The organism is Phocaeicola fibrisolvens, from assembly GCF_025567125.1.
In the GTDB taxonomy this organism is placed as follows: Bacteria; Bacteroidota; Bacteroidia; order Bacteroidales; family Bacteroidaceae; genus Phocaeicola; species Phocaeicola fibrisolvens.
In genome coordinates this window covers 1-40,778 of record NZ_JAOQJI010000037.1, presented here as the reverse complement: position 1 = coordinate 40,778, position 40,778 = coordinate 1, and the positions used below count along the sequence as shown (strand labels likewise).

Below are 40,778 nucleotides of genomic sequence, written 5' to 3'. Positions count from 1 at the left end.
AACTTAGCAAGCTAAGTTCATGCTGCCCCTCGACTTGCATGTGTTAAGCCTGTAGCTAGCGTTCATCCTGAGCCAGGATCAAACTCTTCATTGTAAAATATTCTCTTACCCTTGCGGGTATCGTTGATTCTGTTCCAGGAAACCGATTTTCTATATCCTTTTCAGGTTATTGACGGTTCTTGTTTCATCTCACATATACATTATATATAAGACTACTTCTTGTACTACATCTTCGTTTGTTTATCTAAAGTCTTTCAAAGAACTATCTTTTCTTGAGCTCCCGTTTCAGGGGGAAAGCGTTTGCAAAGGTAAGGCGTTTTTTCTTTCCCTCCAAATTTTTTCGAAGTTTTTTTTCGAAAAAGTTTTTCAGGAGGACCTCTCCGGGCTTATCCTTTTCTCGCTCCCTTGCGTCCCTGCAAGGTAAGATACTCGGGTGCAGCGCCTTCAGTAAGTCTGCCTCTCTTTACCATTCTGTCATTCTCAGCGGCTCTCCCTCTCGAAAGCGGTTGCAAAGGTACGCACTTTTTCCGGTTCTGCAACTTTTACGCAATACTTTTTTGCGGAAATTTTGAAGAATTTTTGTAAATCACTGAATAAGAACCAATTGTATGTGGACATTTTTTGGACAAGGGAAAAACGGACGGAAACAGCCCTACATTATGTATTTCGCGCGGGCATGTGTACGCACGCATATACTCGCATACGTAAAAGGGAAAGGCAAAAATACATGCCGAACCGGTACAAAAAACAGCAAAAACGCGGAAAATCCTGCCCGGAATTCTTCTGCACGAAGGCCAAAAACCGAAAAAACGCCCGAAAAATGCAGGAAACGGAATCACCAGTCCACCATAAAATCCGTGATTATTCCATGCTGCATGACAAATAACGCCCCGAAAAATTCACACCGCAGGCACATTTTGTCCCAAAGCTCCCGACATTTTCTATGTCTCCCTTTCGGGAAACGTAGGTTTCCGCCAAGGAAAACGTACGTTTCCCGAAAGGAAAACCTACGGTTTACACATTGGAAACATAGAAAACAGAGAGAAAAAAGAGATTTATTGCCCTAGCATTTCTGAAAAATACTCCCTTTCCTGAAAGAATCAGCCCTGTCAGCATTCAACTTCTACGGAAAAAGCTGCTGCAAGACCTACAAAAATCATAGAGAATTCCCAAAAATCTACTAACTTAGGCCGCTTTATCAAATGAAACAAACTTATGGCACTAATAAAATCTGTCAGAGGATTTACTCCTCAAATCGGCGAAAACTGTTATCTGGCCGATAACGCCACGATTATTGGCGACGTAGTAATGGGACGCGACTGTAGCGTATGGTTCAATGCCGTACTTCGGGGCGATGTGAACTCCATCCGCATCGGCGACCGGGTGAACATCCAAGACGGCACCGTACTCCACACCTTGTATGAAAAATCGACTGTAGAAATCGGCAACGACGTATCCATCGGCCACAACGTGACACTTCACGGGGCCTGCGTACACGACAATGCCCTGATTGGCATGGGGTCTACCCTACTCGACCATGCTGTAGTGGGAGAAGGAGCCATCGTGGCTGCCGGTGCCCTGGTGTTGGCAAACACCGTCATCGAGCCCCATACCCTCTGGGGAGGTGTTCCGGCCAAGTTCATCAAGAAAGTCGATCCGGCACAAAGCAAGGAACTCAATCAGAAAATTGCCAACGGCTACCTGATGTATGCCTCTTGGTTCAAGGAAGAAGAGGCGAAATAAACACAGCCGGCCCCGCAAGACGCCATGGTAAAAACCGATGGCTTTGCGAGGCCGACTGCTTAATTCCACTATTTATTAGCGGTTATTTCTTTTTCAACTCTTCCAGCAATTCGGCTACATCTTCTTCCCGAGTGGCCCAGCTGGTAGCAATACGTACCACCGTCGTTCCGTCGGCACGTTTTTCCCAGACTTCAAATCCGACGCGCTGCACCAGTCTCTCAAACAAACAGTTTTCGAGCGTGACAAACAACTGGTTACTCTGCGGACGAATGAAAAATGTATAGCCGTATGCCTTCAGACCTTCCACAATCCGCTCCGCCATATCGATGGCATGACGGGCAATCTTCACATACAACCCGTCGGTAAACAGGGTATCGAACTGCAAGCCCAGCAGACGTCCTTTAGCCAACAATACACCCCGCTGCTTGATAATCGTATCAAACTGACGAATCATTCCGGGCTGCGGAATCACCACGGCTTCTCCAAACAACGCTCCTACCTTGGTTCCTCCGATATAGAAAATATCACACAAGGTAGCGATGTCCTTCAAGGTCACATCCGTATCCCGTGCCGCCAGTCCGTAACCCAGACGGGCCCCATCCAAGAACAACGGAATCTTATGCTTGCGACATACGGCAGACAACGCCTTCAGTTCTTCCAAGGTGTACAGTGTACCGTACTCCGTCGGATGCGAAATATACACCATCCCCGGTGCCACCATGTGGTCCCAGCTCGGGTCCTGATAAAAGGCTGTCACATAACGGTCTACCTCCGCTGCATCCAGTTTTCCTTCGTGGTGAGGCAAAGCCAGCACCTTATGGCCTCCCGCTTCCACCGCTCCGGCTTCATGCTGGTTGATGTGACCGGTTACCGCCGCAATCACACCCTCATACGGACGCAACACTGCCGTAATGACCGTGGCATTGGTCTGCGTACCTCCCACCATGAAATGCACTTCCGCCTGCGGACAGCCGCATGCCTCTGCAATTTTCCGACGGGCCGAAGCACAATACTCATCCGTGCCGTAACCCGAAGTTTTTTCCATATTCGTCTGACTCAAGCGCTCCAGAATCAGCGGATGCGCTCCTTCCATGTAATCACTCTTAAAATATTGCATATTCGTTTTGTATTTAAATTAAACTTTTCTTTCTTCCAATATCAAACCGACGCCCTTCACGGTCTTCAGCTCCACTGTCTCATCGTTCGCCAGCAATTTGCGCAGACGCGACACGAAGACATCCAGGCTGCGCGAAGCGAAATAATCCTCCTCTGTATTCCACAGACGCGACAAGATAACCTCCCGCCGTACGACCTGCCCCTTGTGCTCGCACAACATACGGAGCAAATCGGCCTCCCGCACCGTCAGCATACGTTCTTCTCCGCTTTTCTGCTTCAAGACTCCACGTGTGGTATCAAACGAGAACAGTCGCCCGATGGATACCTCCGGCACCTCCTTCTGTACCTGCAGGCCCCGGGTCAGTTTCAACAAAGCCGTGACATGCGCATGCAGTTCCTCGGCCAGAAAAGGCTTCTTGACATAGTTGTTCACACCCAGTTCATAACCTTTCACTACATCTTTCGGCGAAACCCGTCCGGAAGTAAACAAGATGGGGATATGCTCATCTTCTTCCCGGATACGTTTCACCATCTCATACCCGTCCATCACCGGCATCTCTATGTCGGCCACGATGACATCCGGCTGCTCTGCCTTCCACACCTTCAGCCCTTCCTCGCCATTGGCTGCCGTCAGCACTTTATACCCGCCAATCATATCCTCCAGGCCTCCCTGAATGATATAACACAGGTTCGCATCGTCTTCCACTAACAGCAGTTTGATGATCTGTCCTTCCATATTATTGTTCCTCTTTTTTATCGTCCATGGCACTCTCTGGAGGGAAAACCAACGTAAACCGACTGTATTCGCCCTCCATGCTTTCCAGTGTCACCCGCCCGTCGTGTGCCTCCATAATCCGGAGCACATAGTTCAGTCCCAGTCCAAAGCCGGGAGCACCTCCGGAACGGCTGCGCGCACTGGCTTCTGCCCGTTCATATTTCTCAAAAATCTTCCGCTGGTCTTTTAAAGGAATACCGAAGCCATTGTCGGCCACCGTCACACAGACCGTTCCATCCGCTTTCCGTTCCGAAACGAACGTAATCTCCACCGATTCACCCGAATACTTCAAGGCATTGTCTATCAGGTTGCTGAGCGCTTCTTTCAGAAATTCCTCGTCCGCCCAGACCGTTTCTTCCTGCAAATGCCAGACAAACGTCACCGGCTTGGTTGCCTTCGCCTTGTACTTCTCCGCCAAATCCTCCAAAATCGGTCGGAGCAGACAATCCGTCTGCTCTAATTTCAGTGCATGATTCTCCAGTTTGGAAAGTGTCAGCACCTTGTTGGTCAGTGCCAGCAGATGCTCTCCCTCCTCCTTCACAATCCGGAAATACCGTTCCTTCTTTTCCGGCTGTCCGTCTAAACGCCCACTTTCCAGAATCTCCGTTCCCATCAGGATGGAACTCAGCGGCGTCTTCATGTCGTGAATCATGGCATACGAGAAATCCTCCCTTACCTTGGCAATCTTGTCCTGACGGATAATGACCCGTATCTGATACACAATACAGACAATGACCAACGCCATAATCAGCACCGTGGCAATCAGCAGCAGCGTCATACGCTGGAAAATCACCCAGTAGGGATTCAGAATCACCCCTTGCAGATAGCGAGTATGTGCCATGTCGAGAGCTACCGGTTGCGTTTTCAAATATTTCTGCCCCTCCAGCTTTGCCTGCGGAGAGGATGCCTGCAACACATTCCCCAACGAATCTGTCATACAAGTCGACACCTTGGCCGAGATACCGACCGAGTCCAGCAGGTGGGTATAAATGGAATCCAAACGATACAAAGACACATCCATCTTGAACGTATTCAGCACCCCTTCCTGCAGGGCGATAAAGACTGCCGATTCGATGAACTCGCGCGTTTCCGGAGTAGAAGACTGCAGCGTATCGCTGTCCTCCACCTCCTCTTCCAGTTTAAATTGATAAGTATACGTGGAATCCTTCTTCCCATACAATTGCTTCCAGAGGCTCATCCGACAGAAAGTTTCCTGAAGCGCCGCGTCCTTGAAGAGCTCATGACTTTGCCGCATGACATTCTCCCGTGTCAGCTTGTAAGTATTGACCAGCCAGACATACTGCAGTTCGACAATCGCAATCAGTCCCACTACCGCAATCCAGCGAATGTGTTTCATCTTCATAACCGTATATTCTTCACGTAAACGAAAGCCGTTAACGTAGCGTTAACCTTGCCTTAACCCAAAAAGCAAAACGGGCTTTTTAGTTTTGCAGTGTCAAAGATAATGAAAGATAAAGACACGAACGATATGAAAAAGTATTTTTTAGTGAGCATCTTGTTACTGCTCGGTACGATGCTCGGCACAGTCACTGCACAAACCATCACAGGAAAAGTCACCGACCCGTCGCACCAGCCCATTGACGGAGCCACGGTCGTACTCCAAACCATTGATTCTGTATTTGTAGAAGCCACCATCACGAATACCGACGGCACCTTTCTGCTGAATCACCAGCCGACACGTTACCGCCTGCTCTTCCAGCACCTGCTGTATGAAACCCTGGAAAAAGAGGGAAGCGGAAGAGATGTCGGTACATTTGTGTTGCAGCCGAAAGACTACGCCCTTCAGGAAGTCGTAGTAGAAGGAGAACGCCCGCTGGTCACCGTGGAAGGCAGCCGTCTGAGCTACGACATGCCGCAGCTGATTTCCCAGCGGTTGGTCACCAATGCTTACGAAGCCCTCAAACAGCTTCCGGGCGTGATTGAACAGAACGACGTACTGACCTTGGCTGGGGCAGGCGGCGTCAGTCTGCTGCTGAACGGCCGTCCCTCGTCCATGACCTACGAACAACTCATCACGCTCTTAAAGGGGATGCCGGCTTCACGCGTGGAAAAGGCAGAAGTGATGTACAGCGCTCCTCCACAGTACCACGTACGCGGGGCCGCCATCAACCTCGTGCTGAAAGGATACAAGCCCGGGGAAGGAGGGCTGCAAGGAGAAATCCGCGGTGAATACAAACAGCAGAAGGAAGCCGGCGGCAACGGAGGGGTCACACTGGCCTATACTTCTCCCAAAGTCGACCTGGATTTCATGTACAACCTTCAAAGCAGCTACACCCGCGGTTACATCGACTTCCTCGCTCATCATACGGTGAAAGGACCGGTGTACAACGTGAACCAGGTGACCGAACATACGGGACGCAGCCTGGCACATACCCTGCGGGCCGGAGGAACCTACAAGTTCGATGCCGACAACTCCCTCGAATTGTCGTACACCACCCAGTTCAGCCCTAACAGCCAGCACCACAGCCATTCCAGCGGCAGCATCTCCGAATCGTTCAATGATTCCCGCACACACCATCAGATGCACAACGCCGCCTTGAACTACACCTCCGGATTCGGTTTCCGGGCCGGTGCCGACTATACCAATTTCACCTCAACCGATACCCAAAATTTCTTCGACCAAAGCCCGGAAGAAGTGGAAACCCGTTTCGTCAGCCGTTCCGACCAGCACATCGACCGCTGGAAAATCTATGCCGACCAGAGCCATTCACTGCCGCACGACTGGATGCTGAACTACGGGACTTCCTTTTCCTACGTGCACAACCGGAACATACAAGACTATGACTTGCCGGAAATGCAGGGCCAGAACCTGTACAACCGCATCCGTGAATATACCTACAACGTCTACGCCGGATTCGACAAGCCGTTCAACTCCCAATGGACGCTGAGTGCTTCTGCCACCTTGGAATACTATCAAATGCAGGATTACCGGAAATGGGCCGTCTACCCCACTCTCCAGTTGAATTACATGCCGTCGGCCTCCCACATCCTCCAGCTGTCCTTCAGTTCCGACAAGACCTACCCCGACTACTGGACACTGAGCGGAGCCACCAGCTACCTGAACGGCTACAACGAGAGTGTAGGGAATCCCTTCCTCCGCCCTTACACCGAATATGATGTCGACCTGACCTACATTCTGAAAAGCAAGTACATCTTTCAGGCAAGCTACAGCTATATACCCGACTATTTCATGCAGACCGTCTACCTGAATTCCGACCGCCTGAAAGCCATCTACAACTGGCAAAACTGGGATTACAGCCAAGAGCTCGCTTTTACTGCCATCCTTCCTTTCAAGGTGGGCCACTGGTGGGACAGTCGCCTCACCCTGCAGGCAAGCTTAAAGCACGACAAGGCCAGCGCATACTATGATGCGCCTTTCAACCAACAGCAATGGGTAGGAGTCGGCCAGTGGATAAATACCTTCCAGCTGTGCCGCCGGCCCAACCTGAAAATGGAAGTCACCGCTTTCGGGCAGACCCAGTCCATACAAGGAAGCTACGACATCCAACCGGTAGGCTTCGTGGATGCCGCCTTGCGCTATACCTTTGCCAAAGACAGGGCCATGCTCCAACTGAAAGGCAGTGACATTTTCAACACGATGAACCCCAAGACCAGAGTCCGGAACGGAGCACAGTATCTCGACATGAATACCAAAAGCTACCTGCAGAGTGTCACCCTTTCGTTCAGTTACCGTTTTGGCGGATACAAGAAAAAAGAAGTAAAAGATGTGGATACCTCCCGGTTCGGGAATCATTCTTGAGTTTACTTCCGTAAACCATCTACAAAAAGATTTTTGTCTTACTATAAATTCTTTAAAAAAGATAGTATATTTCTCCTATTTCCTCTTTTTTATTTCCAATTTATGTCTAACTTTGTGAAAACGTCTAAACAAAGTGAAATATGAAAAAGTTATTATCTACACTGATGGTGATAGCCTGTCTGGCGTTCGCCATTCCGGCGCAGGGGCAAATACAATTCGGGCTTAAAGGAGGTTTGAACATCTCCAAGATTTCTCTGACAAAAGAAGTCTTCAACCCAGATAACAGAACAGGATTCTTTGTAGGTCCGACGGCAGAGTTTACATTGCCGCTTTTGGGAGTAGGCATCGACGTCGCAGCCCTTTATAACCAATCGGGTATTGACACAGAAGCCGGAAGTACCACCAGAAAAAGCATCGAAATTCCGATTAACTTGAAATGGAGCATCGGATTCAGCAGCGTAATAGGAGCTTATCTGGCAGTAGGTCCTCAATTTGGATTTAATGTAGGAGACCGCTGGTTCAAGGATATATGCGAGTTCAACAAAAAGACCACCAGCTTGAACGTAGGTGCTGGCTTGAAACTTTTGGGTCATGTACACCTCGGTGCCAACTACAACATCGGTTTGAAAGACAATGGTATCATGGTCAACACTGAAGACGGAAAGTCAGAAGGTTTCAAGAATAACAGCTGGCAAGTATCCATTGCTTATATGTTCTGATTCAATCTGCCAATTATAAAAAGGCCTCTTTTAAAGTGCGTTCAAGCAGCTTTAAAAGAGGTTCTTCTTTTTTATACGAGTCAAACTTATTCTTTATCACAGGGATATACCACTCCCCATTCCTTGCGGAGGGCATCCATCTGCTGCATGAGGCGTAGCGTCTCGGCGTGCGGCATATACGGCGATTCCAGCCAGCCTTTCTCGATGGCTTCCAAAGAGGCATATACCTGGTATTCGTAACCTGTAATCTGCTGCGGAGCTTCGTACACCGCTACCGTCTGATAGTTGGCATCCAAAATTCGAACCGACTGTGGGTTGTTGATATTCTCCACAATCAGATGACCTTTATCGCCCGAAATCACTCCCATACGGTCGGTCACGGCATGAATACTGGCCTGCAAAGCCGCCATCTTTCCATCCTGGAACAGCAAGGTGATGTTTTCCTGTGCATCGACCCCCGTATCGGTCTTCTGACAAACAGAATGTACGGAAGCAATCTCCTTACCGAAATACATGGCGGCAAAGTTGAGCAGATACACTCCCAAGTCCAACAACGCACCTCCCGCCAATTCCGGACGCAGGATGCGTTCTTTCCGGTCAATCACATAGCCCAAATTAGCCGAAAGCATATAAGGCGTACCGATGACTCCTTCTTCCAGCAGCTCCCGAATCTTCAGTGAAAGCGGCATGTAGCGGGTCCAGATAGCTTCGGTCAGGAATACCTTTTTTTCCTCGGCCAGTTTCAGCAGCTCGGCAGCCTGACGGGCATTGGCGGTAAAGGCCTTCTCACACAACACAGGCTTGCCTTTTTCGATACACATACGGGCATTGTCGTAATGCATGGCATGAGGGGTCGCAATGTAAATCAAGTCGACTTCCGGGTCTGAGGCCAGTTCCTCATAACTTCCGTAGGCCTTCGCAAACTCCCACTTGTCGGCAAAAGCCTGTGCCTTCTCCAACGTACGCGAAGCCACGGCATACCGTTTCACTCCTTTCATTCCTCCAAGGGTGGCCGCCATTTTGCAGGCAATTCCGCCACACCCGATAATTCCGATATTGTAAATTTTCATTTTTCATTAAATATTAAAACCAGGACACAAAGCTATAAAAGTTTCAGAAGGGAACCAGCTATGTGAGGGGCTTTTTATACCTTTGCAGTATGAAAAAGTTCGTAGATGTCATCGTTCCGCTGCCCATTGCCAGCCAATATACTTACTCGCTTCCGGAAAGCCTGGAAGAGAGTGTACAACCGGGCTGTCGGGTCATCGTATCCTTCGGTCCGAAGAAGTTTCATACAGCCATCGTAACAAAAGTACATGAAACGGCTCCCGAGGCATACGAGACGAAGGACATTTCGGAAGTACTCGATTCGCGCCCCGTCTTATTGGCCCGTCAGTTCTCTTTCTGGAAATGGCTGGCCGACTATTATCTCTGTACGCTGGGCGATGTGTATAAAGCGGCTCTGCCTTCGGGCATGAAGCTGGAAAGTGAAACGCTGGTGGAATACAACCCGGACTTTGTGGCTTCGGAACCGCTTCCTCCACGGGAACAGCGTATCCTGGACTTGCTCAGCGCCGACCCGGAACAATGTGTCACGCAACTGGAGAAGGCCAGTGGGATGAAGAATCTGTTGCCGGTCATCAAGTCGCTGCTGGAGAAAGAAGCCATCTGCATCAAGGAAGAAATCAAGCGGAGCTACAAGCCACGCACGGAAGTACGGGTCCGCCTGACAGAGGCTTTGCAGAACGAACATCACCTGCACATAAAATTTGATATGCTGGCACGGGCTCCCAAACAGCAGGCCATTCTGATGAAATACCTGGAACTGTCGGGATGGAATGCCCAAGGGAAAGACATCCGGGAAGTCAGCAAGAAGCAACTGCTGGAAGCATCCGGACAAACCCAGTCCATTTTCAAGAATCTGGTAGACAAACAAATACTGGAGACTTATCTGTACGAAATCGGCCGACTGACTGACAAAGAAACCGAAACGGTCCCCGTACATACCCTCAGCCCCGCTCAGCAACGAGCCTTTTACGAAATTCTGACTTGTTTTCAGACGAAAAATGTCTGTCTGCTGCATGGAGTCACGGCCAGTGGCAAGACTGAAATCTATATCCACCTGATAGAAGAAGTGCTGAAAGCCGGCAAGCAGGTACTCTACCTCCTTCCGGAAATTGCCCTCACCACCCAAATCACCGAACGGTTGCGAAGGGTGTTCGGAGCCCGGCTGGGAGTGTATCATTCCAAGTTTCCCGATGCGGAAAGGGTGGAAATCTGGCAGAAACAACTCACCGAGCAAGATTACGACGTGATACTGGGAGTCCGTTCGTCCGTATTCCTGCCATTCCGGCGACTGGGACTGGTCATCGTGGACGAGGAACATGAAACGAGCTACAAGCAGCAAGACCCTGCCCCACGGTATCATGCCCGGAACGCGGCCATCATGCTGGCTTCCATGTACGGGGCCAAGACTTTGCTGGGCACGGCTACTCCCAGTCTGGAAAGTTATTTCCATGCCCGGAGCGGGAAATACGGACTCGTGGAACTGACGGAGCGTCACCAGCAAATCCAGCTGCCGCACATCGAACTGGTGGACATCAAGGAACTGGCCCGTAAGAAACGGATGACGGCCCAGTTCTCTCCCCTGCTGTTGCAAAAGATACGGGAAGCCTTGGAGCAAAAGGAGCAGGTCATCCTGTTCCAGAATCGACGGGGCTTCGCGCCGATGATTGAATGTCGCACTTGTGGATGGGTTCCCCGTTGCAAGAACTGTGACGTGAGCCTGACCTATCACAAGGTGCTTCACCAACTGACGTGCCACTACTGCGGCTATACCTACGCTGTACCCACGGCTTGTCCGGCTTGTGGCGGAGTGGAACTGGTAAACCGGGGCTTCGGAACGGAAAAGATAGAAGACGACATCAAACAGATTTTCCCGGAAGCCCGGGTAGCCCGGATGGACTTGGACACCACCCGTACCCGTACGGCTTACGAACGCATCATCAGCGACTTTGAGGAAGGAAAAACGGATATCCTGATTGGCACGCAGATGATTTCCAAAGGACTCGACTTCGACCGGGTAAGTGTGGTAGGCATCCTGAATGCCGACTCCATGATGAACTATCCCGACTTCCGCTCGTATGAACGGGCCTTCCAGCTTATGGCGCAGGTGGCCGGACGAGCCGGACGAAAGAACAAACAGGGACTGGTGGTGCTCCAGACCAAATCGCCGGAGAACCCGCTCATCCACCAGATTATGGCCAACGACTATGCGAGTCTGTACCAAGAACAGATGGAAGAACGGAGACTTTTCAAATATCCTCCTTTCTACCGCCTGGTTTATGTGTACCTGAAGCACCGCAAAGAAGACATTCTGACGCAGGCAGCAGAGCTTATGGCTGCCCGTCTGCGCCAAGGCATGGGCGAACGGATACTGGGACCAGACAAACCACCGGTGGCCCGGATACAATCGCTCTTCATCCGGAAGATTGTCATCAAGATAGAACAGGAAGCCTCGCTGAGCAAAGTACGCCGTTACCTGACCCAAGTGCAACGGAGCCTGATAGAAGACGAGCGTTTCCGTTCGCTCATGGTATATTATGATGTAGACCCTACTTAAACCATATCACAATGAACATAGAATTAGATGTACATACGCACACCATCGCCAGCGGACATGCGTTCAGCAGCCTGCAGGAAATGGCACGGGCAGCTGCCGACAAGGGACTGAAGCTGCTCGGCATCACGGAACATACACCGGGCATCCCCGGAAGCTGCCACCTGATTTATTTCCGCAACCTGCACGTGGTGCCACGGAAGATGTACGGCATCGAACTCCTGCTCGGAGCGGAAATCAACATCCTCGACACAGAAGGTAACCTCGACCTGGACGAGTTTCACATGAACCTGCTGGACCTACGGATTGCGGGGATTCACTCTTTATGCTACACGCCGGGCACTCCCGAGGAAAATACTCACGGCATGATCAAGGCCATTGAAAATCCGTACACGCACATCATCAGCCACCCAGGTGACGGAACCGCCAAACTGATTTTCGAACCGATTGTACAGGCCGCTAAGGCGAATCACACGTTGCTGGAAATCAACAACAGTTCCCTGAAGCCCTGCCGCAAGAAAGTAGAGGCACGTCCCAACAACCTGGAGATACTCCGTCTCTGCAAACAATACGAAGTACCGGTCATCCTGGGAAGTGACGCCCACATCTCGTTCGACATCGCAACCTACGACCATGCCCTGGAACTGGTCAAGGAAACCGAATTTCCGGAGAGCCTCATCCTGAACACCGATGTGGCCCGTTTTAAACAGTATTTACACCTCGACAAATGAAAAAACAACGCATACTTTTTGTCTGTCTCGGCAACATCTGCCGTTCCTCTTCTGCCGAAGAAATCATGCGTACCCTGGTACGCCGGGCGAGAAGAGAAAAAGAGTTTGAAATTGATTCTGCAGGCATCATCGGCTTTCACGAAGGAGAATTGCCGGATGCGCGCATGCGGGCACATGCCATCCGCAGAGGCTATGAGCTGACGCACCGTTCACGCCCGGTCCGTACGGAAGATTTCTATCACTTCGATTGGATTCTAGGAATGGACGACCGCAACATCGATGCCCTCCGAGAGAAAGCACCCGATTTGGAGAGCGAACAGAAAATCCATCGCATGACGGAGTTCTGCCGTACCAAGGTCATCGACCATGTGCCCGACCCTTACTATGGAGGGGCACAGGGCTTTGAGAATGTGCTCGACATCTTGGAAGATGCCTGCCAAGGACTGCTGGAACACTTAACGGAGACTCCCGAGCACAAAGAAACCGCTGAAAAATAACTTGATCACTTACCTAAACAAAAATACCATGAACCAAACCATTGCGCCTTTCGCCCGCCCGCTGTATGTGATGACCAAACCCGTCGGAGCGGTCTGCAACCTGGCATGCGACTATTGTTACTACCTGGAAAAGGCGAACTTGTATAAAGACATCTCCAAACACGTGATGAGCGACGAACTGCTGGAAAAGTTCATCCGTGAATACATCAGTTCCCAAACCATGCCGCAGGTCCTCTTCACCTGGCACGGAGGAGAAACCCTGATGCGCCCGCTGAGTTTCTACAAACGGGTGATAGAACTGCAACAGAAATATGCCGGCGGACGAACCATCGACAATTGCATCCAAACCAACGGTACGTTGCTGAACGATGAATGGTGCGAGTTTTTCCGAAAGAACAACTGGCTGGTAGGCGTGTCGATTGACGGTCCGCAGGAGTTCCACGACGAATACCGAAAGAACCGTCAGGGACGCCCGTCATTCGTCAAGGTGATGCAGGGCATTCAACTGCTAAAAAAACATGGAGTGGAATGGAATGCCCTGGCCGTAGTCAACGACTTCAATGCCGACTATCCGCTGGATTTCTATCATTTCTTCAAGGAGATTGACTGCCGCTACATTCAGTTTACTCCGATTGTGGAACGTATCAGTCCCCATGCCGACGGACGCCACCTGGCCAGCCCACTGCAAGAAGGGGAAAAACTGGCTGACTTTTCCGTATCGCCGGAGCAATGGGGAAACTTCCTCTGCACTTTGTTCGATGAATGGGTACGTGAAGACGTGGGCAAATTCTTCATCCAGCTGTTTGACTCTACCCTGGCCAACTGGGTAGGTGTACAACCAGGAGTCTGCACCCTGGCCAAGACCTGCGGACATGCCGGTGTCATGGAGTTCAACGGTGATGTGTATTCCTGCGACCACTTTGTTTTTCCGGAATACAAACTGGGCAACATACACGAGAAGACACTGGTCGAGATGATGTACAGCGACCGCCAGCTCCAGTTCGGACAGATGAAACAAGATGCCCTGCCCCGCCAGTGCAAGGAATGTGAGTTTCTTTTTGCCTGCAACGGCGAGTGCCCCAAGAACCGCTTCACCCATACCGCCGACAGCGAGCCGGGATTGAATTATCTGTGCAAGGGATACCATCAGTTCTTCCAGCACGTGGCTCCTTACATGGACTATATGAAAAAAGAATTGCTGGCCGAACGCCCGCCAGCCAATATCATGGAGGCCATCAAAAAGGGAGAGCTTTAAAAGCTCTCCCTTTTTCTATTTCCTATTCCAACACACCGGCTTCTTTCCAGGTCTGACAAAGATGAGCGGCATCGGCAGCTGCCTGTTCCTCACTCACCTCATATTTACGTACCAGCAAGTCGGTCAATGTGTGCAAGTCAAAATCCTTGTGCGCTACTTCTTTCCACAAATAAGCAGCAGTGGCATTCAGATTCAGCATCTTGTTGAAATCCACATATTCCATGCTCTCACCTGTCACGATATACTCTCCGCACATCTCGCGCATTACAAATCCATCTTTTATCCTCATAATCGTATTCTTATCCTAAATTATTCATACAGTCTGCGCCGGATAGCCAGCAGATAACGACGCACAGGCAACAGCCACCTCCAGATTCGGGCCTTCCGCCGTTCAGAAGCTGAATTGCAGTCCACTTCTTTTCCGTTTTCCCGAATCACGGCATTCACCTTTCCGATAATATGGCTACGCTGACATTTTTCCCGTCCGTAGCAGTTTCCGTCACCCATGAAAACAAAAATCTCCCCTTCTATTGCAACCAGCCGGTGAAGAATAAAATGTCCCGGAGTCGATTCAAACAACAGGATATCCCCCACCTGTATGTCTGTAGGAGGCCCTAGTCGCACGCAATCACAATCTCCTTTCAGAAAAGGAAGCATGCTCCGCCCTTTCACTCTGAAAACAGCCTCCTTCCCGGAAGCAATTATCTTACGTATTTCTGAAAAAAGTATCTCGTTGGGTATTATTTTCTTGTTCATCCGTTCATGCTGACTTACCTCGGGCCACAAATGTAACGAAAAAATCCGGAGCAACTTCTTTTTTTACTACTTTTGTTTCAATCAATCAGAACCCTCACAAATATGATTATAAAAACTTATCAAGTCGCCCGCCACTTGTTCCGTCTGGAACTGCCAGTAGATAAACCGACGGGAGAAAAAATACTGAAAGCGTATGCTCCTTTCGAGACACAAACGGAAGAACCTCCCTTATTTACACTTCACCTCCACTTGTGCCAGGAACTGCCTGTTCCCCCACAGGAACAACTTTTGAAGCATTTTGATCAGGAACTTCCTTTTCTTTGGGTCTTTCAATCGAACATAGGATATACCTTCGGCTTTTCACTGGCACCCGGCAAACCGGAAGCATTGGTTTGCGATACCGTGCAACCCACCGAGAAGACACTCTACTTGTGCGAAACAAGTACTCCCGAACAACTCACGTTCGGCCTTCACAATGCCTTGATGCTGACCTTTACCCGACAGACAGCCCCTTTGGATACGCTGCTGATTCATTCCTCTGTCATATGCAAAGACCAGCAAGGTTATGCTTTTTTGGGAAAGAGCGGAACAGGAAAAAGTACCCACAGTCGCCTGTGGCTGCAATACATTCCAGAAAGCGAACTTCTGAACGACGACAATCCGGTCATCCGTATCTGTCACGGAACACCAGTCATATTCGGAAGTCCCTGGAGCGGAAAGACTCCCTGCTACAAGAATAAGGAAGTCCCCTTGAAAGCCATTGTCCGGCTCTCACAAGCTCCAGTCAACCACATCACCAGCCTGACAGGCAGCAAAGCATACGCCAGTCTGCTTCCCTCCTGTTCCTCCGTCAAATGGGACTCTTCAATCACCGACTGCATTCATCACACCTTGGAGCAAGTCGTCACACATTGCAAGTTCTATCACCTGCAGTGCCGTCCCGACCAGGAAGCTGCTGTGCTGTGTGCCCAAACCCTGCAAACCCGTTGACACAAAAAAGCCTGTCCGATGCGATTACCGGACAGGCCTACTTCTCTTCTTCCTTCATGCAACAAGGAATGGCTTCATTCAGTCATTTTTCAACAACACATTCTGGATAGCCTCCTTCAGGTTCTTCTTCGGCAAAGCTCCCTGTGCCATCTGCGGAGTACCCGTCATTGGCACGAACAGCAGTGAAGGTACGCTCCGGATACCGAACAGAGCAGCCAGTTCTTCTTCCTCGTCTACATTCACTTTATAGATATCCACTTGTCCGGCATATTCATCGGCCAGTTCGTCGAGTACCGGTGCCAGCATCTTGCAAGGCCCGCACCAAGTGGCATAAAAATCAATCAGCGCCGGACGGCTGCCGAGGAACTTCCATTCGTTCGGATTGGCTTCATAGTTAGCTACTTTCGTCAAAAAATCTGCTTTGTTCAAATGTACTGCACTCATATTCTTCTGTTTTTAGATTTTACACTTTTATATTTATCTCTGTTATTTATTCTCTGCCCGATAAGGTTTCACAAAATCCTTATACAAAGCCTTGTTTTCACTAGAGGTACCGCATCCCCCCGCCGCACAGCAGGACCAGTTGACCACGGCCATCAGCATCAACAACCCGCCCAATATGATCATCAGGGAGTCGGAGGCATAGATACCATACCCTGCAAACACCGCTCCGGCCAGCAGGCGTATTACCCGGAGCACATCCCAATTGCGAAATAATCTTTTCATTGTCAATACTTTTTTCTTGGTTTCTGACGCAAATGTACAAGGAAGCAACTACCCGCACAACAGATTTTTCCTATCTTTGTATTGATAAAATCTATTGAACCATGACCTTACAACAGATGGAATACATCGTGGCCCTCGACAAATACCGCCACTTCGTACTTGCCGCCGAAGCCTGCGGGGTGACACAGCCTACCCTCAGTGCAATGATTCAAAAGCTGGAAGAAGAGCTTGATGTCAAAATTTTCAACCGCGACCGAAAGAATATCTCCCCCACCTGCATCGGAGAAAAGATTATCCGGCAGGCACAGATAGCCCTGAATGAAACCCAGCGCATCAAAGAAGTGGTGGCCGATGAAACAGATCGCATGAACGGCAGCCTGCGCATCGGTGTATTGCCCACGGTTGCCCCCTACCTCGTGCCCGACTTCATTTACCATTTCCGGAAAGCCTATCCCCATGTCAGCCTCTTCATCGATGAAAGAGAGAAAAAAGCATTGCTGCAGGAACTCAAATACGGCAACCTGGACATGGCCCTCAGCACCTCCCCAGAGGAACCAGATACCCGCATTCTGGAAATACCGGTCTACACCGAAAAGTTCGTGGCCTACCTTTCCGAACAATGCGACCAAGCCAAGAACTGCCTCGCCAACGGTACCTTGCCTCCGGAACAGATGTGGATATTGAAAGAAGGACACTGCATGCCCCACAGTGGCATGAACTTCTGCCAGAACAAAGACATCGGCAATCACATCTACGAAGCCGGCAGTATTGAGACGCTGATTAAAATCGTAGACCGCAACGGAGGATATACCATCATTCCCGAACTTCACCTCCAATCGCTTACAGAGAAACAGCGGAGCCATATCCTGGCGCTTCAGTTCAACCCACCGGCCCAACGCCGCATTTCCATCCTGATAAAAGAAGATTTTATCCGCGAACGGATGGTCAATGCCGTACTGGATACCCTGAAACGTCTCATTCCCGCCAATATGCTGGAGAAACGACTTGCCACCCATGCCGTCAAGCTGCGGCATACTCCCAACCCTTCTTCCTCAAAGTAGCGGACAAAAAAAGAACTGCAAGCTCCGGATTGCTCCAAAAGCCTGCAGTCACTTACCAAGAAAAAGTGTTATTTGTGATAGAATTTCCGCATAGGATAAATCCCTATCGGATAATTTGTCTGGTTTTCAATCTTCTGCACCAGCGAAGGAGTATTTCCACTACAGTCGTACACCAACAAATAGTTTTTATCGGGCTTCACGTTCTCCCGATACACGTTGGATACCGCCACATACACATACTGGTTGGTAGGGTCGGCAATCACGTTACAGTTCAGGTACTTTCCCTCGGGGGCATCATTCAATACATTGATAAACTCTTCGCTCTTCCAAGTCTTTAAAGACAAGCGTTTGATCGTGGTGCTTCCAGCCGCATAATACAGATAATCTCCTGCCAGCGTAACCCCGGAAGTGTTGAAGAACTCGGCAGAAATATCTTCCGAAATCTTTTTGCTCTTGGTCACCTTCCACTCATCCAAGTCGACAAACTGGAGATAACTGTTCTTCTCTCCTTTTCTACCGCAAGTCGCCAGTACAATTTCCCGCTCACCGGTCTGGAACAGCCCACTGATAAATTCTCCTTTCAAATCGGGCAACACCCGGCTCACCTTATTCATTCCCTTCGAGAACTCCAGCAGACGAGTAGACTCCCAGAAGCCTCCTCCCCCGCAATACAAGCAATCGCCTACCCGAAGAATACCCCGGGGAATTGCCACTGCCTCAACCGTATTCCCCTTGTTCCCAAAATGATAGGCTCCTTCCACCACATTCACCTCACCAGTCGTGCCGTCCAGGCGGAAAAAGCCCTGTCCTTCCGCGAAGAAAATATTCCTTTCATCCAATACCGCAATATTTTCAAAAGGAACAGACAAACTAATCCATTCATCCTTGTCCAGACTTCCTTCCGGACGCTTGAACTTCAGGTCGTCCAGCTTGTATGTTTTCTCACGTTTCAGAGTCACGGCATCCGCAATCACCAGACAGCCATCTCCTTCGTCGCCTCCAAACGTATAAACTCCATTACTGAGGATATACAGTTTCCCATTATCCATCCATAAATCCTGTGCACCGTTACCCAGCGCCGTACCGTTTACCTTCCGATACACTCCTTCTTCTATCTTCCCATCGGGAGTCAGATAGGTAATGGAACTGTTTTCAATGGCAGGTGCCCCCTGGTTCAGAATCAGGACACCGTCCGGACGGGCATACCCATCCAAATACACAATTTCTCCCGTACCCTCAGAAGGAGTCTCGGCCGATGGCTGTTCCAATTTCTGTTCTTCCTTACACCCGGGAAGCATACCCATGCCCACACAGGCCATCCATACGATATAAAAAATTTGTTTTCTCATCTTTTCATCCTTTCATCAGTTATTATTCGGCACAAAGAAGAAACCTGCCGGGAAATGCGTATAATTCTCATATTTGGCTGCCGGAGCTTCTTTACTGGCTGCAAAATCAAAATCCCAAATCTGGTTTCTGGTGAACTGCGCGTACCCCTTGATGGTATTGGCATACACATGCCCGGTCACAGGATGTACCGCCAGTCCATTGTACAGCATGACCGCATCGTCATCCAGGGCATTCAGGTCACAAACCTGTTCTTCCGCCTCCAGCCCGGATGCCGCATTCAACTGCGGACTGTCATCAAAAGGCAACCGGTATACGGTGGTACGGTCGGCATAATAAATATCATTGCCCTTGACCGCAAAAGCGACCCCCGAAGAACCCACGTAAGGCTTGATACTGATTTGCCGCTGAATCATCTTCCGTGTGGAAAGATTAAACCTGTTGATGGAAGACTTGCCCAAGCCGAATCCCATCACCCACAGTTCACCGTTGCCTGCCGCTTTCACCCCCAGTGTCTCGTTAATCTGAGGAGAGAGTGTATAGGGGAAATTAATCTTACGTGCCTCTTCCTGGTCGGGAGAAATCTCGATAATTCCTCCAATTTTTCCCGTTCTGTACGTATAGACTTTTCCGTTCATCACTACGAACTGGCTCTTCGGCGCTTTTTCCGTTCCCTTCACCAGCTTCATTTCCTTGGTTTTCAAGTTCAGGCAATACACTCCCGTGTTGTCACGCAGATACACATGCGCCTCATCCAGCACGGCAATGTGCGTGGGCCAGTCAATGCTGGGCAAATCCGCCTTGCTCAATGCCTTCTCTTTCTTCAAGGTCTTGGCATCCATCACAATCAGCATGCCGTCGTTTTCAAATTTCGTACCGACAGGATTCTCATTACCGTTCTGCGTAATAACATAAATCTTACCGTCGTGAAAAGCCATATCCTGTGCCACATTTCCCAGTTCCGTACCGTTGACCGCCTTATACGCATCTCCTACCACATAACCTTCGGGGGTGATGTAAGTGAGCGAACCATTCTCGGTCGTCATGTTTCCTTCGTTCAGCACAAAAACTCCTTTCGGGTCGGAAAACGAATTCAGGCAATAAAATTCCACCGCTTTCGTTACTTCCTTGTCATCTTCGCCCACCGCCTTCAGCGTAATCTTTGCCTTCTGTACCGCCTCAGCCGAAGCCTTCACCGTGACAGTGCCCGCCTTCTCATCCACTTCGGCTGTCCAGCCTTCCGGCACGTCTGCCACGGCAACCGATTTCACATGCTCTGCCGCATATTCCAGTTTGCACTCTGCACCTGGAGCCAGCATTACCGGACGATCGGCTTCCAATTCTGTCTTCAACTCAAAAGAAGCCGCCGAACCAGAAGGAGGGGTATCTCCGTTTCCTAGCCCTTTCTCTTTACTACAACTGCCTGCCAGCAAAGCCACGGCTAGTAAAAACACAGCACCGACATGCTTCACATTAAATAAGTCTTTTAGTTTCATGTTACTTTAGGTTTAAAATAGAATGTATGTTAAGTTGATTAGTTTTTCAGCAGATGCAAGTCTTCCACTCCCATCACTTCCGTGGAGCACTCTCCCAGCCAGCCGTTCACCTGATGCACTCCGGTATAGATTTTCACGAAATCCACGCCCGGCAGATGCACCGCCTTCCCGTGGGCATCCACTGCCCAGTCGATGTCGATGCAGGCAGCCTCCGTATCGTTCACGGCATTGTCGGCATAACCGTAGGCAAAACTGAACAGCACGAAATAAGGCGCTTCTTCCGTTCCGTGGTTCAGTCCGTTCTGCGGCAGACAGGTTCCCTTGAACGTCAGCTTGTCCGACTGAATCCACTGCGGGAAATACGGCTGGCGATGATACTCGTTCTTGGGTAGATAACCTTCGCCCCCCTTGTTATCCGTCCAGCGGATGTATTGCGCTTCTTCATCCTGCGTCTTCGGCTCCGCTTTCGGCTTATAGTACGTAATCTCGTAATCGGAATAGCAATGCAGGTCGTTCCCTACCGCCTTCGCTTCGGCATACCAAGGTTCCATCTCTCCTTTCTGGGCGCTGCCCTGAATTTCGTACCACTCGTCGGCATCCGGTTTCCCGTTGCCATTCTTGTCGTAGGCCACCAGAATCACACCGGGCTCATAGCTTCCTCCTTTAGCCGTACCACTGGCTGCCGCCGAAGAATTGCCGTTGAAGGCATTGCCCAACACCCGAAAATCCCGGCTGCCCGGCTTGTTCTCGATGGTATGGTCGAAACCGACTACCACATAACCGCCGAAGCCTCCCAGCGAAACCAGTCCCCGCTTGTTGTGCCCGATGAGTTCCAGCACTTTCTGGTTTATGGTTTCCTGCGTGTCGCCCTCCTTAAATTCCGGCAACACATTGACAAACTGCCCCGGACAAGGTACAAATTCCAACACTTTCGTGATGTACGGAGTAGCAGGTACTTCCGGCTCTTTCTCCACCGGGTCCTCTTTCTCGCTGCGACAAGCCGAAAAAAGGCCCCCGCATAGCAGTACCATCCACAGAAGACGGTCTGCCAGATAGATTGTTCTTTTTTTCATATATTATGGTTTTTGTTCATTCTCACAAGGTTTCCTGTTCGTATTCTTAATAGAAGTCTGCCGAAGTAAAGGCAAAATGCGCCGGAATATCCCCGGTACGCACCTTCCATTTCAGCTTTCCTTCGGGAGAGAAACAATACAAATAACCGGGCGTCACGTAGTTGGTGGCATCCGACACGAAAATTTCCTTGGTCTCCGGATTTACCCCAAGCCCGTAAGGAATGCTGATATCCTTCTCCGTGCCGTCCGTGATGAAATTCCGGGGAAGAATCTCCCGTTTTCGGGTGTCGTACAACGTGTACCGGATTTCATTCTTTCCCGACACATAGCTCCATTCCACACTAATCAGGTACAGTTCGTCGCCGTCCATGCACATCTCGCTGGCTGCCACTCCCAACCGGCCGACCACCCGCTGTGCCTCCGGGTCGATGACAAACACGTCCGACTTCGTGCCGTAATAGTCCCCACGGGAACTGACGTAAATCAGTCCGTCGGGCGCCAGCTTCATCCGATGCAGGTTGATGGCCACATCAATGGTATTCACCACCTCGAACGTACCCAAATCGACCACCGACACCGTGCGGTCGTAATTAGGGAAACGGTAACCTCCCGAATTGGCCACATACAGCAGCCCATCCTTGATGACCATCTCCTCCGGCTGGTAGCCCACCACCACCTCCCGGGTGATTTGCAGGGTATTCACATCAAACTCCACAATCTTTCCCGGACGGGCATTGGGGTCAATCTGTACTGGACCAGCATACGAACTCACGTAAGCCTTGTCGCCCGCAAAAACGATGTAGCGGCAGTTGGTGACATTCACACTGCCGATGTGCTGGGCCGTACGCACATCCATCACCTCCACATAGTGCGAACAGTTAATGACCGCATACAGCCGGTTACCATACACCTGCAGGTCGTTGCCCACATCACCCAGTTCCTTCACTACCTCCGGGTTCCGTTCCGGATAAATATTGCGGGTGTAGAAACCGCTCCGGAAATCCAGAAAATCGAGGGTACACTTGTTGCTTCCCATGTTGCCCTCGTTCAGGACAAACATTCCCTTTATCTCATGCGGACTGCCCGGGCGGCTGACGGCCTCACTTTCCGAACGAAGCACCGGAAGATCTTCCCGGCAAGCCAGACACAGGAACAGACAAACCGCCACCCACAGATATCTTAAAAATCTACGTTTCATAAGTCTCAAAAGCTATATTGCACGATACACTTGAAATTGATTCCCGGCATGGGATAACACGTCACCACCTCATACTGCTGGTTGAACAGGTTGTTCACTTCCAGCGTCACCTTCAGCTCACCCGGCCCCCAGTCCAGCCGACGGGCCACCGAGAAGTCACTCGTGTACCACGGCTGCTGGTAATTGACCGGGATATTGGCTTGCGAGGTGTATCGCTCGCCGGTATAAATAAAGCTATAGTTGGTTTCCCATTTTTTCCAGTTGAGGTTGAGCACCGCCGAACCGCTGTGCCAGGGGATATAGGGAATCTGCCCCCCGTAAAACTCTGCCGCAGGGTCGGTAAAATCCTGTGCCTTCTGGTAAGTATAATTCACCCGGGCCGTCAACATCGTATGCCTGCCATACTGCCACACACTCTGCAACGCCGCATCCACACCCCGGATTTCCACCCGTCCCAAGTTGACCATCGTCCAGCGGAAGAAGTTGGAAGTCGGAGTAGCCACAATCTTGTTCTCCACCTCATTGTAGTACGCATCCACCTGCAGCTCCAGGTGACGCAGCCAGCTGCCGGTCCACGACTTGCCGTAAGTGAACCCCACATTAAACTGGTTCGTAAACTCCGGCTTCAAATCCACGTTACCGATAAAAGTATAATACAAATCATTCAGCGTAGGCATCCGGAAAATCCGCTTGTAAAAAGCCCGCAGGTGAAAATCTTCTTTCTGAAAAGGCCGATAGGAAGCAATCAGCGCAGGTGTCCACTCCCGCTTGTGGGGAGCCGCCCTTCCGGAGCCTTCTACCCGCTCCTGCACAAACGTGCCCAGCAGACTGCCCTGCAACTTGAGTCCGTGATAATCCAAGGCCGAAGCCACAGCCACCATTTCCGTATGCCGGCGAGGATAGGCAAAATCCGTCAGGTCGGCATTCAGCAGATTAAACTGGTAATCCGCCGACAGACTGACTTCCCAAAAAGAGGTCAGCACCCAGCGGTTGGCCAAAGAGGCATACCCCTCCTGCTGGTAATAATGATTGTTGGTGTACATCAGCGACTCGTCCTTGTGCGGGTCGGCCAAGTAATGCAAGTAATCATACGCATATTTCACGTGCGCCATCAGGCTGTACCAGTCGGCCACATCCTTCTTGAACGCCCCCTGCGTAAAGAAATTCGTATCCCACTGCCGGTCCTCGTGCGAGAACTTGTTGCGCACAATCGCTCCCGGGTATCCCCGTTCCGAACGATACAAGTACGACTTCGCCCGCCAATAGCCCCGCGGCAGCTTTCCATAAAAGCCCCCTTCCACCCGCAACGCATTCACATCGCCGTTCTGCCGCACGGCAGTGGTGTCATACCCGTCCTGCTTGCGGTAGGAAAATTTGTATTTTCCCGTGGTGTACAAGTATTCCGCACTCCACGACGTGCTCACTTGTTCCGTCAGCTTCCGCTCCCACAACAAGGAAGGATTGGCCAGCCCGAACGAACCCGTCTTGAAAGTCGCCTTGACATGCTGCAATTCTTTTCCGGAAAACACAGGCACCCGAGACTGCAAATAAATGGAACCTGCCGAACCGAAATCCTTGGCCGGCTGGAAAATGGCACTCTTCTGTCCGTTGTACAAGGTGACAGACTCCATGTTGTCGAGCGAGAAACGTCCCAAATCGACCGTCCCGTTCTGGGCATTCCCCAGCTCCACGCCATCGTAGAACACCCCCACATGGTTCGTGCCCATGCTCCGGATGTTGACCGTCTTCAGACCGCCCACGCCGCCATAGTCCTTTATCTGCAAACCCGAGAAATACCTCAGGGCATCTGCCACGCTGTGCGATGACAACCGGCTGAGCTGTTCACCCGCCAGTTGCTGCACGGGTATCACTTCCTTGGGCAACGCACGTACCGTGACCACCACCTCGTCCAAGTGCTGCAAGCTGTCGAGCCTGCTCTGCGCACGAAGAGTCACAGTATTCCCAAGGCATAGAATACCCCCCAGCATGACAGACAGAAACTTCCGTCTACCCATACTTTTTTCCGTACTAATTGAAAATCCAAATCGTTTTAACCACCTAATCCCACGAGCGTGGTTAACATGTATGATGGCAGGTCTTCTGACTTACTCCCCTCCTGGAGCCTTCCCGATTGTGTTCAGTCATCAGTGGCATGAGTCTTTTCCAGCAGGTTGAATGGAGCTTACAGCAGCGGGACTGTTCAGGACTTGCACCTGATTCCCTTTTCATCCGAGGGCCTGAACAGACACTCGGAACCATTCGGAGGCAAAGATAAGACAATTTGACAAATTTTTCTTATAAAACGGACAAAATATTTTATCTTGTTAAAAAACGTTCCTTTTATTGCCTGTCTATCTTATTATTCGTATTTTAGCGAACAATAAATAGAGAAAAAGCTTATGACCGATAAAAAATACACAGAAGAGCAAGAACGGATAGCCCGGTTTGCCAAAGCGATGGGCCATCCTGCCCGCATGGCCATCCTGCAATTCCTGATACAACAGGAGAGCTGTTTCTTCGGCGACATCCACGATGAACTGCCGATAGCCAAGGCCACGGTTTCGCAGCACTTGAAAGAACTGAAAGAAGCCGGACTGATTCAAGGCGAAATCGAGCCACCCAAGGTAAAGTATTGCATCCACAAGGAAAACTGGGCACTGGCTCAGAAGATGTTTACCGACTTCTTCGGACAACCTATCTGCAAGAAAAAGGGCTGCTGCTAAGCAAGCTCTTTTGTACCTTAAATACAAGGCTCCCATCATACAAGCAAAGTCGTCCCCAAAAACAACCTCAACGTGAAACTGACGAAGGCAGACGACCGCATGGGAATCACTTACACGCAAAGCCAAAAACGTCCCGACGAAGAAAGGCTTTCTTTCCGGCATTGTCTACGTTTCCCACCTAGGAAACCTAGGTTTCACTACTGAAAAACATACGGTTCAGCCACGGAAAACGAACGTTTTCAAACTAGGAAACGTAAAAATCTACCGGACGTTTCTCTGAAAGCATCCTGCCATTTCCGGGAAATATCCCTATTCCTTGCACCGCAAAAGCCGGAAAACGGCTGCACATCGGTCTCAATGGCCTGTCGCATGCCACCGGCACATATCAGCCTTCATCGAATCCAAGTTTTGCCACGTCTGCGGCGATATACATGACAATATGTCAACAAAATGGACTTTTTGTCGGTATTCATCTATTTACAGGTGACAATTTGTTACTATTTTCTACACGGTACACAAAAGTCATAATTCCCAGCAAACGAAGCGGAGAATGTAACCATCTTATAATAAGGAAGTTATCAAAAATATTCACAAAAAAGGCAGCTATGGCACCCGTTTGTGGCACAGCCTTTGCAAATAGAGAAGTGAACTTGAACTTCAAGAAGTTGAAAGACCTCAAGGAGCTCGGGTTCAGAAACAAATTGATAATAAAAAAATAAAATATAGGAGATTACAACTATGATGCCGACTAGAAAATATTACAATCAGAACTGGTTACCAAGTATCTTTAATGATTTCTTTGATAACGATTGGATGGTAAAAGCTAACGCTACTGCCCCTGCAATCAATGTAGTGGAAAGCGACAAAGACTACAAGGTAGAAGTTGCAGTTCCGGGAATGACGAAGAACGATTTCAACATCCATCTGGGTGAAGACAACGAACTGGTTATTTCCATGGAAAAGAAGAGCGAAAACAACGAAAAGGACAAAGAAAACAAGAAGTACTTGCGTCGCGAGTTCTCTTACTCAAAATTCCAACAGTCACTCTATTTGCCTGACAATGTAGATAAAGACAAAATCAGTGCAAACGTGGCAGATGGTGTATTGACAATTGATTTGCCGAAGTATTCTGAAGAAGAAAAAGCAAAAGTAAACCGTGTGATTGAGATACATTAATCATAACAATTAATTGAAAAACTCTCGTCTGCACTTCCCTGCGGGCGAGAGTTTTTTATTCTGGAACCCACTAAAAACGATTGATATATGGCATTTATTGATTACTATAAAATATTGGGTGTTGACCGTAATGCCACACAGGATGAAATCAAGCAAGCCTACCGGAAGCTGGCAAAGAAATACCATCCTGACCTGAACAAGGATGACCCATCGGCGGAAGGAAAGTTCCAGCAGGTGAATGAAGCCCATGAAGTATTGAGCGATCCGGAAAAGCGAAAGAAATACGATGAATATGGGGAACACTGGAAACACGCTGATGAATTCAAGCAGGAACGTGAGGCATACAGTCGGGCCCAGCAGGAGAACGGTGGCTCAGGCTACTGGTACTCCATGAATGGCGACGAGTTCAGCGGAGGATTCGGAGGAGCAGGCGCAAGCGGTTTCTCAGACTTCTTCGAACAACTCTTCGGACACAGAAGCGGTGGTCGTGGAGGATACAGCATGCGGGCCAAGGGTGGCGACATAGAGGCCCAGATGCATCTGTCACTCAGTGAAGCATACGTCACCCACAAGCAAACGTTCAGCGTCAACGGTGAGAACATCCGTATCACCGTCCCGGCGGGAGTAGCCGACGGACAGACCATCCGGCTGAAAGGCTATGGAGAGAAGGGCATGAACGGAGCTGAAAACGGTGACTTGTACATCACATTCGTGATTGACAAGGATGCTACTTTTGAACGGGAAGGCGACGACCTTTATACCCACGTGGATGTCGACTTGTACACCGCCGTACTGGGTGGAGAAGTACAGGTAAGAACCATGGACGGTATGGTCCGGCTGAAAGTAAAACCGGGCACACAGAACGGTACGCAGGTACGTCTGAGGGGCAAAGGATTCCCGGTCTACAAACAACCCGGTCAGTTTGGTGACATGATTGTAACGTACAACGTGAAGATACCGACTTCATTGACCGAAAAACAGAAAGATTTGTTCAACCAGCTGCGCGCTGCCAGCTGATAAGATATAAGCAACCCCGTAGGAGGTTTCCGCAAATGCGGAGGCCTCCTACGGTTTTTTTTGTGTGGATATGAGATATCACTACTCATTGGAATAAACCACAGAGGCGAAAACACGGTTGTTTTCATCCTTTGCTATCAGATAGGCCAGACTCCATAGTTGGCAGTGTGCCGTTAAGTCAGTCTTTATATAGATTGACAATTCGTATGGAATCGTTTCCATATTCCACTGTATATTAAATACAGTATGGCTAAATCGAAAGCAGATGGCCACCTTATTTGATAGAGATGTCAAAACAATTGGTAAGCATATTCACAATGCCATGCATGAAGAATTAGAGGGTCAAGTGGTAGTCGCAGAATTTGCGACCACCACTCAGCATGGTGCTATGTCTGGGAAAACACAGACTCAACATTTCCTCGACAAGAACGGTATCCTATACGATGAAAATGGCAACAAGAGAATAGCAGATTATACACTTGTGGCACTTACAATCATGATTGCCGAATCCAGAATTGAGGAAAAAGAAATGATGGTTAGCATTATCATGAACTGTATCTGAAAAATTATAATAGCCTTAAATATGTGAATAGTGTTGCTTTCGACTACCTATAAAAACAAAAAAACCTCATAATCAAGCGATTACAAGGTATTCTTTGTACTCGAAGCGGGACTTGAACCCGCACAGCCATTACTGGCCAAGGGATTTTAAGTCCCTCGTGTCTACCGATTCCACCATTCGAGCATCCTTTCAAAGAAAGAGCGGAAAACGAGACTCGAACTCGCGACCCTAACCTTGGCAAGGTTATGCTCTACCAACTGAGCTATTTCCGCGTTTACGGGTGCAAATGTAGGGAGTTTTGCAATACACTCCAAACATTTCACCCGTTTTCTTCTTAATTTTTATACGTTTATCGGCCTAAAAGGGCTTTTTCAGCCGCTTCCACTTTGTCAAAGCTGAATCCGCTCACAGCCTGCTGCATCAACTCCTCAATCTTGTCGTTACACAAGTTGCCGATACTTCCGGCATGGGTGTGATGCACGGTTTTTTCGTGAGTAAACTTACCGGCTTCGATGTCCAAACCCACTTTCTTGTAGGCGTCACGGAACGGCATGCCTTCTGCTGCCAGACGGTTCACTTCTTCCACACTGAACATATACAGGTACTTGTCGTCGTCCAAAATATGCTCGTTGATTTTAATCTTGTCCATGATGTAAGTAGCCATCTGCAAGCAGTCTTCCAGTTCCTCGAATGCCGGGAGGAACACTTCCTTGATAATCTGAAGGTCACGGAAATAGCCAGAAGGCAGGTTGTTCATAATCATCATAATCTGCTGCGGAAGTGCCTGGATTTTGTTGCATTTGGCACGGGTCAGTTCGAACACATCCGGATTTTTCTTGTGAGGCATGATACTGGAACCGGTGGTACATTCATCGGGCAGTTTCACGAATCCGAAGTTCTGACAGCTGAACATACAGGCATCAAAGGCCATCTTCGACAAGGTGCCGGCAATGGAAGCCAGCGCAAACGATACGTTGCGTTCCACCTTTCCACGTCCCATCTGGGCATACACCACATTGTAGTTCATGGAATCAAATCCCAGCAGACGGGTAGTCATCTCCCGATCCAAGGGGAAAGAAGAGCCATAACCTGCCGCAGAACCCAGCGGGTTACGGTTGCACACCTTATAAGCGGCCTGCAGGAACACCATGTCGTCTACCAAACTCTCGGCGTAGGCACCAAACCACAAGCCGAAAGAAGAAGGCATGGCAATCTGCAAATGGGTGTAACCCGGCATCAGCACGTCTTTATAACGGTTACTCTGGGAAATCAGTACATGGAACAGACGTTCCACTGCCTCGGCCACCGACTTCAACTGGGCGCGGATGAACAGTTTCAGGTCCACCAGCACCTGATCATTGCGCGAACGGCCGCTATGTATTTTCTTTCCCACATCTCCCAGACGACGTGTCAGCATCAGTTCCACCTGTGAGTGTACGTCTTCCACCCCGTCTTCGATGACAAATTCTCCGCGTTCTACGGAAGCATATATTTTTTTCAGTTCTTCCAGCAAAATCTTCAGTTCGTCGGCTGTCAGCAGTCCGATGCTTTCCAGCATCGTGATGTGTGCCATCGAGCCCAATACGTCATACTTTGCCAGATACATGTCCATTTCACGGTCACGTCCCACGGTAAAGCGGTCAATCTCCGCATTTACCTGTACATTTTTCTCCCAAAGTTTTTGAGCCATAATCACAATTTTTATTCACCGGAGATGTTCCGGTCGTTTCATTTAATAAGGAAGCATGGCCAGCATGTCTGCCAGTTTCTCCACCCCTTCCTGCAACGGCTTTGACACCATGGCCTTCATAAACATGTTTACTTCGGCACGGATGGTGACTTTCATTTTGGCTTCTTCCTCGGTCACGGGAAGAATCTGAATCCACAGGTTCAAAGGCACCGGCGATTTGTCGCCTTCAAACTTGATGCACTTCAGGGGTTCACGCTCAATGATGCGCAATGTGAGGTTGATGCCCTGCACCTTCAGGGTGATGGAATCACGGTCGAACGACATGTCTTCCAGCTTTCCGTCCAGTTTGTCCTTCACCTCATTCAGACGGTCCCGAACTCCTTCCAGATTGTTCAGGTCGGACAGTTTGTTATACACTCGTTCCTGACTATAAGGAACATGCTTCACATTACTTTCAAATTGTACAGCCATGTTGTTTTTAATCTTCGAGGAAAACCGTTCGCGGCATTGCACAAAAAAATGTCATCTTGAGCAGAGTGGACTCGCTCAGGATGACATCTCCTATTTACAATCCGAGACTGCTTTCCTAATTACAGAATCTTTTATTTTCCAGTCCAGTGAGAAGGATCTTCTCTCCATGCCTGCAGCACGGGGATATCTTCTTCATTGATGTAATCAGTCTTCAATGCAGCATCCAGCACGGCATTGTAGTTGGTCAAAGTAACCAGTTCTACTTTTGCTTTCTTGAATGCTTCTACTGATACATCGAAACCGTAAGTGAAGGAAGCCACCATACCGATCACTTCGCAACCGTCACGACGGATGGCATCTACGGCTTTCAAGCTGCTGCCACCGGTTGAAATCAGGTCTTCTACTACGACCACTTTCATTCCCGGACGCAATTCACCTTCAATCAAATTTTCCAAGCCATGATCTTTCGGGCTTGAACGAACATATACAAACGGCAAGTTCAACTCCTCTGCCACCAAGGCACCCTGTGCGATAGCACCCGTAGCTACCCCGGCAATGGCGTCAACTTCACCGAACTTTTCCAGAATAACACGACAAATCTCCAACTTAACGAAGTTACGAAGTGCAGGATATGACAAAGTCTTACGATTGTCACAATAAATCGGTGATTTCCAACCTGAAGCCCAAGTAAACGGGTTAGCCGGCTGAATCTTCACAGCCTTCACCTTCAGCAACTTTTCTGCAAATAATCTTTCCAAAGCTTTCATAACTTTTTAATTCTCTGATAAATGTTTTTGCAAAATTATGGAAATACATCGGGAATAGAAAATTTAAGGGCATTAAAATTTTTAAAAGGTGTCAGAATGTGCTATCTCGTCCATGCCAATGTAACAATACTGAGATGAATTCCTTTTATTTCTGACAAAACCTCGGCACAGGAGGTGAGTGTGGCACCAGTTGTCAATACGTCATCGACCAGCATCACGTGTTTTCCTTCCAACACACGAGTATCGCCTGCCAGCTGAAACAGATGAGAAGCATTTTCCTGCCGCTCCCAAGCCGATTTATGAGTCTGTGTCTGGTTATTCCGCACCCGCTGAAGCAATCCGTCGCATACAGGTATACCGGTAAGCCGGGAAATACCTTCCACCAACAAGAGACTCTGGTTATACCCTCTGGTACGCAGACGGCCTGGATGCAAAGGTACCGGCAACAGATAATCCACGCCTTCAAAGAAACCGGAAGGCTGAAGTTCATAGGCCAACATCTCTCCCATGTGCCGGCATACCTGCTGACGCCCGTAGTATTTCATACCCGCCAAAATATGTGCCACCTTCCCACCGCGAGAGTAATACAATAACGAAGAAGCTCGCACAAGGGGAAAACGTCCCCAGAAAATCTTTTCCATTTCATTGCCGGGTGTATTTCCCAGATGGGTAAAAGGCAGCTGCGACAGACAGTCACTGCACAAGACCCGCTCCGAAACCAGCAACTTTTTTCCACAGGCCATGCACAACCTGGGAAAGAAGAAATCGCGTATGTCAGTCAAAATCCTCATCCGGATCCAGTTGGTTGACGTAACGGCGTATCTCTTCCAGCGTAAAGCCCCGCCCCATGGCAAAACGAATCAACTTCATGCTCCGTTCATAGTCATTGGCAGCCTTGATGCTTTTCATCTTCTGCTTCAAGAGTTTTTTCAGGATGCTGTCGTATTCTTCGGTATCAATCTCTTCCAAGCCGCTCTGGATGTCTCTGTCCGACAAGCCTTTCATGCGGAGCATCTGTGCAATCTTCATGCGCCCCCACTGATTGAAACGATACTTGTCGCGCACATAGAAACGGCAGAAACGCGCTGCATCCAGGTAGCGTTCCCGATGCAAATGGGCCATAATCTGGGCCGTGACTTCTTCCGAAGCCCCCCATTTACGGATTTTTTCCTCCACCTCCGACGGACAACGCTCTACTGCCGAACAATAGGCCTCGGCCTTGCTCTTTATCTCTGCTTCACTCAATTCTCTCATGGTCTCACTGCTTTTATCATCCGGTCGTTTCCCGACAAATCTTTCCGCAACGCAATGTCGCGATACCCACATTCTTCCAGCATCCGGACGGTTTCTGCTCCGTAAGCCCGGTTGATTTCAAAATACAATGCCCCGCCTTCCGTCAGCCAGTCGAGTCCTTTTTGGGCAATCCGCCGGTAAAAACGCAACGGGTCCGTATCGGGTACAAACAACGCCAGTTCCGGTTCCCAGTCGAGCACATTCGCCTCCATGTCCTTCCGCTCGCTGTCGGTAATATAAGGCGGATTGCTTACCAGCACGTCTACTTGGCAATCGGGCAGCTCATCCTGAAGGATGTCGGCCTGAAACAAGGTCACTTTGTCGCCATACCGCTTTACATTGGCGGCGGCTACCCGTAGGGCCTCAGCCGAAATGTCACAGGAAGCCACCTCGGCTTCCGGCAACCGTTCTGCCAGTGTCACCGGAATACAGCCGCTTCCCGTACCGATATCGAGAATGCGTACTTTCCCGGCTTTCTGACAATCAGACACTATCCATTCCACCAGCTCCTCGGTCTCGGGACGGGGAATGAGCACGCCTTTTTCCACGTGGAAAGACAGACCGCAGAAAGGTGCTTCCTGCAGAATATACTGAAGAGGTTCCCGCTGTTTCAGGCGAGCAAGAATATCCTCCACCTCCTTCCACGCTTTCGTGGAAAAATTCATATCTTTGCCTGTATAAAGTTCCATTGTGGAAAGATGCAGAATGTCCGACGAAATCCATTTCGCCATGGCCGATGCCTCTCCTTCTGCGTAAAAGGAACTCAGTTCTTTTTTAATATGTAAATAAACCGGATGCATGTTTGCAAAAGTAAGGATAAAAAACGAAGATTATGACGATAGATGAAAAATATATGCAGCGCTGCATACAGCTGGCCAGAAACGGCATCTGCCACACAGCCCCCAACCCGATGGTGGGAGCGGTGATTGTGCGCGACGGGAAAATCATCGGTGAAGGGTATCATGTGTGCTGTGGCCACGGACATGCCGAAGTGAATGCCATTGCTTCGGTGAAGGATGAAAGCCTGCTCAAAGAGGCCACCATTTATGTCAGTCTGGAACCCTGTTCCCACTATGGAAAGACTCCTCCCTGTGCCGACCTCATTATCCGGAAAGGCATTCCCCGAGTGGTAGTGGGCTGTGTTGACCCGTTCTCTTTGGTGGCCGGAAGAGGTATCCAGAAACTGCGGGATGCCGGCATCGAGGTCACGGTGGGCGTACTGGAAAAAGAATGCCGGGAACTGATTCGTGCCTTTATCACGTTCAACGTGAAGAAGCGTCCCTACATCACCCTCAAATGGGCCCAGTCGGCCGACGGATTCATCGACATCCGACGCGACGAAGGAGCTCCTGTACGCCTCTCTACTCCGTTGTCTATTTTGGCTGTACACAAGATGCGAGCTGAACAGAAAGCCATCCTGGTGGGACGACGCACCGCCCTGCTCGACAATCCGTCGCTGACGGTACGCGAATGGTACGGGCAGAACCCGCTCCGACTGGTCATCGACCGACAGCTGACCTTGCCGCCTCACCTGCACCTGTTCGACGGCAGTACCCCTACCCTCGTCTTTACGGAAAAAGAAAAGGCCGATACCCAGAATCTCACGTATGTGACACTGGATTTCGGCCAAAATATCCTCCCGCAAATCATGCAGGTACTTTATGAGCGGAAAATTCAGACATTATTGGTAGAAGGAGGAAGCCAGACACTCCAATCCTTCCTGGAACAAGGGCTATGGGATGAAGCCTTCATCGAACATGCACAAGTATCCTTGCACGACGGAATCCCGGCTCCTACTCTGCCATGCGGTCAGGAAAGCCGTTTCTTCTTCCGTGACGGCGCACTGGTCCAGCACTGCCGCCACGCAGAATAAGTTTAGAAACGGCAGCTGATGCCGGCCATGAAATGGAAGCCCTCCACCGGATAGCCTGCTTCTGTCACATACGTCTTGTTAAGCAGGTTATTCAGGCGGACAAACACGTTGAAACGGTTCAGCAACGCATATTCCGCTCCTACCGACAAGTTATTCACACCGTCAACACGTCCCAGTTCACCCATCTTCTGACGGCGTTCGTAATTGTAATTCAACATTGCATGGCAGTCTTTCCATACTTTAGCACGAATACCAAAATCGGCTTTCACCTGTGGCTTGAAACACAAAAGAAAGTCATTTCCATCCGTCACATTCCAGCTATAATAGGTACCATCCAATGAAAAATCCACCCAGTCACGGTAAGCATAGCTCACGGAAGCGCCTCCGTAACCCACTTTTCCTTTATCCTGAAGAATACCCGTATAGAACACATTCTGTCTCTCCATGTCAAATCCCCAAGGCACGGCGAACAGTTCATTCTTGGTGATGCGATATCCTCCATAAAGCTCGAAGCCCAAGCCTGTCACCGGAGACGCTTTCAGTCCCAGTTTGGCATCCAGCGGCGTATAGGAAGTCCGCATCTGCTGTGCCACCACCCAGTAAGGTGAGAAATCATTCAGCCGACGGAAGTCATTCAGCCGGCTCCCTCCCAGCAGGTTCACATACACCACATACGAATCGGCGAACGTATATTCCAGTTTCACATCGGGCGCCGCTTTCACTCCCCCCGCATTGGCGGTCTGGAAATCCACATGTGCACCCAGACGTAATCTCACGGCTTCATTCTGAAAGGTATAATACGGATTCAACTGCACCAGCGTATAGTCCTGCTGCGACACATCGTGAATCAGATTGTCCATTTCCAATCCTACGCCTACCTGTTGCTCGTCGTTAATGTTTCCCAGCATGAATCCTTGGGTGTGGAATATATTTTCTGACCCGTGCCGCATGTAATAGGTATCGTAGCAGGTACTGAAACTCCGCAAGCCCGTCTGGAGACCAAACTGAATAGGCAAATCCTTATCACGGGAAAAAACACCGATGTATCCTTCTCCCAACGTATAACGCTGTGTGGTAGGAAAAGACTCCACCCATTCACCTTCCTGCAAGGAAGGCATGTAATTGAATACCTGCGAAGCAAAAGCGCCTCCCAGTTTCAAGGCCACTCTCCGGAAATCGTGGCGGTAATCCAACGACACATCCGTCCGGTAGAAACGGGATTTCCAGTCTTCCGTACTCTGGAAATGCGGAATATCTCCGTTCCGCCCATACAAGGAAGCCATTACTCCCAATTGGTCTTTCGAAGAAATGCCCCACAGGTAACTTCCCCTCAGGTCTACATTGTTCAGGTTGCCATACGCCAGACGGACATAACCACGGTCGGCTCCCTTCTGTGCGAATTCTCTCGGCATGGCTTCCATCGGAGTCACCTTCCAGGCCCCCAGCGGATGCCGTTCCGTAGCATACTGGATGGCCTGTTTCGGAGCGGCGGGCTCTTCCACTTCGGGCATGACATTCACCTTGAATGCATCCATCACTTCAGGATTGTACTCATTTTCCACCACCACCGTCCGGTTCAAGGTAGAATCTTTTTCCGCTCCCTTCTGCGCACATATTGTGGATACAGGCCACAAACCCGCGCAAATCAATATCGTACTTATGTATCTCATTTTACTTTACACTTTTAAGTTTGGCCAGACGGCTTTCAATCATTCCGGCGATGTCATCGTTCGCCTGATAATTCTGTTGCAAGGACAGCAGATACTGCTTGGCCTCCATCTTGCGGCCCAGTTTCACGTACACATCCGACAGGAGAACAAAACTTCTCGCCAGCCAGTAGGCATGTGGGGTGCTGACCTCAATGTAGTCGAGCACTTCCTTCTCAGCTTTAGCTGTTTCTCCCTCGTCGAAATAGGTCTGTGCCACCAGGTACTTGGCTTCCGCTCCGTACACGTTACGGGTATCTTTAGCCAGCGCTATCAAATCGGCCAACGCTTCCTGCTTCTGTCCTTCCGCCAGCAAGGCCTTGGCCCGGAAATACAAGGCTTCGTTCCGCACCTCCGGAGTCAGCTTGGTCTGCTTGAGCAACGCCGATGCCGTAGTCACGGTCTCTGCCCAGTCACCCAGTGCACGGGCACTTCGCAGAGCTCCCAGTTCGGCCTGCAAGCGGTCTTCCTGCACCGAAGAACGGTCGGCCAAACGCTTGTACAAGTTCAACGCCTTGGTATATTCTTTCTGATTATAAGCCATCTCGGCACAAAGGCTCAGGGCTTCTCCTTCGTATTTGCTGCCCGAGAAGCGGAGCACCTCTTCCAGTCGAGCGGCAGCCGATGCATAATCTTTTTGGTTGTAGTCAATCAACCCCAGATAATAGGCCGCATCCACACTGAAGGCTCCCTGCGGGAACGACTGCAAATAACGCGTCAGGCTGGTTTTGGCACCGGCAATATCACCACGCATATAAGCCCGTTCGGCTGCCGTATAGGTCAGTGAATCCCGTTCGCTCACATCGAACTTGGCCCCACCAGGAATGGTGGAAGCAAACGCCATATAGTCGTCCACCTTATTCAAGTCTACATAAATCGATTTCAAGTCGCGCTGCGCCAACCGTGCCTCTGCACTGCCTGGATAGTTTGTAATCACCTTCTTGTAAGCGGCAATCGCTTCTTCGTAACGGTCGTTCTGGTAATACAACAGACCGATTTCGTTGGCAGCCCGACGGGACAGCTCGCTTTCCGGATAGCGCTGCACCAGCAAGGTATAACGCTTGATGGCATTCTCACTGTCCTCCATCTGCACAAACGCACGTCCCTGCTCATACAGGGCATCGTCCAGATAAGCCGACGAAGGATAATCCGTAATCAATCGGTTGAGCACCTGAATCTTTCCGGTATAATCCCGTTGCAGTCCTTTCACGATACCTTCCTGGAACAAGGAATAATCACCCAGTGAAGGAGCGATGGCTACTGCCTGCGCATATTGCTGACGGGCTTCTTCAAAGCGGCGTTCATAGAAATAGCAGTCACCGATACGGTTGTAGGCATCGCCCGCCACTGAAGCATCTTGTGTCCGCCCGTTCTGTACACAACGGATAAACCAGTCGCGTGCGGAGTTATATTGTTTCTGCTTGAACAAACTGTATCCCAAACAGTAGAGAGCCAGTCCATATTCCTGCGAATTCTTATCAGTGGCAAACTCCAGGTAAAGCCGCATGTCATTGGCAGCCTCCGGATAACGTGCCAGCCGGTATTTCGATTCTCCACGCCAGTAATATGCATCCGCCTTCGTCTTTTGGTTATACTGTCCCAGCTGCAAGGAGCGGGTGAAATAATCCATGGCTCCTGCATAATCCGCCTGAGCAAACAGCTGCGTACCCATACGGAACAGCAGTTTTTGCTTGGCCTCCAGAATACGGGCGCTCGGATGGGTAATCTTGTCGATGGAACGTAAAGCCACCTCATAGCTACGGGTATTCATGTACACCTCTACCAGGTAGTCGTTCACCTTCTCGGCATAGACCGACGAGGGGTATTCATTCAGGAAACGTTCGAACACCGTGACCGATTCGGCAAATGGAGAATAAGACGTTTCATGAATGCACAGCGCATAGTTGAACAAGGCCTGTTCCTGAATGCTGCGATCAAAATCCATGCGCGACGCCTGTTCGAAGGCCATACGTGCCTGGTTGCGTTCCTTCAACTGCAAGCCCGCCAAACCCATGTGGAGGTAGGCATTCTGTGCCAAAGCATCCTGAGCTCCGGTCGCTTCTCCCAGCCGTGACAACGCTTTCGAATAAACTCCCGTATTGAAATAGCTCATACCCAGTTTGTACATGGCCAGTCGGGCCGGCATTGTTTCTCCTTCACGATACCGTTCCAATGACTGGATGGCGGCTGCATAGTCTTTTTGGCCGTAAGCAGCTTCTCCGGAAATACGGCTCATTTGCCCTGCATTCTTTTCTTCCGGATACAAGGCCAGATACGCATCCGCCACCTTCCGGGCCTGTGCGTAATTATTTTGAATCAAATAAATATCAGCGATATAATAAGGTGCCAGTTTCTGAAACTTCTGGTCGTCCTTCACCTCCCGGAATCCCTGCAAGGCCGAGTCGTACTTCTGCTGCACGTAATCGATGTACGCCAGGTTGTACACCGCATCGGGATAATATGCCTTACTCGAATCCTTCAGCACCGAAAACCAGAAGGTGGCATCCTGCCACTTGTCCATCTTCAAATACGACGTACCCATACGCAAGGCACTGGCATCGCGTTCCTCGTCCGACAAAAGAGAAATGTCACACCCCTTCAGCGTGGCAATGGTCTCCATGTATTTCTCTTCCGAAAAGTAACTGGCAGCAATGAGCGCCTGCACCCGGTTGCGGTAACGTGATTCCGGATGAGCTTCCAGGTAATCCGTCAACACCTCCCGGCATTCCGGCAAATGCAACTCATACGCCGTACAAGCCAGCATGTAATCCACCTCATCGGCCCAGGCCTTTTCCCCTGCCTGACGGGTATAACGGACAAGGGTCTGCCGGGCAGCTGCATAATCCTGACGGAGAAACAGCTCCCTTCCCTCATGGAACAAACGTTCGCCTCCGGTCAGCGGTTCCACCTGCTGTCCCGAAACAGCCAACGGCAAGGCACAGCAAAGGCCTGCCGTCCAGATATATTTTTTATACTTACCCATAATCTCTTATTTTACGTTCCGATGCGCTTCCAGAAAACGTGTCACCCCCTTACGTACCGATTCCAGTCCGAAGTCTTCCGGATGAATTTCCTCCAAGGGCATCCACCATGCATCGGCCACATCATCCATGGCCTTCACCAGATGGTCGTCGGCCACCTTGCACAAGAAAAACTGGTCGAGCGTATGTACCAGAAATCCCGAATACAGATACGTGTTCGGCAAAGAAAACAGGTATTTGGCTTCTGTCACCACCAGTCCCGTTTCTTCCTTCACCTCGCGTGCCACTCCTTCTTCGCCGGTCTCGTACATATCGATAAAACCACCCGACAAATCCAGTGTTCCCTTGGCAGGTTCCTTGCCACGTCGGCACACCAGCAGTTCTCCTTTTCCGTTCAGGATGAAGGCCACCGTGGCCGCACTCGAATTGAAATAATACACAAAGCCACAGTCCGCACATTTTTTGGACTTTTCATTATGCACCTCAAAATGAGGAGAGCCGCACACCGGGCAAAATTTAAACAATTCCAATGGATGCATAGTTTTTCAATTTAATAAATAATAAGCCTCACAAAGATAAGCAAATAGGGCATACTGCTTACATTATTCACCGATAATTTGTTATTTCCCCTAAAATAATTACGTTTTTTCTGACAAAATAGCATATAGATAAAAAAGTTTTTCTACATTTGCTTACAATATGATAAAAACAAGAACCATTTAGTAGTATGGAGAAAATTGATAAACTTGACAAACAGATTCTGGAGATAATTTCACAGAATGCCAGAATCCCGTTCAAAGACGTCGCTGCAGAATGTGGTGTATCGCGTGCCGCCATTCACCAGCGTGTACAGCGCCTGATTGATCTCGGTGTAATTATTGGTTCAGGCTACCATGTAAATCCGAAAAGCCTAGGTTACAGCACTTGTACCTATGTAGGTATCAAACTGGAAAAAGGTTCCATGTACAAAAGTGTAGTGGCTGAATTGAAAAAGATTCCGGAAATCGTGGAATGTCATTTCACCACAGGTCCTTACACCATGCTGACCAAGTTGTATTCGACCGATAACGAGCACTTGATGGACCTGCTGAACTCCAAGATTCAGGAAATTCCGGGAGTCACTGCCACAGAGACACTGATTTCACTGGAACAGAGCATCAAGAAAGAAATTCCTATCCGTAAAGAGATTGAAGATTGATGGCAGGACTGGACGGCCTTCACTGGGAAGGCATACTCATTGGAATCTGCACGTTTCTGATTATCGGACTGTTTCATCCGGTAGTGGTCAAAGCAGAATATTACTGGGGGACACGTTGCTGGTGGCTTTTTCTGATACTGGGCATCGCAGGCCTCATCGGTTCTATCCTGGTGAGTCAGATTTTAGTGTCTTCCCTGTTAGGAGTCTTTTCGTTCTCCTCCTTCTGGACCATCAAGGAAATCTTTGAACAGCGCGAACGTGTGCTGAAAGGCTGGTTCCCAATGAATCCGAAGCGGAAGAAGGAATATGAACAGTAAAATTTCACGTATTTGAAAATAAAAAGAGGGTGTGTCAAAATGCATACCCTCTTTTTTTATGACAACGCCCCGACTTTCCCAAGCCGAGGCATTGTTATTACCTAAAGATTTTGTATCTTTA

39 protein-coding genes, 2 tRNA genes and 1 riboswitch are annotated in these 40,778 nt (G+C 49.7%); of the genes, 16 read left to right on the top strand and 25 right to left on the bottom strand.

The window, feature by feature from the left end; translation table 11 throughout:
• Positions 1 to 1,215: 1,215 nt before the first annotated feature.
• The gene (locus OCV81_RS13355; protein ID WP_022353516.1) at positions 1,216 to 1,743 is read left to right on the top strand and encodes a gamma carbonic anhydrase family protein; all 528 of its coding nucleotides are present in this window, start codon (positions 1,216 to 1,218) and stop codon (positions 1,741 to 1,743) included.
• A gap of 82 nt (positions 1,744 to 1,825) precedes the next feature.
• Here OCV81_RS13355 and OCV81_RS13350 read toward each other — a convergent pair whose 3' ends face one another.
• The 3 genes from OCV81_RS13350 to OCV81_RS13340 are packed head-to-tail and all read right to left on the bottom strand — an operon-like array spanning position 1,826 to position 4,997.
• Positions 1,826 to 2,860, bottom strand: a complete 1,035-nt coding sequence (locus tag OCV81_RS13350) for a threonine aldolase family protein (protein ID WP_148330466.1) — start codon at positions 2,858 to 2,860, stop codon at positions 1,826 to 1,828.
• Between the two features lie 18 nt (positions 2,861 to 2,878).
• Complete coding sequence (locus OCV81_RS13345) at positions 2,879 to 3,583, bottom strand: response regulator transcription factor (protein ID WP_148330468.1); 705 nt, start codon at positions 3,581 to 3,583, stop codon at positions 2,879 to 2,881.
• Between the two features lie 13 nt (positions 3,584 to 3,596).
• Positions 3,597 to 4,997, bottom strand: a complete 1,401-nt coding sequence (locus OCV81_RS13340) for a sensor histidine kinase (RefSeq protein ID WP_148330464.1) — start codon at positions 4,995 to 4,997, stop codon at positions 3,597 to 3,599.
• A gap of 126 nt (positions 4,998 to 5,123) precedes the next feature.
• Between OCV81_RS13340 and OCV81_RS13335 the strand changes: the two genes are divergently transcribed.
• Both OCV81_RS13335 and OCV81_RS13330 read left to right on the top strand, forming a co-directional pair.
• On the top strand, positions 5,124 to 7,415 hold the full coding sequence (locus tag OCV81_RS13335; protein ID WP_262640366.1) for an outer membrane beta-barrel family protein: 2,292 nt from the start codon (positions 5,124 to 5,126) through the stop codon (positions 7,413 to 7,415).
• A 140-nt stretch (positions 7,416 to 7,555) separates the two neighbouring features.
• Positions 7,556 to 8,134 (top strand): porin family protein, encoded by a 579-nt coding sequence (locus OCV81_RS13330; protein WP_022353521.1) that lies wholly within the window; start codon positions 7,556 to 7,558, stop codon positions 8,132 to 8,134.
• An 86-nt stretch (positions 8,135 to 8,220) separates the two neighbouring features.
• Here OCV81_RS13330 and OCV81_RS13325 read toward each other — a convergent pair whose 3' ends face one another.
• On the bottom strand, positions 8,221 to 9,204 hold the full coding sequence (locus OCV81_RS13325; RefSeq protein ID WP_148330460.1) for a Gfo/Idh/MocA family protein: 984 nt from the start codon (positions 9,202 to 9,204) through the stop codon (positions 8,221 to 8,223).
• Positions 9,205 to 9,293: 89 nt separating this feature from the next.
• On the opposite strand from OCV81_RS13325, the gene priA reads away from it, so the two are divergent.
• Genes priA through OCV81_RS13305 form a run of 4 tightly spaced genes read left to right on the top strand, consistent with a single transcriptional unit; the run spans position 9,294 to position 14,236 of the window.
• Complete coding sequence (gene priA, locus OCV81_RS13320; RefSeq protein WP_148330458.1) at positions 9,294 to 11,756, top strand: replication restart helicase PriA; 2,463 nt, start codon at positions 9,294 to 9,296, stop codon at positions 11,754 to 11,756.
• An 11-nt stretch (positions 11,757 to 11,767) separates the two neighbouring features.
• Positions 11,768 to 12,484 (top strand): phosphatase, encoded by a 717-nt coding sequence (locus tag OCV81_RS13315; RefSeq protein ID WP_148330456.1) that lies wholly within the window; start codon positions 11,768 to 11,770, stop codon positions 12,482 to 12,484.
• Positions 12,481 to 12,981 carry a low molecular weight protein-tyrosine-phosphatase gene (locus OCV81_RS13310; protein WP_148330455.1) on the top strand — a complete coding sequence of 167 codons (501 nt, stop codon included), beginning with the start codon at positions 12,481 to 12,483 and terminating at the stop codon, positions 12,979 to 12,981. The genes OCV81_RS13315 and OCV81_RS13310 overlap by 4 nt, the downstream gene beginning before the upstream one ends.
• 28 nt (positions 12,982 to 13,009) lie before the next feature.
• A complete protein-coding gene (locus tag OCV81_RS13305) occupies positions 13,010 to 14,236 on the top strand; it encodes an anaerobic sulfatase-maturation protein (RefSeq protein WP_148330453.1) in 1,227 nt (408 codons plus the stop codon).
• A gap of 22 nt (positions 14,237 to 14,258) precedes the next feature.
• Here the strand turns inward: OCV81_RS13305 and OCV81_RS13300 are convergent, their stop codons facing one another.
• On the bottom strand, positions 14,259 to 14,525 hold the full coding sequence (locus OCV81_RS13300) for a PqqD family protein (protein WP_148330451.1): 267 nt from the start codon (positions 14,523 to 14,525) through the stop codon (positions 14,259 to 14,261).
• 20 nt (positions 14,526 to 14,545) lie between these two features.
• Positions 14,546 to 14,992 (bottom strand): S24/S26 family peptidase, encoded by a 447-nt coding sequence (locus OCV81_RS13295; protein ID WP_148330449.1) that lies wholly within the window; start codon positions 14,990 to 14,992, stop codon positions 14,546 to 14,548.
• 102 nt (positions 14,993 to 15,094) lie between these two features.
• On the opposite strand from OCV81_RS13295, the gene OCV81_RS13290 reads away from it, so the two are divergent.
• Positions 15,095 to 15,982 (top strand): hypothetical protein, encoded by an 888-nt coding sequence (locus tag OCV81_RS13290; RefSeq protein WP_148330447.1) that lies wholly within the window; start codon positions 15,095 to 15,097, stop codon positions 15,980 to 15,982.
• Between the two features lie 78 nt (positions 15,983 to 16,060).
• Here OCV81_RS13290 and trxA read toward each other — a convergent pair whose 3' ends face one another.
• The gene (trxA, locus tag OCV81_RS13285; protein ID WP_022353530.1) at positions 16,061 to 16,426 is read right to left on the bottom strand and encodes a thioredoxin; all 366 of its coding nucleotides are present in this window, start codon (positions 16,424 to 16,426) and stop codon (positions 16,061 to 16,063) included.
• Positions 16,427 to 16,468: 42 nt separating this feature from the next.
• Positions 16,469 to 16,708, bottom strand: coding sequence for a hypothetical protein (locus tag OCV81_RS13280; RefSeq protein ID WP_022353531.1), 240 nt, complete (start codon positions 16,706 to 16,708; stop codon positions 16,469 to 16,471).
• A gap of 101 nt (positions 16,709 to 16,809) precedes the next feature.
• On the opposite strand from OCV81_RS13280, the gene OCV81_RS13275 reads away from it, so the two are divergent.
• Complete coding sequence (locus tag OCV81_RS13275) at positions 16,810 to 17,769, top strand: LysR substrate-binding domain-containing protein (protein ID WP_148330446.1); 960 nt, start codon at positions 16,810 to 16,812, stop codon at positions 17,767 to 17,769.
• Between the two features lie 68 nt (positions 17,770 to 17,837).
• Here the strand turns inward: OCV81_RS13275 and OCV81_RS13270 are convergent, their stop codons facing one another.
• The 5 genes from OCV81_RS13270 to OCV81_RS13250 are packed head-to-tail and all read right to left on the bottom strand — an operon-like array spanning position 17,838 to position 24,871.
• Positions 17,838 to 19,118 (bottom strand): DUF5074 domain-containing protein, encoded by a 1,281-nt coding sequence (locus OCV81_RS13270; RefSeq protein ID WP_148330444.1) that lies wholly within the window; start codon positions 19,116 to 19,118, stop codon positions 17,838 to 17,840.
• A 15-nt stretch (positions 19,119 to 19,133) separates the two neighbouring features.
• A complete protein-coding gene (locus tag OCV81_RS13265) occupies positions 19,134 to 20,612 on the bottom strand; it encodes a DUF5074 domain-containing protein (protein ID WP_148330442.1) in 1,479 nt (492 codons plus the stop codon).
• A gap of 38 nt (positions 20,613 to 20,650) precedes the next feature.
• A complete protein-coding gene (locus tag OCV81_RS13260; RefSeq protein WP_148330440.1) occupies positions 20,651 to 21,685 on the bottom strand; it encodes a PKD domain-containing protein in 1,035 nt (344 codons plus the stop codon).
• Positions 21,686 to 21,731: 46 nt separating this feature from the next.
• Complete coding sequence (locus OCV81_RS13255; RefSeq protein WP_148330438.1) at positions 21,732 to 22,883, bottom strand: YncE family protein; 1,152 nt, start codon at positions 22,881 to 22,883, stop codon at positions 21,732 to 21,734.
• A gap of 5 nt (positions 22,884 to 22,888) precedes the next feature.
• Entirely contained in the window at positions 22,889 to 24,871 is a 1,983-nt protein-coding gene (locus OCV81_RS13250; RefSeq protein ID WP_262640367.1) for a TonB-dependent receptor, read from the bottom strand.
• Positions 24,872 to 24,956: 85 nt separating this feature from the next.
• A riboswitch (cobalamin riboswitch) is annotated at positions 24,957 to 25,157 on the bottom strand.
• A gap of 125 nt (positions 25,158 to 25,282) precedes the next feature.
• Here OCV81_RS13250 and OCV81_RS13245 point away from each other — a divergent pair.
• The 3 genes from OCV81_RS13245 to OCV81_RS13235 all read left to right on the top strand — a co-directional run bounded on the left by OCV81_RS13245 (position 25,283) and on the right by OCV81_RS13235 (position 27,799).
• A complete protein-coding gene (locus OCV81_RS13245; RefSeq protein WP_022355195.1) occupies positions 25,283 to 25,606 on the top strand; it encodes an ArsR/SmtB family transcription factor in 324 nt (107 codons plus the stop codon).
• Positions 25,607 to 26,344: 738 nt separating this feature from the next.
• Complete coding sequence (locus OCV81_RS13240) at positions 26,345 to 26,782, top strand: Hsp20/alpha crystallin family protein (RefSeq protein ID WP_148330434.1); 438 nt, start codon at positions 26,345 to 26,347, stop codon at positions 26,780 to 26,782.
• Positions 26,783 to 26,869: 87 nt separating this feature from the next.
• Positions 26,870 to 27,799, top strand: coding sequence for a DnaJ C-terminal domain-containing protein (locus OCV81_RS13235; RefSeq protein ID WP_022355192.1), 930 nt, complete (start codon positions 26,870 to 26,872; stop codon positions 27,797 to 27,799).
• An 81-nt stretch (positions 27,800 to 27,880) separates the two neighbouring features.
• Here OCV81_RS13235 and OCV81_RS13230 read toward each other — a convergent pair whose 3' ends face one another.
• Positions 27,881 to 28,021 carry a hypothetical protein gene (locus OCV81_RS13230; RefSeq protein WP_262640365.1) on the bottom strand — a complete coding sequence of 47 codons (141 nt, stop codon included), beginning with the start codon at positions 28,019 to 28,021 and terminating at the stop codon, positions 27,881 to 27,883.
• 43 nt (positions 28,022 to 28,064) lie between these two features.
• Between OCV81_RS13230 and OCV81_RS13225 the strand changes: the two genes are divergently transcribed.
• Complete coding sequence (locus OCV81_RS13225) at positions 28,065 to 28,361, top strand: hypothetical protein (RefSeq protein ID WP_262640364.1); 297 nt, start codon at positions 28,065 to 28,067, stop codon at positions 28,359 to 28,361.
• Positions 28,362 to 28,458: 97 nt separating this feature from the next.
• Here the strand turns inward: OCV81_RS13225 and OCV81_RS13220 are convergent.
• The 8 genes from OCV81_RS13220 to prmC form a co-directional block, all read right to left on the bottom strand.
• A tRNA-Leu gene (locus OCV81_RS13220) sits at positions 28,459 to 28,544 on the bottom strand.
• A 16-nt stretch (positions 28,545 to 28,560) separates the two neighbouring features.
• Positions 28,561 to 28,633, bottom strand: a tRNA-Gly gene (locus OCV81_RS13215).
• 77 nt (positions 28,634 to 28,710) lie between these two features.
• Positions 28,711 to 30,051, bottom strand: coding sequence for an argininosuccinate lyase (gene argH, locus OCV81_RS13210; RefSeq protein ID WP_148330433.1), 1,341 nt, complete (start codon positions 30,049 to 30,051; stop codon positions 28,711 to 28,713).
• Positions 30,052 to 30,093: 42 nt separating this feature from the next.
• Positions 30,094 to 30,522 (bottom strand): SRPBCC family protein, encoded by a 429-nt coding sequence (locus tag OCV81_RS13205; RefSeq protein WP_022355172.1) that lies wholly within the window; start codon positions 30,520 to 30,522, stop codon positions 30,094 to 30,096.
• Positions 30,523 to 30,653: 131 nt separating this feature from the next.
• Entirely contained in the window at positions 30,654 to 31,289 is a 636-nt protein-coding gene (gene pyrE / locus OCV81_RS13200; protein WP_022355171.1) for an orotate phosphoribosyltransferase, read from the bottom strand.
• A 101-nt stretch (positions 31,290 to 31,390) separates the two neighbouring features.
• A complete protein-coding gene (locus tag OCV81_RS13195; protein ID WP_148330431.1) occupies positions 31,391 to 32,080 on the bottom strand; it encodes a ComF family protein in 690 nt (229 codons plus the stop codon).
• Complete coding sequence (locus OCV81_RS13190) at positions 32,064 to 32,543, bottom strand: regulatory protein RecX (RefSeq protein WP_148330429.1); 480 nt, start codon at positions 32,541 to 32,543, stop codon at positions 32,064 to 32,066. Before OCV81_RS13190 ends, OCV81_RS13195 begins: the two co-directional genes overlap by 17 nt.
• Positions 32,540 to 33,382 (bottom strand): peptide chain release factor N(5)-glutamine methyltransferase, encoded by an 843-nt coding sequence (gene prmC / locus OCV81_RS13185; RefSeq protein ID WP_148330427.1) that lies wholly within the window; start codon positions 33,380 to 33,382, stop codon positions 32,540 to 32,542. Before prmC ends, OCV81_RS13190 begins: the two co-directional genes overlap by 4 nt.
• A 32-nt stretch (positions 33,383 to 33,414) precedes the next feature.
• Here prmC and ribD point away from each other — a divergent pair, with 32 nt between their 5' ends.
• Positions 33,415 to 34,455: a bifunctional diaminohydroxyphosphoribosylaminopyrimidine deaminase/5-amino-6-(5-phosphoribosylamino)uracil reductase RibD gene (gene ribD / locus OCV81_RS13180; protein WP_148330425.1), complete on the top strand. Its 1,041-nt coding sequence runs from the start codon at positions 33,415 to 33,417 to the stop codon at positions 34,453 to 34,455.
• Positions 34,456 to 34,457: 2 nt separating this feature from the next.
• Here the strand turns inward: ribD and OCV81_RS13175 are convergent, their stop codons facing one another.
• The 3 genes from OCV81_RS13175 to OCV81_RS13165 are packed head-to-tail and all read right to left on the bottom strand — an operon-like array spanning position 34,458 to position 39,681.
• A complete protein-coding gene (locus OCV81_RS13175; RefSeq protein WP_148330423.1) occupies positions 34,458 to 36,125 on the bottom strand; it encodes a TonB-dependent receptor in 1,668 nt (555 codons plus the stop codon).
• Position 36,126: 1 nt separating this feature from the next.
• Positions 36,127 to 39,144, bottom strand: coding sequence for a tetratricopeptide repeat protein (locus tag OCV81_RS13170; RefSeq protein WP_148330421.1), 3,018 nt, complete (start codon positions 39,142 to 39,144; stop codon positions 36,127 to 36,129).
• 6 nt (positions 39,145 to 39,150) lie between these two features.
• The gene (locus tag OCV81_RS13165; protein ID WP_022355163.1) at positions 39,151 to 39,681 is read right to left on the bottom strand and encodes an NUDIX domain-containing protein; all 531 of its coding nucleotides are present in this window, start codon (positions 39,679 to 39,681) and stop codon (positions 39,151 to 39,153) included.
• A gap of 188 nt (positions 39,682 to 39,869) precedes the next feature.
• Between OCV81_RS13165 and OCV81_RS13160 the strand changes: the two genes are divergently transcribed.
• A complete protein-coding gene (locus OCV81_RS13160) occupies positions 39,870 to 40,340 on the top strand; it encodes an Lrp/AsnC family transcriptional regulator (protein ID WP_148330419.1) in 471 nt (156 codons plus the stop codon).
• Entirely contained in the window at positions 40,340 to 40,657 is a 318-nt protein-coding gene (locus OCV81_RS13155; RefSeq protein ID WP_148330417.1) for a DUF4491 family protein, read from the top strand. The genes OCV81_RS13160 and OCV81_RS13155 overlap by 1 nt, the downstream gene beginning before the upstream one ends.
• Positions 40,658 to 40,778: the final 121 nt, after the last annotated feature.

Coding starts and splice junctions, on each gene's coding strand:
- OCV81_RS13355 (WP_022353516.1), top strand. CDS start 1,216: ATGGCACTAATAAAATCTGTCAGAGGATTTACTCCTCAAATCGGCGAA.
- OCV81_RS13350 (WP_148330466.1), bottom strand. CDS start 2,860: ATGCAATATTTTAAGAGTGATTACATGGAAGGAGCGCATCCGCTGATT.
- OCV81_RS13340 (WP_148330464.1), bottom strand. CDS start 4,997: ATGAAGATGAAACACATTCGCTGGATTGCGGTAGTGGGACTGATTGCG.
- OCV81_RS13335 (WP_262640366.1), top strand. CDS start 5,124: ATGAAAAAGTATTTTTTAGTGAGCATCTTGTTACTGCTCGGTACGATG.
- OCV81_RS13330 (WP_022353521.1), top strand. CDS start 7,556: ATGAAAAAGTTATTATCTACACTGATGGTGATAGCCTGTCTGGCGTTC.
- OCV81_RS13325 (WP_148330460.1), bottom strand. CDS start 9,204: ATGAAAATTTACAATATCGGAATTATCGGGTGTGGCGGAATTGCCTGC.
- priA (WP_148330458.1), top strand. CDS start 9,294: ATGAAAAAGTTCGTAGATGTCATCGTTCCGCTGCCCATTGCCAGCCAA.
- OCV81_RS13315 (WP_148330456.1), top strand. CDS start 11,768: ATGAACATAGAATTAGATGTACATACGCACACCATCGCCAGCGGACAT.
- OCV81_RS13310 (WP_148330455.1), top strand. CDS start 12,481: ATGAAAAAACAACGCATACTTTTTGTCTGTCTCGGCAACATCTGCCGT.
- OCV81_RS13305 (WP_148330453.1), top strand. CDS start 13,010: ATGAACCAAACCATTGCGCCTTTCGCCCGCCCGCTGTATGTGATGACC.
- OCV81_RS13300 (WP_148330451.1), bottom strand. CDS start 14,525: ATGAGGATAAAAGATGGATTTGTAATGCGCGAGATGTGCGGAGAGTAT.
- OCV81_RS13295 (WP_148330449.1), bottom strand. CDS start 14,992: ATGAACAAGAAAATAATACCCAACGAGATACTTTTTTCAGAAATACGT.
- OCV81_RS13290 (WP_148330447.1), top strand. CDS start 15,095: ATGATTATAAAAACTTATCAAGTCGCCCGCCACTTGTTCCGTCTGGAA.
- trxA (WP_022353530.1), bottom strand. CDS start 16,426: ATGAGTGCAGTACATTTGAACAAAGCAGATTTTTTGACGAAAGTAGCT.
- OCV81_RS13280 (WP_022353531.1), bottom strand. CDS start 16,708: ATGAAAAGATTATTTCGCAATTGGGATGTGCTCCGGGTAATACGCCTG.
- OCV81_RS13275 (WP_148330446.1), top strand. CDS start 16,810: ATGACCTTACAACAGATGGAATACATCGTGGCCCTCGACAAATACCGC.
- OCV81_RS13270 (WP_148330444.1), bottom strand. CDS start 19,118: ATGAGAAAACAAATTTTTTATATCGTATGGATGGCCTGTGTGGGCATG.
- OCV81_RS13265 (WP_148330442.1), bottom strand. CDS start 20,612: ATGAAACTAAAAGACTTATTTAATGTGAAGCATGTCGGTGCTGTGTTT.
- OCV81_RS13260 (WP_148330440.1), bottom strand. CDS start 21,685: ATGAAAAAAAGAACAATCTATCTGGCAGACCGTCTTCTGTGGATGGTA.
- OCV81_RS13255 (WP_148330438.1), bottom strand. CDS start 22,883: ATGAAACGTAGATTTTTAAGATATCTGTGGGTGGCGGTTTGTCTGTTC.
- OCV81_RS13250 (WP_262640367.1), bottom strand. CDS start 24,871: ATGCTGGGGGGTATTCTATGCCTTGGGAATACTGTGACTCTTCGTGCG.
- OCV81_RS13245 (WP_022355195.1), top strand. CDS start 25,283: ATGACCGATAAAAAATACACAGAAGAGCAAGAACGGATAGCCCGGTTT.
- OCV81_RS13240 (WP_148330434.1), top strand. CDS start 26,345: ATGATGCCGACTAGAAAATATTACAATCAGAACTGGTTACCAAGTATC.
- OCV81_RS13235 (WP_022355192.1), top strand. CDS start 26,870: ATGGCATTTATTGATTACTATAAAATATTGGGTGTTGACCGTAATGCC.
- OCV81_RS13230 (WP_262640365.1), bottom strand. CDS start 28,021: ATGGAAACGATTCCATACGAATTGTCAATCTATATAAAGACTGACTTA.
- OCV81_RS13225 (WP_262640364.1), top strand. CDS start 28,065: ATGGCCACCTTATTTGATAGAGATGTCAAAACAATTGGTAAGCATATT.
- argH (WP_148330433.1), bottom strand. CDS start 30,051: ATGGCTCAAAAACTTTGGGAGAAAAATGTACAGGTAAATGCGGAGATT.
- OCV81_RS13205 (WP_022355172.1), bottom strand. CDS start 30,522: ATGGCTGTACAATTTGAAAGTAATGTGAAGCATGTTCCTTATAGTCAG.
- pyrE (WP_022355171.1), bottom strand. CDS start 31,289: ATGAAAGCTTTGGAAAGATTATTTGCAGAAAAGTTGCTGAAGGTGAAG.
- OCV81_RS13195 (WP_148330431.1), bottom strand. CDS start 32,080: ATGAGGATTTTGACTGACATACGCGATTTCTTCTTTCCCAGGTTGTGC.
- OCV81_RS13190 (WP_148330429.1), bottom strand. CDS start 32,543: ATGAGAGAATTGAGTGAAGCAGAGATAAAGAGCAAGGCCGAGGCCTAT.
- prmC (WP_148330427.1), bottom strand. CDS start 33,382: ATGCATCCGGTTTATTTACATATTAAAAAAGAACTGAGTTCCTTTTAC.
- ribD (WP_148330425.1), top strand. CDS start 33,415: ATGACGATAGATGAAAAATATATGCAGCGCTGCATACAGCTGGCCAGA.
- OCV81_RS13175 (WP_148330423.1), bottom strand. CDS start 36,125: ATGAGATACATAAGTACGATATTGATTTGCGCGGGTTTGTGGCCTGTA.
- OCV81_RS13170 (WP_148330421.1), bottom strand. CDS start 39,144: ATGGGTAAGTATAAAAAATATATCTGGACGGCAGGCCTTTGCTGTGCC.
- OCV81_RS13165 (WP_022355163.1), bottom strand. CDS start 39,681: ATGCATCCATTGGAATTGTTTAAATTTTGCCCGGTGTGCGGCTCTCCT.
- OCV81_RS13160 (WP_148330419.1), top strand. CDS start 39,870: ATGGAGAAAATTGATAAACTTGACAAACAGATTCTGGAGATAATTTCA.
- OCV81_RS13155 (WP_148330417.1), top strand. CDS start 40,340: ATGGCAGGACTGGACGGCCTTCACTGGGAAGGCATACTCATTGGAATC.